The organism is Micromonospora sp. B006 (genome assembly GCF_003408515.1).
Lineage (GTDB): Bacteria > Actinomycetota > Actinomycetes > Mycobacteriales > Micromonosporaceae > Micromonospora > Micromonospora echinospora_A.
Genome location: NZ_CP030865.1, coordinates 3861625 through 3918990 on the forward strand (window position 1 = coordinate 3861625; position 57366 = coordinate 3918990).

Consider the following 57366-nt stretch of genomic DNA (forward strand, 5'->3'; position numbering starts at 1 on the left):
CCGCCTGGATCAGCGGCAGGTCGAACCCGGCCTTGGTGCCGTCGGCGTCCATCGAGTTGAGCAGGATCTCACCCGCGCCCAGCTCGGCGCCGCGCGCCGCCCACTCGACCGCGTCCAGGCCGGTGCCGCGCCGCCCGCCGTGCGTGGTCACCTCGAAGCCGCTCGGCGTCGTGCCGTCCGGGGCGCGGCGCACGTCCAGCGAGAGCACGAGCACCTGGCGACCGAACCGGTCGGCGATCTCGGCGATCAGCTCCGGACGGGCGATGGCGGCGGTGTTCACGCCCACCTTGTCCGCCCCGGCCCGCAGCAGCGTGTCGACGTCGGCGACCTGACGGACGCCGCCGCCCACCGTGAGCGGGATGAAGACCGACTCGGCGGTGCGCCGCACCACGTCGAGCATGGTGCCCCGGTCGCTCGACGAGGCGGTGACGTCGAGGAAGGTCAGCTCGTCCGCGCCGGCCCGGTCGTACGCCGCCGCCAGCTCCACCGGGTCGCCCGCGTCGCGCAGGTCGAGGAAGTTGACCCCCTTGACCACGCGCCCGGCGTCCACGTCCAGACACGGGATGACCCGTACCGCCACCGTCATGCCCCGAGCCTAACCACCGCCCGTGGTGGTGTGCGTTCGCGCCGGTCAGAGACGAACCAGCATCTTGCCGAGGTTCTCGCCGCGCAGCAGGCCGAGGAACGCCTCCGGGGCCTGCTCGATGCCGTCGATCACCGTCTCGTCGTACGACAGCCGGCCCTCGCGCAGCCAGCCCGCCACCTCCTGCACGAACTGCTCCCGCAGGTGACCGTGGTCACTGACGAGGAAGCCGCGCAGCGTCAGGCGCTTGCCGATCACCAGCGCCAGGTTGCGCGGGGCGGCCGGCGGCTCGGTGGCGTTGTACTGCGCGATCATGCCGCAGATGGCGGCTCGGCCGTGCAGGTTCATCGCCCCGATCGCGGCCTCCAGGTGGTCGCCGCCGACGTTGTCGAAGTACACGTCGACACCGTCCGGGGCGGCAGCCCTGAGCTGCTTGGACACCGGGCCGTCGTGGTAGTCGAACGCGGCGTCGAAGCCGAGCGCGGTGAGCCGTTCCACCTTGGCGCGGGAGCCGGCGCTGCCGATCACCCGGCCGGCGCCGCGCAGCTTCGCGATCTGGCCGACCATGCTGCCCACCGCGCCGGCCGCGCCGGAGACGAACACGGTCTCCCCCGGCTTCATGGCGGCCACGTCCAGCAGCCCGGCGTACGCGGTCAGCCCGGTCATGCCGAGCACGCCCAGGTACGCGGTCACCGGTGCCAGGTCGGGGTCGACCTTGCGTGCGCCCCGGGCGTCCACGAGCGCGTACTCACGCCAGCCGAGCCCGTGCAGCACGACGTCGCCGGGCTTGACGCCCCCGGCCTCGCCGGCCACCACCTCACCGATCGCGCCCCCGTCGAGCGGGGCGTCGAGCGCGAACGGCGGCACGTACGACTTGACGTCGTTCATCCGCCCGCGCATGTACGGGTCGACGGACATGAACCGGTTGCGGACCACGACCTGGCCCGGGCCCGGCGTCGGCACCTCGGTGGTGACCAGCCGGAAGTTCTCCGCGGTCGGCCAGCCCTGCGGCCGGGACGCCAGATGGATCTCCCGGTTCACCGGGCCTCGCGGACCGTGCGGGTGACCTCGACGTTGCCACGGGTCGCGTTGGAGTAGGGGCAGACCTGGTGGGCCGCGTCGACGAGCTGCTCGGCGGCCGAGCGCTCGACCGCGGGCAGGTCCACCACGAGCGTCACGGCCAGGCCGAAGCCGCCGCTGCCGTTCGGGCCGATGCCCACCTCGGCCTCGACGACCGAACCGGAGACGTCCGCCTTCGCCTTGCGGGCGACCACGCGCAGCGCGGAGTGGAAGCAGGCCGCGTAGCCGGCCGCGAAGAGCTGCTCCGGGTTGGCCGCGCCGCCGGCGCCGCCCATCTCCTTCGGTACGGCGAGGTCCAGCTCGACGGTGCCGTCGGAGGTGCGGACGTGACCGTCGCGGCCGTCGCCGGTGGCGCGGGCGGAGGCGGTGTAGAGCACCTGCATGTCACTGCTCCTTCTGTCGGTGGATCGTCTCGGTGACCCGGGTGAGGATGCCGTGGAGGAAGACCAGTTCGGTCTCGGTGAGCCCGGTGGCGGTGGCCACCTGCCGCGGCACGTCGCACATCCGCTCCCGCAGGGCCCGGCCCTGGTCGGTGAGGCCCACCTCGACCCGGCGCTCGTCGGCGGCCGAGCGGGTACGCACCACCAGCCCGGCCGCCTCCAGCCGCTTGAGCAGCGGGGAGAGCGTGCCGGAGTCGAGCCGGAGCGCGGCGCCGAGCTCGGAGACCGTGGGGGCGTCGTCGTAGCGCTCCCAGAGCACCAGCAGCACCAGGTACTGCGGGTAGGTCAGGCCGTGCTCGTCGAGGATGGGCCGGTAGACGTCGGTCAGGGCGCGCGACGCCGCGTAGAGGGCGAAGCACACCTGCCGGCGCAGCACCAGATCATCGGTCACCGCAAAACCGTAACGCACAATTAAGTTGTGCACAACCGATTGGCGCGCGGTCCGGGGCGGGCGACGCGCCCGGCACCGTCAGCCGGCGGGGAGATACGCCTCCAGCTCGACCTCGACCAGCATGTCCGGGTCGATCAGCCCGGCCACCACCACCATCGTCGCCACCGGGCGCACCGGACCGAACACCGCGTTGTGCGCCCGGCCCACCTCGTCGGCGTAGATCCGGTCGGTCACGTACATCCGGGTCCGCACCACGTCGCCCGGCCCGGCGCCGACCTCGGCCAGCGCGTCCAGGCCGATCCGGATCGCCTGCGCGGTCTGCGCCGCCGCGTCGCCCGCGTGCGCCACCCGGCCGTCGACTGTGGAGGTGCAGCCGGCCGTGATCGCCAGCGAACCGGCCCGGACCACCCGGGAGTAGCCGTACAGCGCCTCCCACGGGCCGCCCGAGCCGAGCCGGGTCACCACCCCGGCGTCCACGGGCGGCTCGGCCGTCACGCGCCGGCCCGCAACGTGGCCAGCGCCTCGGCGACGGTGAACGCGCCCGCGTAGAGCGCCTTCCCGGCGATCACGCCCTCCACGCCCACCGGCTCCAGCGCGGCCAGCGCCCGCAGGTCGTCGAGCGTGGACACGCCGCCGGAGGCGATCACCGGGGCGTCGGTCCGCCCACACACCTCGCGCAGCAGGTCCAGGTTCGGCCCGCGCATGGTGCCGTCCTTGGTGATGTCGGTGACCACGTACCGCGCCGCGCCCGCCGCGTCGAGCCGGGCCAGCACCTCGTAGAGGTCACCGCCGTCGCGGGTCCAGCCGCGCGCCGACAGGGTACGGCCGCGCACGTCCAGCCCGATCGCCACCCGGTCGCCGTACTCGCCGCAGATCCGGTCGCACCACTGCGGGTCCTCCAGCGCGGCGGTGCCGATGTTGACCCGGGCCGCCCCGGTGGCCAGCGCCGCCCGCAGCGACTCGTCGTCCCGGATACCGCCGGACAGCTCCACCTGCACGTCCAGCTTGCCGACCACCTCGGCCAGCAGCGCGGCGTTGGAGCCCCGCCCGAACGCGGCGTCCAGATCCACCAGGTGGATCCACTCCGCGCCGTCGGACTGCCAGGCCAGCGCCGCGTCCAGCGGGTCGCCGTAGGTGGTCTCGCTACCGGCGGCGCCCTGCACGAGCCGGACGGCCTGGCCGTCGGCGACGTCCACGGCGGGCAACAGGGTGAGGCTCAACGCTTCTCTCCTCGGGTCCTCAACGACGGTCCAGCGCGATCACCACGACCGCGGGCAGGACCAGCAACAACAACGCGACCAGCACCAGCCGCAGCGCCAGGTCGTCCACCAGGCTCCAGATCGCGACCACCGCCACGGCGGTGAGCACCAGGATCGTCGCCCGCTCGCGCCGGGTGTGCCGGCGCAGCCGCCCGGTACGCCCGCGCCGCAGCGACGGCGGCAGCCGGCGTACCAGAGAGTGCCGCCGCTGGCGGCGGGCCACCCGGCGGGCCCGGACGGCGCGCGCCCGCTCCTGCTCGGCCTCGCGCTCCGCCCGGCGGCGGGCCCGCTCCTTGCTCACACGGACGCCCGCGGGCCGGTCACAGCGTGCCGAGCCAGTTGCGCAGCAGCGCGGCCCCGGCGTCGGCCGACTTCTCCGGGTGGAACTGCGCGGCCGACAGCGCGCCCCGCTCCACCGCCGCCACGAAGTCCGTGCCGTGGTGCGCGGTGGTCACCGTGGCGCCCGCCTCGGCCAGCGCCGCCGGCTCGGTCACCCCGTAGGAGTGCACGAAGTAGAACCGGGTGTCGGCCGGCAGGCCGGCGAACAGCGTCGAACCGGCCGGCGGGCGCACGGTGTTCCAGCCCATGTGCGGCAGCCGCCGCGCGGGCAGCCGCCTCACCCCGCCGGGCAGCAGCCCCAGCCCCTTGGTGACCACGCCGTGCTCCTCGCCGTGCCCGAAGAGGATCTGCATGCCGACGCAGATGCCCAGCACCGGCCGCCCGGCGGCGACCCGCTCGGCGATGACCGGCCCGGCGCCCAGCGCCTCGATCCCGGCCATGCAGGCGGCGAACGCGCCGACGCCCGGCACCACCAGGCCGTCGGCCGACGCGGCGGCGGCCAGGTCGTCGGTGACTGTCACCTCGGCGCCGGCCCGCGCCACCGCGCGCTCGGCCGAGCGCAGGTTGCCCGAGCCGTAGTCGAGCACCACCACCCGCCGCGCCATCAGCTCTCCCCCGGCAGCAGCCAGAGCACCCCGGCGACGGTGGCCAGCACGGCCAGCAGGCCGGTGACCACCACAGCGGCGCGCGGCGCGCCCTGCTTGATCAACGACCACGTCCCGCCGACCAGCAGCCCGGCCAGGATCAACACCAGAGTGGGCAGCACCTTCATCAGAGCCCGCCTTCATTCGCGACTGCGGGACTCCGCTGCGCTGCGTTCCTCGCGCTCATCAGAGCGCGCCCTTCGTGGACGGCACCACGCCCGCGTTACGGGGATCGAGCGCGGTGGCCTCGCGCAGCGCGCGGGAGACGGCCTTGAACTGCGCCTCGACCACGTGGTGCGCGTCCGGGTGGCCGCCGGGACGGGCCGCGCGCAGCACGTCCACGTGCAACGTGATCCGGGCCGACTGGCCGAACGACTCCCAGATGTGCCGGGTCATGCTCGTCGGGTAGACCGGCCCGATGTACGGGGCCAGCACCGGCTCGTCGTGCACCACGTACGGGCGGCCGGACAGGTCGACGGCGGCCCGGACCAGCACCTCGTCCATCGGGACGATGGCCGAGCCGTACCGCCGGATGCCGGCCTTGTCGCCCAGCGCCCGGTCGAACGCGGCGCCCAGCGCGAGCGCGGTGTCCTCCATCGTGTGGTGCGCGTCGATCTCCAGGTCGCCGACGGTGTGCACGGTCAGGTCGAAGCCGCCGTGCCGGGCGATCTGGTTGAGCATGTGGTCGTAGAAGCCGACGCCGGTCTCGATGTCGGCCTTGCCGGTGCCGTCGAGGTCGATCTCGACGAGCACCTTGGTCTCGTTTGTGACCCGCTCGATCCGGGCGATCCGGCTCATGAAACGTTCTCCATCGCGGTGAGGAAGGCGTCGGTCTCGGTCGGGGTGCCGGCGGTGACGCGCAGCCAGCCGGGCAGGCCGACGTCACGCACCAGCACGCCGGCATCGAGCAGGGTACGCCAGGCCACCGCCTGGTCCCCGTCGACGGCGAACAGCACGAAGTTGGCGTCGCTGTCGGCCACCCGGTGGCCCCGGGCGCGCAGCTCGGCGACGATCCGGTCGCGCTGCCGCATGATCGCGGCCACGGTGCCGAGCAGGGCGTCCCGGTGCGCCAGCGCCGCGCGGGCGGCGGCCTGGGTGAGCGCGGACAGGTGGTACGGCAGCCGGACCAGTTGCACCGCGTCCACCACCGCCGGGTCGGCGGCCAGGTAGCCGAGCCGGCCACCGGCGAAGCCGAACGCCTTGCTCATGGTGCGGGTCACCACCAGCCGCGGGTGGCCGGGCAGCACTGCCAGCGCGCTCACCGTGCCGGGCCGGGCGAACTCGGCGTACGCCTCGTCCACGATCACCATGCCGGGCGCCTCGTCCAGCACGGCGGCGACCACCGCCGGGTCGAGCGCGGTGCCGGTCGGGTTGTTCGGCGAGCAGAGGAACACCACGTCCGGCCGGTGCTCCCGGACCTGGGCCACCGCCTCGTCGGCGGTGAGCCCGAAGTCCTCGCCGCGCCGGGCGGGCACCCACCGGGTGCCGGTGCCGAGCGCCAGCAGCGGGTGCATCGAGTACGCCGGGGTGAAGCCGAGCGCGGTGCGCCCGGGACCGCCGAACGCCTGCAGCAGCTGCTGCTGGATCTCGTTGGAGCCGTTCGCGGCCCACACGTGGTCGGCGGTGAGCCCGTGCCCCAGGTAGGCGGCCAGGTCGGCGCGCAGCGCCACCGCGTCCCGGTCCGGGTAGCGGTTGAGGTCGCGCAGCTCGGCGGCGACCGCCTTGCCGATCGCCTCGACCACCGGCTCGGGCACCGGGTAGGAGTTCTCGTTGGTGTTCAGCCGCACCGGCACGTCGAGCTGCGGCGCGCCGTACGGCGTGCGTCCGCGCAGGTCGTCGCGGATCGGCAGGTCGTCGAGCGTGGTCACGACGCGCCGCCGTCGGGGAACCGGACGCTGACCGCCTGGCCGTGCGCCGGCAGGTCCTCCACCGTCGCCAGCGTGACCACGTGCGGGGCCACGTCGCGCAGCGCGTCCTGCGTGTACTCGATCAGGTGGACGCCGCGCAGGAAGGACTGCACGGACAGCCCGGAGGAGTGCCGGGCGCAGCCGCCGGTGGGCAGCACGTGGTTGGAGCCCGCGCAGTAGTCGCCGAGCGACACCGGCGACCATGCGCCCACGAACACCGCCCCGGCGTTGCGGACCCGCAGCGCCCACTCGCGGGCGTTCTCGGTCTGGATCTCCAGGTGCTCGGCCGCGTACGCGTCGACCACCCGCAGCCCCGCCTCCAGGTCGTCGACCAGGACCACGCCGCTCTGCTCGCCGCGCAGCGCGGTGCCGATCCGCTCGGCGTGCTTGGCCGCGGGCGCCTGCCGGGCCAGCTCGGCGTCGACCGCGTCGGCAAGCGCCGTGGACGGGGTGACCAGCACGCTCGCCGCGAGGGGGTCGTGCTCGGCCTGGCTGATCAGGTCGGCGGCGACGTGCGCCGGGTCGGCGGTGTCGTCGGCCAGGATCGCGATCTCGGTCGGGCCGGCCTCGGCGTCGATGCCGACCACGCCACGCAGCAGCCGCTTCGCGGCGGTGACCCAGATGTTGCCCGGACCGGTGATCATGTCGACCGGCTCGCAGCGCTCGTCCCCGGCCGGGTCGACGCCCGCGCCGTACGCGAGCATGGCGACCGCCTGGGCGCCGCCGACGGCGTACACCTCGTCCACGCCGAGCAGCGCGCAGGCCGCCAGGACCCGGCGGTCCGGCAGGCCGTCGTTGTCCTTCTGCGGCGGGCTCACCACCACCAGCGAGCGCACTCCGGCCGCCTGGGCCGGCACGACGTTCATCACCACCGTCGACGGGTACATGGCCAGGCCGCCGGGGACGTAGAGACCGACCCGGTCGACCGGCACCCACCGCTCGGTCACCGTGCCGCCGGGCACCACAGTCGTGGTGTGGTCGGTGCGGCGCTGGTCGTCGTGGACCTTGCGGGCCCGGGTGATCGACTCCAGCAGCGCGGCGCGGACCTGCGGGTCCAGCTCGCCCTCGGCGGCGCGGATCGTCTCGACCGGCACCCGCAGCCGCTCCGGGGAGACGCCGTCGAACCGTTCGCTGGCCTCCCGGATCGCCGGGTACCCATGCTCCCGGACCGCCTCGACCAGGGGGCGGATCCGCTCGACCGCCACGGAGACGTCGAGCTGGGCACGGGGCAGCAGGCGGCGCGGGTCACGTGCCCCGCCGCGCAGGTCGATCCGATTCAACACGCCTGCGAGTCTAGGCCGCCGCCCCGGCGACCGGCCCGGGCCGCCCGCACGCCGGGACGGTGAGCCGGGACACGCGCGGGCGGGCACGTTGGGGATACGCTCGATCGCGTGAGCGCACGGCTGCCGGTGTTCCCGCTCGGGACCGTCCTCTTCCCGGGGCTGGTCCTTCCGCTGCACATCTTCGAGGAGCGCTACCGGGCGCTGGTGCGCCACCTGGTGGCGCTGCCCGAGGGCGCGCCGCGCGAGTTCGGCGTGGTGGCGATCCGGGCCGGCTGGGAGGTCGCGCCGGCCGGGCCGCCGGGGCGCTTCGGGCTGACCGCCGGCGAGGTCACGCTGCACGAGGTGGGCTGCACCGCCGAGCTGCGGCAGGTCACCGAGCTGGCCGACGGCGGGTTCGACATCGTCACTGTGGGCCGGCGCCGGTTCCGTCTCGCCGAGGTCGACCACGCCGCCGAGCCCTACCTCACCGCGGAGGTGCGGTGGCTGCCCGAGCCGGGCGGCCCGGACGAGGTCGCCGACCTGCTGGCAGCCCGGGTGATCTCGGTGTTCCGGCAGTATCTCGGCCTGATCCGGCCGGACCAGCAGGAGATCTCCGAGCAGTTGCCGGAGGACCCGACGGTGCTGTCGCACCTGGTCGCCGCGACCGCCGCGCTGACCGTGGACGACCGGCAGCGGCTGCTGGCGATCGACGACACGGCCGCCCGCCTGCGGGCCGAGCTGCGCCTGCTCAACCGGGAGACGGCGTTGCTGCGGCAGGTCCGGGCGGTGCCGGTGCCGCTCAGCGAGCTGGCTGGTCTCCCGGCGCCGAACTGAACCCCGGCGGGGGCGGCGGCCACCCGCCGTCGAACTCCGGCTCCGGCCGCAGCGACGGCCACCGCGACCAGCCCGCAAGCAGCGTGTACGTCACAGCCGCGCCGAACGCGGCGAGCAGCAGGTTGCCGTGCGGCAGCGGGAGCGGGCCGAACCAGTCGACGCCGCCGGCGCGCAGGTCGACGGGTTTGGTGAAGGCGGTGCCCGGCGGGGCGGTCTCCACCAGCCGCTGGAACGTGGACAGGCCGATCCGGCGGCCGACCTGCCAGGCCACCACCGCCGCGCCGAGACCGCCGAGGGTGACCGCGAGCAGGCCCGCCGGGCCGCGCCGGCGGCGCAGCACCACCCACAGGGCGATCGCGGCGAGCACGCCGAAGCCGAGCGTCAGGAGGCTGAACCAGCCGTCCGCGGCGATCGGCTGCTCCGGCTGCGTCGTGGCGTAGACCGCGCCGGCCGGTGTCTGCCGCACCGGGGTGGCCGGCGCCGCCCACACCCAGAGCAGCCCGAGCGGCGCGCCGAGCGCGGTGAGCAGCGCGGCCACGCCGAGGGTGGTCGTCACCGCCCGGCCGGCGGATCGCCGGGCCGCGGGCGACGCCCCGGGCAGTTGCGCGACGACGCCCGGATGCCCGGCCAGCGGGTCGGCGCCGGGCGCGGTGACGGGGGTGCCGGCCGGCACCGGCAGTCCACCGGGCCAGCCGGGCGGTCCGCCGGGCCAGCCGGACGGCTGCTCGCCCTCGGGCCGCGCCTCGCCGCCGTCGGTACGCTCGCGCGTCCGCTCGGGATCAGGGGTGTCCGGAGTCACCCGTTGATCCTCTCAGGCCGGGGCACGGCGCGGGGCGGTGGTCGCCGCCTCAGCGCGCGAACGGTTCCACCATCACCGCGGCGGCCTTGAGCCAGGCGTTGCGGGTCTCGGCCTGGAGTTGGTGGTACTCGATCGAGGAGCCGGTCTCCAGCGCCGGGTCGTAGGGCACCACCGCGACCGCCCGGGTCCGGGTGGCGAAGTGCCGTTCCAGGTCGTCCTGCAGAGAGGTGCGGCCCGGCGTCGGGCAGGAGATCAGCGTGACCGCGTTGTCGGCCAGCTCGCCCATGCCCTCCTCGTGCAGCAGGTCGAGCATCCAGTCCGCGCTGAACGCCGCGTCCTCGCGCGGCACGGTGGTCACCACGAGCTGGTCGGCGGCCTGCATCACGGTGCGCCAGTTCGGGCTCTCCACGTTGTTGCCGGTGTCCACGCAGACCACCTCGTGGGTGCGGCGCAACAGCTCCAGCACCCGCTTGACGGTGAACTGGTCGAGCCGCTGGGCGAAGCGCGGGCTCTCCTCGCCGGCCAGCACGTCGTACGAGCCGTCGGAGGCGTGCCGCAGATAGTCGTCGAGGTGGGACAGCAACGTGTTGCCCTCGAGGATCTCGATCTGCGCCAGGTCGTGGATCAGGTGGCGGATGGTGCGGGCGTGCCGGGCGCTGCCGGCCCGCAGGCCGAGCGTGCCGCGCAGCTCGTTGTCGTCCCAGGCGAGCACGCCGCGCCCGCGGACGCTGCCGACGGTGGCCGCGGCGAGCACGGTGGCGGTGGTCTTGTGCACCCCGCCCTTGGGGTTGGCGAACGCGAGCACCCGGGGCGTGCCCAGCTCGCGGCGCAGCACACTGGTGGCGCGTTCCAGCTCGGCGTCCGGCTCGGGGGCACGCCACTTCGCCTGGGCCGGCGCGGCCCGGCCCGTCCGGCCGGAGCGGCCCTCCAACGGGCTGCGCGGCGCGGGCACCACCGGTTCCGGCGCGGGCGGGACGTCCGGCCGGTATCGGCCCCGGTCGAGCAGGGCGTACCGGGACTCGGCCGGCGGCGGCGCGGGCCGGTAGCCACCGTCGAGGAGGGAGTACCGGGACTCGGCCGGCGCCTCGGCCCGGCCGTGCGGCTCCGGCCGTGCCGGTTCGGCGCGCCAGGACGGCTCCGGCCGGGGCTCGGCGGCGAAGGACGGGTCCGGCGCGATCGACGGCTCGGCGCGCCAGGACGGCTCGGCCGGATAGGGCTGCCCGGTGCGCCAGGACGGCTCCGGGTCGGTGCGGTACGCCGGCTCGGCCCGGTAGGCCGGTTCGCCCTCGTGGCGCGGGTCGGCGCGGAAGGCGGGGTCGACCCGGAACGTGGCCTCGGCCCGGTAGGCGGGCTCGGCGCCGTACGACCCGTCGGGGGCGCGGCCGACGGCCGCGGCGCGCCCGGTCCATCCGGTGCCGGTGCCGGCGGCGCGGCGCGGCAGCGGGTCGGGCGGCGGGGCGTGGTGCTCCTCGCCGTGCCGGTCGGCGTCGGCGTGCTCCGCGCCGCGACCGCTGAGCCGGGCCCGGTCGAGCAGCGCCCGCCACCGCGGTGCCGGCTCGCCCTGCCGACCCCAGCCGGTCTCGCTGCCGTCCAAGGATTCGCCCTCCCCCAGCCCATCGATCTCCGCCTGACAGGCTACGAACGAAACCCTATTCGGACCACTCCCCGCGCCGCACATCGCCCGGTGTCCCGCCGCACCGTGGGATCGACCGGGCAGCCGGGCCCGGCCGATGTCTCAGGAGGTGGGAGCGGGATTGGGTGACCCGGATCCGGGGACCGGCGCGGGGGCGGTCGGTGAAGGTCCGCTCACCGTCCGTGCAGCTTCCGACGAATCGCCCATTCCGCCACCCAGGTCCGCTCCGGTGTCCACCGGCGGCCGGGCCACGTCACGCTGCTCGGGCAGCGGCGGGGTGAACACCGTCCGGTCCAGCCGGGCGACCTCCGGCGCCGGGTCCACCACCCGCACACCGGGACGCCCGGCGAGCGCCCGCAGCGCGTCCGGCGCGGCACGGACCACCGCGGCGTACACGCAGGCGCATCCGGCCCGGTAGGCGGCCGCCTCCCGGGCCGCGACCACGGCCCCGCTCTCGTACACCCGGCGCAGCTCCGGATCGGCGGTGGCCGCCGGGGTGGCCGCGCGCGCCCGGTAGTCGGCGGCCTCCCGGTCCTTGCGCCCGGCGACGTCGGCCATCCCGGCGACCACGTCGCCCGGCAGCCGCAGCGCCGCGATCCGGACGATCTCGGTCTGCCGGCCGGGCAGCGGCACCCGCGCCACCACCGCCGAGACCGGCGCGCCGTCCAGCGCGGCAGCCGCCCGCGCCGGGGTGAGGTAGTCGGCGAACGAGACGAGCGCGTAGGCGTCGGGCGCGTCGAGCCGGGCCAGCTCCTCCCCGGCGGCGCGCAGGTACGCCGGGATGCTCGCGCCGCCGGCCACCCCGACCCGGGTCACCTCGCCGACCGTGCGGTCGCTCACCGGACGGTCCCGCCGCTGCGCCACCGCGACCACCAGCACCACCAGCGCGCAGACCAGCGCGAGCCAGGTCAGCGCGGCGAAGCGGGACCGGCGCGGCGGCACGGCGTCGTCGCTCATGGTCAGTCGCGCAGGATCTCCAGCGCCCGGGCCAGATCCTCCGGGTAGTCGCTGACGAACGTCACCTCGTCGCCGGTGCCCGGGTGCGCGAAGCTCAGCGAACGGGCGTGCAGCCACTGCCGGGCCAGCCCGAGCCGGGCCGACAGCGTCGGGTCCGCGCCGTAGGTCAGGTCGCCCACGCAGGGGTGCCGCATGCTGGAGAAGTGCACCCGGATCTGGTGCGTACGCCCGGTCTCCAGCCGTACGTCGAGCAGGCTGGCGGAGGGGAACGCCTCCAGCGTGTCGTAGTGGGTGATGCTCGGCTTGCCGCCGGAGACCACGGCCCAGCGGTAGTCGTGGTGTGGGTGCCTGTCGATCGGCGCATCGATGGTGCCGCGCAGCGGGTCCGGGTGGCCCTGCACCACGGCGTGGTAGCGCTTCTCCACCTCGCGCTCCTTGAACGCCCGCTTCAGCGCGGTGTACGCGCGCTCGCTCTTGGCCACCACCATGATGCCGGTGGTGCCCACGTCGAGCCGGTGCACCACGCCCTGCCGCTCGGCCGCGCCGCTGGTGGAGATGCGGTGGCCGATGCCGGCCAGCCCGCCGATCACGGTCGGGCCGGTCCAGCCGGGACTCGGGTGCGCGGCCACTCCGACCGGCTTGTCGACCACCACGATGTCGTCGTCGGCGTACACCACTGTCAGGCCGGGCACCGCCTGCGGCACCACAGTCGGCGGGGCGGGTGGCGCGGGCAGCGTGACCTCCAGCCACGAGCCCGCCTTGACCTTGTGCGAGTTGGGCCGGGCCACGCCGTCGACGAGCGCGTCCCCGCCGTCGATCAGGCCGGCGGCGGCGGTCCGGGAGAGCCCGAACAGCCGGGACACGGCCTGGTCCAGGCGCATGCCGTCGAGCCCGTCCGGCACGGGCAGGGAGCGGGTGTCGCCGCCGGCGGCGAATGCGGAGGTCACGCGGTCTCCCGCTGCTCGGCCGGGGCGGCGTCGCGCTTCTCGTCGCGCAGCCGGGAGCCGTCGCGCTGCCGGCCGGTCAGCTCCAGGAAGACCGCCAGCACCACGCCGCAGACCAGCGAGCTGTCGGCCAGGTTGAACACCGGCCAGACCTGGCCGTACGGGTCGAAGAGGCTGATCATGTCGACCACGTGGCCGACGAAGTGCCCGGGCGCGCGGAAGATCCGGTCGATCAGGTTGCCCAGCGCGCCGCCCAGCACCAGGCCGAGCGACACCGCCCACGGCAGCGAGCGCAGCCGCAGCGCCATCCAGGCGATCCACCCGATCACCACGAACGTGATGATCGGGAAGACCCAGGTGTGGTCGGAGCCGATGCTCCAGGCGGCGCCGCTGTTGCGGGTGAGGCTGAAGTAGACCGCGCCGCCCAGCACCGACACCGGCTCCCGGCCGGTCAGCTCGGCCAGCGCGAGCTGTTTGGTGCCCAGATCCGCCAGCAGCGAGAACAGGGACACGCCGAGCAGCAGGCCGACGGCCCTGCGGCGGGGCGCGCCGGCACCCGACTCGGTGGTGCCGGATCCGGCGGGCGGTGCTTCGGTCATCTGCTCCCCATCGACGCTTGCGACGGCGTGGTCACCGTCTGCCGTACGGCCGCCGGGGAGCGGTGATCAGCGCCGCTCCTCCAGCTGCTTGCAGGTCACGCAGAGGGTGGCCGACGGGAACGCGGCGAGCCGCTCCACCGGGATCGGGTTGCCGCACCGCTCGCACCAGCCGTAGCCGCCCTCGTCGAGGCGCTCCAGCGCGCGCTCGACCTGCGTGATCCGCTCCTTGATGCTGTTGGCGAGAGAGATCTCCTGCTCCCGCTCGAACGTCTTGGTGCCGGTGTCGGCCTGGTCGTCCCCGGCCGAGTCGGTCAGCCGCTCGCGCTGCAGCTCGGTGATCTCGCTCAGCGTCTGATCGTACTCGGCGTTCAGCTCGTCCCGCCGCGCCGCCAGGGCGGCCCGGATCTTCTCGGTCTCCGCGGCGCTGCGGGTGGCCTTCGGCGCGGGCTTGCGGCCGGCGGTCCTGGTGTCGGCTGGCTTCGCCATGTCAGCTCCCTCAGCCGCGTGGCGCGGCGGTCAGCGGTACGTGGGCGGGGACGCCGTCGTCGGCGTCTCCGCGTACGGAAGGGTGCACGGCGAGCGGGCCCGCCGTGCACTCCGGAGGTTGGCAAGAATACGGAACGTACAGGCGTCCGACAACGTGCCGCACCGTCGTCCCACGTATCCGCCCCGGACTGCCATCAATCGGGGCAAAAGGAACCGTAGCAGATCAGCGGGCCGTCTCCTCGCCGTACTCCCCGAACCACCGCGCCAGCCGACCCCGGCGGCTCACCGCCCGCAGCCGCCGCTCGGTCTCGTCCCGTACGCCGGCGGTGGCGACGATGAGCAGGCTGTCCCCGACCTTGAGCCGGGTGTCCGGGCCGGGCACGAAACCGACGCCGTCGCGCAGCACCAGCGTGACCGCGGCGCCCACCGGCAGCCGCAGCTCGTCCACGTGCACCCCGGCCAGCCGGGACCCCTCGGGCACCTCCAGCTGGAGCAGGTCCGCGCGCATCCGCTCCAGCGGGGCGGTCTCCAGCATGATCTCGTTCGGCTCGGCCGGGGCGATCACGCCCAGCCGGCGGGCCGCCGACGCCAGCGTGCCGGCCTGGAGCAGCGTGAAGATCACCACCAGCACGAAGACCGCGTCGAAGAGCCGGTCCGCCCCCGGCACGTGCAACGACAGCGGGATGGTGGCCAGCACCACCGGCACCGCGCCGCGCAGCCCCGCCCAGGACAGGAAGAGCTGCTCGCGCAGATTGACCCGGAACGCCAGCGCGGAGACCCCCACCGACAACGGCCGGGCGAGCAGCAGCAGGGCCAGGCCGGTGATCACGGCGGGCAGCACCGCGGCGTCCAGCCGGCTCGGCGAGACCAGCAGGCCGAGCAGCACGAACAGGCCGATCTGGGCCAGCCAGGCCAGCCCGTCGGCGAAGCCGAGGATGGCCTGCCGGTGCGGCAGGCGGGAGTTGCCGAGCAGCACGCCGGCCACGTACACAGCGAGGAAGCCGGAGGCGTGCAGCACCGAGCCGGCCGCGTACGCCAGCACGGTGAATCCGACCACCGCGATCGGGTACAGGCCGGCCGACGGGAGCGCGGCCCGGCGCAGCGCGTACCGCCCGGTCAGCCCGGCGCCGACCCCCACCGCCGCGCCGACGCCCAGCTCGTAGCCGAGCAGCAGCCCCTCGTACCACCAGGGGTGAGCCACCTGGGCTCCCGCGCGGGAGAGCAGCAGCACCACGAGCACGACGGGCGCGTCGTTCACCCCGGACTCGGCCTCCAGCGCGGCCACCAGCCGGGGCGGCAGGCGCAACCGGCGCAGCGTGGCGAACACGGCCGCGGCGTCGGTCGAGGAGAGCACCGCGCCGTAGAGCAGCGCCAGCCGCCAGTCCAGGTCGAGCAGCAGGTGCACCACCACACCGACGACCACGATGCTGACCACCACGCCGACAGTGGACAGCGTGGCCGCCAGCCCGAGCACCGGCCGCAGCGTGCTCCACCGGGCGGTCAGCCCGCCCTCCGCGATGATCACGATGAGCGCGCAGAAGCCGAGCACCCGGGTCAGCTCGACGTCGTCGAAGCGGATACCCAGCCCGGCCTCGCCGAGCAGCACCCCGAGCGCCAGGTAGACCAGCAGGCTCGGCACGCCGAGCCGGGTGGAGAACCGCACCGCGCCCACCGCGACCAGCAGCACGGCGGCGCCCACCAGCAACGCGACGTCCAGCCCGGGGGTCATCGCCGACCGGCCCGGGCGGATCTCACGGCGTGCTGCCGTCGCGCAGGCGCTGCAGCACCCCGGGCAGCCCGTCGTGCGGGCGTTCCACCTGGAAGAGCTTGTCCCGGCTGGCCGCGCCGGAACGCAGCGACACGGTCGCCGGCCGGACGCCGAGCGCGTCGGCGAGCGCCCGCCGGGCCGCCTCGGTCGCGCGGCCGTCCACCGCCGGCGCGTGCACCGCGACGACGAGCGCCGGACCGTACGGCCCGTCGTACCGGCCGCCGACCCGGGCCCGGGCCGCGCCGGGCTTCACCCGCACCGCGACGGTGAGCGTGTCGTCCGCGATCGTCATGGTCAGCGGGGCCGGGCCTCGGCCAGCAGGGTGGTGGCGGCGGCGCACTGCGCGCACGGGGTGAAGCCCAGCCCGACCGCCTCGGCGACCGGAATCGGCTCGTCCTCGCGGCCCACCAGATGCGGGCAGTCGGGCAGGTGGAAGCGGGGGTGGCCGTCGACCACCAGGACCTCGTCGGGCAGCCGCACCAGCCGGGCCACCTGCCCGGGGGAAAGGAACTCGGCCGGCGGGTCGCCGTCGAACGGCTCGCCCGGAGCGGGCGAGGTGGGCCGCGTGGTCTCCGTGGCGCGCGGGCCGGGCGGCGAGTAGGGCGTCGGTTCCGCGTCGGCCACCGGCTCGGCGACGGCGCGCTCGTACGACTCGGCGGCCGGTTCGTAGGGCGCGGTGTACGGATCGGCGTCGAACGGATCGGCCGGTGGTGAGTACGCGGCCGGCGGCGGGGCGTCCGGCTCGGTCACCGGCGACCCGGGCGGTTGCCGCCACCCGGATCCGCCGGCACCGACCGTGGACGTGTGGTGCGGGACCGGGCTCACCGGGTCGTCCGGGGACGGGACGGTGTGCGCGGTCCGGCTACGCGGCCCGGTCGCCCGGCCGGCCGTGGCCCGAGTCGCTGCCGCCTGGCGGGCGAACGCGACGAAGACGACGGCGGACAGGACGCTGGCCGCGATCGAGACGATGAGCAGGAGGCTGGATCCGCCGGCGAGCCCGGCGACCAGCAGCACGACCGCGACGAGGATGAGCAGGATGCTGGCGGCTACCACGGCTCACCCCCGGCCGCGTCGTGTCGGTCTGGGCGGTCGGTGGCCGTCACGGGGACGGCCACCGACGCGGGATCAGCGGCCGGACTCGAGCGAGCCCGCGCGGCCACCGCCGTAGGAGCCGGCGAGGCCGGCCGCGGCGAGACCGTTGCTACCGGCGGCACGGGTGCCCTCGCGGTTCATCTCGACCTCGAGGCCCTGGCCGCGACCGTCGAGGTCACGCAGCTGGCTCTCCAGGTACGCCTTGAGCCGGGTGCGGTACTCGCGCTCGAACTGCTTGAGCTCCTCGATGTGCTTCTGCAGCGCGGTGCGCTTGGCGTCCAGGCCGCCCATGGCCTCCTGGTGCCGCTGGCGGGCGTCCCGCTCCAGGGCGTCGGCCTTGGCGCGCGCCTCCCGGGTGACCTCCTCGGCCTTGGAACGGGCCTCGGAGAGCAGCTGGTCGGCCTCGCGACGGGCGTCGGAGACGTGGTCGTCGGCGGTGCGCTGGGCCATCATGAGCACCCGCAGCGCCTGCTGCTCGCCGTCCCCGGTCACCCCGGCCGGGCCACCCTGCGCGCGTACCTGCTCCAGCTCGGCCTGCATCGCGCGGGCCGCCTGCTCGGCGGCCGCCTTGTCGCGCTGCACCCGGTCGAGCTGGGCCTTGACGTCGTTGAGCTCCGCCGCGAGGCGGGCGTCACCGCCGGGGCCGGCGGGAGCGCCACCCCGACCGCCGCGCTCCACCTGGGCGCGCAGCTCGTTGTTCTCCTCGATCAGACGGGCCAGCTCGCGCTCGACCTCGTCAAGGAAGGCGTCGACCTCCTCCTCGTCATACCCCCGCTTGCCGATCGGCGGCTTTTTGAAGGCGACGTTGTGAACGTCGGCCGGGGTCAGCGGCATCGAAACTCCTCGGGTCAGTTGCGGCCGCGAAAGCGCTCTGGTCAGGCAAACGCGAAGATCAGGCGCCTAAACACGAACTCCATCAGCACGAACAGGATAACCAGGAGCACAAGGGAGGCCAGGTCGATGCTCACGGTACCAATTCGCAGTGGCGGGATCACACGCCTCAACGCTCGCAGGGGCGGATCAGTGACGCTCCACACGACTTCCAGTCCCGCCGACGCTCCCCGGCCCGGTTGCCAGCGGCGACCATAGGCCAGTACCGCCCCCATAACAAATCGCGCCAAAAGGACAATTAGGAAGATGTACAGCAGCAGGTAGAGCACCTGGAACAGGATCGACAACACGGCAGGCGACGTCCCTCGGTCATGTGGGTCAGCTCAGGCTGAAGAAGCCGCCCTCAGCGATCTTGGCCTTGTCCTCCGCGGTGACCTGGACGTTGGCCGGTGAGAGCAGGAACACCCGGTTGGTCACGCGCTCGATCGTACCGCGCAGGCCGAACGCGAGCCCGGCGGCGAAGTCGACAAGGCGACGGGCGTCCGCCTCGTCCATCTCGGTGAGATTGATGATGACCGGTACGCCGTCGCGGAAGTGCTCGCCGATGGTCCGCGCCTCGCGGTAGGTGGTCGGGTGCAGCGTCGTGATCTGGTAGCGCTGCTCGTCCTCCGGCGCCACCACCCGCTCGCGCGGCTGGGCCTGCGGCGCGAGCGCGAGATTGTCCCGCGTGTGGTAGGTCAGGGCGCCCGACGTGTCGCCGCCGGAGGACCGGGTGATCGACCGGACGCTGGAGCGCTCGCCCCGCTCCGGGCGCTCCACCTCGGCCCGGTCGGTGTCGACCGCCCGGCTGGAGGCGCGCTCGCTCAGCCGGCCCCGGTCACCGAGGCGGGACCGCGTCGCCGGCGGCTCCTCGGCCTCGTCGTCGTCCTCGTCGGCGAACTCCTCGGCGTACCGGCTCGACCGGTAGCGCGACGAGTCCCGGTAGCCACCCTTGTCGTAGCCACCGTCCTCGTACGCCCGCTCGTCGTCCTCCTCGACCAGACCGAGCCAGACCCCCGCCTTGCGCAGTGCACCCATCCCCGCGCCCTTCCGTCCGCCGTGCGGCACGCGCCCCCGTGCCGTGTCGCTTGATCACGAGTGGACGATCATGCCCACCGGACCGGATCGGCAATCCCCTGACGTGCGGTTCGCGGTCCGCCCGTCACGGCCCCCGGCTACGGGAACGCCGTCCTGAACAACACTGATGTAATTTGCTTCCGTCGTGCTGAGGCTACCGCAGCGCAGGGCGCATTCCGAGCAACGCGCTGCCGACACGGACATGTGTCGCGCCGTGCCCGATCGCGCTTTCCAGGTCTCCGCTCATCCCCGCCGACAGCACCGTGGCGCCCGGATGGTCGGCCCGCAGACGCGCCGCCACCTCGGCCAGCCGGGCGAACGCCCGGTCCGGCTCCCAGCCCAGCGGCGCCACCGCCATCAGGCCGGCCAGCCGCAGCGCGTCCGCGCCGGCCACCGCGGCGGCCACCGGGTCGAGCCCCCGCTGTGGATCGGCATCGCCCGGCAGCGCCCCGCCCCGGGCCGGATCGCCGTCGATGCTCACCTGCACCAGCACGTCCAGCGGCCGGTCCCGGACCGCGCCCGCGGCGGCGTCCAGCGCGGCGGCCAGCCGCACGCTGTCCACCGACTGGACCACGTCGGCGTACCGGACCACCGACCGGGCCTTGTTGCGCTGCAACTGGCCGATGAAGTGCCAGCGCGGCGCCTCCCCGGCCTCGGCCACCGCCGCCGCCTTGCCGGCCGCCTCCTGGTCCCGGTTCTCCCCCACGTCAGTCACGCCCAGCCCGGCCAGCGCGACCACGTCCGACGCCGGGTACGTCTTGGTCACCGCGACCAGGGTGACCTCGTCCCGCTGCCGCCCGGCCGCCGCGCACGCGTCGTCGATGCGGGCCCGGACCCGGGCCAGCCCGGCCGCGATTTCGGCGCGGCGCTCGGGCCGCACCGTCGTTGCTGACTCCGTCATCGGCGCGGCTCAGGAGCCGTTCTTGAGGAAGTCGGGCACGTCGACGTCGTCGAAGAGCACCCGCCGTGACGGCTGCTGCGGGGCCGGCATGGTGGCCGGCGGGCTCACCGGCGCGTTCTGCTGCGCCGGCGGGTTCTGGTTGCTCTTCCGCGGCGGCTCGACCGCCTTGTACGCGGGCGTGCCGCCGTCGAAGCCCGCCGCGATCACGGTGACCCGCACCTCGTCGCCGAGCGCGTCGTCGATGACCGCGCCGAAGATGATGTTCGCGTCCGGGTGGGCCGCGTCGGTGACCAGCTGAGCCGCGTCGTTGATCTCGAACAGGCCGAGGTCCGACCCGCCGGCGATGGACAGCAGCACGCCGCGCGCGCCGTCCATGCTCTGCTCCAGCAGCGGGCTGGAGATGGCCGCCTCGGCCGCCTCGACGGCGCGGTTCTCGCCCCGGGCGCTGCCGATGCCCATGAGCGCGCTGCCGGCGCCGCTCATCACGCTCTTCACGTCGGCGAAGTCCAGGTTGATCAGACCCGGCGTGGTGATCAGGTCGGTGATGCCCTGGACACCGGAGAGGAGCACCTGGTCCGCGGTGCGGAACGCGTCCATCATGGAGATGTTGCGGTCACCGAGCGCGAGCAGCCGGTCGTTCGGGATCACGATGAGCGTGTCGCACTGGTTGCGCAGCTCCTCGATGCCCGCCTCGGCCTGGACCTGCCGGCGCTTGCCCTCGAACGAGAACGGCCGGGTGACCACGCCGATGGTGAGCGCGCCGAGCTTACGGGCGATGTTCGCCACGACCGGGGCGCCGCCGGTGCCGGTGCCGCCACCCTCGCCGCAGGTCACGAACACCATGTCGGCGCCCTTGAGGACCTCCTCGATCTCGTCGCGGTGGTCCTCGGCGGCGTTCTTGCCGACGTCCGGGTTGGCGCCCGCGCCCAGGCCCCGGGTCAGCTCCCGGCCCACGTCGAGCTTGACGTCGGCGTCGCTCATCAGCAACGCCTGCGCGTCGGTGTTGATCGCGATGAACTCGACGCCCTTGAGCCCAACCTCGATCATCCGGTTGACGGCGTTGACGCCGCCGCCCCCGATGCCGACGACCTTGATGACCGCCAGGTAGTTGTGCGGAGGTGTCATCTCCGGTCCTTTCCCTTCGAGATTGGCATGGGCCGACCCCACACGGCTTGGCCGGATCAGCGGTCGAACACGTCCCTCGCGGCCTCCGACAGGCTGAACCCTCACCCTCTACTAGAGGCTTAAGGTTATGTCAACCACTGATCTCTTCGGGGCAACGTATGCGCCGCCGCGCCAGGAGCCAAGGACCTGTTCCGGCGTGTCGCCGACCGAGCGATCGGGGACACACCGCCCGATCGCTGAGCCGCGGGTCACTCGAACGTGACCACGTCCGGCGCGCTGACGTCGATCCGGTCCGCCTTACGGCTCAGCAACGCGGTGGCCACGGTGGACTTGTCCGCGCCCCGGGAGGCGTCGCCCCAGAAGACCTGACGCTCACCGCGCAGCAGCAGCGTGATCCGGGCCAGCCCGGCCACGTCCACCGCGACCAGCTCCGCGCGCAGCTTCTCGCCCAGCGCGGCGAGCACCGCCAGGCCGGCCCGCGTACCCGGGTCGTCGGGGCCCGGCCGGGCCACCTGGACCAGCGGCAACCGGTCCGGCGCCCGGTCCAGGCGCTGGAAGACCACACCCGAGCCGTCGACCACCACGAAGCCGTCACCCTGCGGCACCGCCGCCACCGGCGTGCGCTCCTGCACCCGGATCACCAGCGTGCCCGGCCACTCCCGCTCCACCGTGGCGCGGGCCACCGGCGGCAGCGTGCCGACCCGGCGCGCGGTAGCGGCCAGGTCCACCCGGGCCAGCGGCTCGTTGTCCCGTACCGCCGCCGCGTCGCGGATCTGCACCGGGGTGACCAGACGCGCGCCGACCACCCGTACCTCGCGCACGCCGAACAGGCCGGTGCCCAGCACCGTCCACGCCACCAGGCCCGCGACGGTCAGCACCGCGGCCGCCACCGCCCAGGGCAGCGCGGCGCGCATCCGCCGCTGCCGGGCCCGGGCCATGAACCGGCGGGTGGACGGCGGCACCGCGTCCGAGTTGGCCCGCACGAGCTGCCAGCGCCGCGCCGGGCTGCGCCGGCCCGCCCCGCCGTCCGGGCCGGGGGTACGGCCGCGGGCCGGGCCGGGACTCATCCGGCGGTGGCCGCCGCGCCGTCCGGGCCGACGCCGGCGCCGAGCTCCGTGCCGCCGCCGGAGCGGGCCAGCAGGGCGTCGAGCAACTGGTCACCCATCAGCGAGATCGGCGGCGCGCCCATGGTCACCACCACGTCGCCGGCCAGGGCCCGGCGGGCCACCTCGGCCGGCACGTCGTCCCACGCCTCGACGAACACCTTGCGTTCCGCCGGCAGCGGCACGTCCTGGATCAGCGCGGCCGAGCCCTCACCGGGGCGGCGCGCCTCGCCGGGGCCGAACACCTCCAGCAGCACCACCTCGTCGGCGATGCCGAGCGCGGCGGCGATCTCCGCATGGTTGTCGCGGGTGCGGTAGAGCCGGTACGGCTGGAACACCACGATCAGCCGGCCGTCGCCGGCCACCTCACGCAGCGTCTGCAGCGCCAGCGTCATCGAGGTCGGGTGGTAGGCGTACTCGTCGTAGACCAGCACGCCGTCGGCCACACCCTTGCGCTCGAAGCGCCGCCGCACGCCGGGGAACGCGCCGAGCGCGGCCTCCGCCGCCGAGACCGGCAGCTCCAGCAGGTACGCGGCGAGCACCGCGGCGGCGCTGTTGAGCGCCATGTGCCGCCCCGGTACGGGCAGCCGGAACTCGCCGAACGCCCGGCCCTCGATCTCGGCCTGGTAGCGCACGCCGTGCGCGGACGAGACCACCTCGCTCATCCGCAGGTCCGCGTCGGCGGACTCGCCGTACGTCCAGACCCGGCGGCCCTCGGCGCGCAGCGTCTCGGCCAGCCGCCGCCCGCCCGGGTCGTCGGCGCAGGTGACCACGAAGCCGGCCGGGTCGGTGAGCCGAGCGAACTCGGCGAAGGCCGCCTCCAGCGTAGCCAGGTCGCCGTAGGTGTTGAGGTGGTCCGCCTCGATGTTCGTGATGATCGACACGAACGGGCGGTAGATGAGGAAGGAGCGGTCGCTCTCGTCCGCCTCGACCACGAAGTGCTCGCCGGTGCCGTGGTGCGCGCCGGAGCCGACCTCGGAGATCTCACCGCCGATGACGAAGGACGGATCGGTGCCGGCCTGCTGGAGCACCATGGTGACCATCGAGGTGGTGGAGGTCTTGCCGTGGGTGCCCGCCACCGCCACCGTGCGGCGGCCGGTCATCGCCGCGGCGAGCGCCTCGGACCGGTGCAGCACCCGCAGGCCCCGCCGGCGCGCCTCGACCATCTCCAGGTGGTCCTGCGGGATCGCCGAGGAGTAGACGACAGTGTCCACCCCGTCGAGGTTGGACGCCTCGTGGGTGGAGTGGATGGTGCCGCCGAGCGCCCGCAGGCCGGCCAGCGACGGCCACTCCCGCAGCTCGCTGCCGGAGACCGGCAGGCCACGGGTGAGGAACAGCCGGGCCAGCCCGGCCATCCCGACCCCGCCCACGCCGATCAGGTGGATCCGGCCCAGGTCCTCCGCCGTCATGGTGCCGGCGGGCGTGAACTGCGCGGTGTTCATCAGACGTACCTTCCCGTCGCGGCGCCCCGCATCAGCGGGCCACCGCCTCGTAGACGAAGTTCAGCAACGCCACGTCGCCGTCGCGGCGGCCGTAGCCGGCTGCGGCGTGGCTCATCGCCCAGAGCCGCTGCGGGTCCCGGATCAGCGGGATCACCGTCCGCTCCACCCAGGCCGGGGTCATCTCGGCGTCGTCGACCAGCAGGCCGCCGCCCGCCTCCACCACCGGCAGCGCGTTGCGCTTCTGCTCCTGGTTGCTGTGCGGGTAGGGCACGTAGACGGTGGGCAGGCCGATCGCGGCCACCTCGGCGCAGGTCATCGCGCCGCCCCGGGCCAGCATCAGGTCGGCGGCGGCGTAGCCCAGCTCCATCTCGGACAGGTAGGGCAGCGTGACGTACGGCACCGGCAGGTCGGTGGGCACCGAGACCGGCTCGTTGCGGGCGCCGATGACGTGCAGCACCTGCACGCCGTTGCGGGCCAGCTCCTTCGCCGCGCCGGAGACGGCCAGGTTGATCGAGCGGGCGCCCTGCGAGCCACCGGCGACGAAGAGCACCGGCAGGTCGGGGCGGAGTCCGAAGTGGGCGCGGGCGGCGTCACGCAGGGCGGCCCGGTCCAGCCCGGCGATGCCCCGGCGCAGCGGCACCCCGACCACCCGGGCGTCGCGCAGCGCCTCGGCCTGGGCCGGCTGGTGCGGGAAACCCACCGCGACGTTCTTGGTGAACTTCATCCCGAGCCGGTTCGCCACGCCCGGCGGCACGTTCACCTCGTGGATGACGATCGGCAGCTCCCGCCGCCACGCGGCCAGGTAACCGGGCACCGAGACGTACCCGCCGAAGCCGACCACGGCGTCGGCCTGGACCTCGTCGATCACCTTGCCCGCGGCGCGGGCCGCCTTCCACATCCGGTCCGGGGTACGCACCAGGCTCATGTTCACCGACCGGGGCAGCTGGTACGCCGGGATCTGCCGCAGGTCGTAGCCGGCCGGCGGGATCAGCTCGTTCTCCAGCCCCTTCGGGGTGCCCAGACAGGTGATCCGGACGCTCGGGTCGTGTCGGCGCAGGCAGTCGGCGAAGGCGAGCAGCGGGTAGATGTGCCCGCCCGTACCCCCTCCGCAGAGCACCACCGAACGCAGCGGACCCATCAGCGTCTCCTCTCGCTCGCCGCGCCGGAGCGCGCCCGGTCGGACCGGGCGCCGCGGGGCGCGGCCTGGTCGTCCTGCCGCCGCTGCCGGGACCGGGGCACGGACCCTCGGTCGGCCGGAGGCGGCGCCGGTCGGCGACGCCGGCCGGGAAGCGGCGGCAACGGGGCCCACACTAGTCGGACCCATCGGGCGGGCGGACGGGCATGCAGCGCTCGCGCCGCGTCCGGCTCGGCGCGGGCGAAGGAGGCGAGCATGCCGATCGCGGCGAGCGTCACCACGAGGGCGCTGCCGCCGTCGGAGATGAACGGCAGCGGTACGCCGGTCAGCGGCAGCAGCCCGGTCACGCCACCGATGTTGATGACGGCCTGGCCGACCAGCCAGGCGGTCACGCCGGCGGCGGCGAGCCGGCGGAACGGGTCCTCGACCCGGCGGGCGATGCGCATCCCGGTGTACGCGAGCACGGCGAACAGCACCAGGATCACGGTGCAGCCGACCACCCCCAACTCCTCGGCGATGATGGCGAAGATGAAGTCGTTGTGCGCCTCGGGCAGCCAGCCGTACTTGAAGCTGCTCTGGCCCAGGCCGACGCCGAACCAGCCGCCGTTGCCGATCGCGTAGCGGGCCTGCACGAGCTGGTAGCAGTAGTCCAGCTCCTGCTCGAAGCAGGTACGCGGGGACGGCGGGTCGAGCCACATGGTGAGGCGGCCGAGGCGGTAGTTGTCGGCGCCCCGGGAGCCGGAGCCGGCGCCGAGCGAGGCCGCGGCCACCAGCAGGCCGACGCCGGCCAGGCCGATCCCGGTGAGCGCGGCGAAGACCCGGGTCCGTACGCCCGCCGCCCAGAGCATGCCGACCACGAGCGCGAGCAGGCAGAGCATGCTGCCCAGGTCGTTGTAGCCGACCAGCACGAACAGCAGGCCGACCACCGGGAACAGCGGTGTGGCCAGCTCCTTCCACCAGCCGAGCGCCGCGCCCTTGCGGGCGAGCACGTGCGCGCCCCACAACGCCAGCGCGAACTTCGCCACCTCGACCGGCTGCACGGAGATCGGGCCGAGGTAGAGCCAGAGCAGGTGCGCCTTCAACGGCCCGATCGACGCCACCCCGAACAGCGAGTTCAGCGCCACCAGCAGGTTGAGCAGCAGCAGCAGCGCCACCGCCACACCCAGCGCCGGGCGGCTGACCGCCCGGAACGTGCGCGCGGGCAGCCGCTGGCAGGCCCAGAACGCGCCGATGCCGATCACCGCGAAGACGGTCTGCTTGGTCAGCGACGCCGTCGCGGCGCCGTCCATGACGTAGTCCCGCACGCTGGTCGCGGAGAAGACCATCGTGAGGCCGATCAGCAGCAGCAGGCCGGCGCTGGACAGCAGCAGGTAGTAGGAGGCCAGCGGCCGGGCCAGCAGGCCGCGCAGCGCGGCCAGGCCACCGGCCGCGTCCCAGCGCGCCGCCGGCGGGTCGGCCGGGGGCGTGGCCGCCGGCGCACGGCGGGCCGGCGGGTCGGTGGTCACCTGGTTGTCTCGTCCCTCCCCCACAGGCCCATCATGGCCGCTCGGCCCGCCCGCCCGTGGCGCAACCGCCCGGTCGGCGTGTCGGATCTGAAGGAAGGGCCCCTTATTAACAGACGTCTGTTAATAAGGGGCCCTTCCTTACACCCGGGGGCGTCAGCTCACCGCGGCGAGGAACTCGCTGTAGAACAGGCCCAGCGCGATGGCCACGCCGATGCCGGCGATGATCCAGAACCGGACGACGATGTTGACCTCGCTCCAGCCGGCCAGCTCGAAGTGGTGCTGCAGCGGCGACATCCGGAACACGCGCTTGCCGGTGGTACGGAACGAGATGATCTGGATGACCACCGACATCGTGATGATCACGAACAGGCCGCCCAGGATCGGCAGCAGCAGGATCGTGCGGGTGGACATCGCCATGCCGGCGATCAGTCCGCCCAGCCCGAGCGCGCCTGTGTCACCCATGAAGATCCGCGCCGGGGACGTGTTCCACCAGAGGAAGCCCACGCAGGCGCCCGCGGCCGCGCCGGCGATCAGCGCGATCTCCAGCGGATCGCGCACGGTGTAGCAGTACGCCTCGGTGTAGTTCGGGTCGGCGCACCAGTGCCGGTACTGCCAGAACGCGATGAGCGCGTACGCCGCGAGCACCATCACCGAGGCGCCGGTGGCCAGGCCGTCCAGGCCGTCGGTGAGGTTGACGCCGTTGGTGGCCGCCATGACCACCATGATGATGACGATCACCGAGCCGATCTTGCCGATCTCCAGCGCCGGGATGTCCCGGATGAAGCTCAGCGTGGTGCTGGCCACCGTCTCGGTGTTCGTCGCGTTCCCGCCGGCGTCGGTCATGCTCGACGGGAAGTAGACCGCCACCGCGCCGAAGACCGCGCCGACCAGGATCTGCCCGGCCAGCTTGCCCCGCTTGTTGAGGCCGCCGCTGTGCCGCTTGCGCACCTTCAGGAAGTCGTCGATGAAGCCGACCGCGCCGGAGAACACCATCAGCCCCAGCAGCACCAGCGCCGTGATGGTCGGCTCGACCTGGGCGATCTGCGCGTCCGGCAGCGTGGTCAGGGCCAGGTGCCCGGCGACGTACGCGATGACCGTGGCCAGGATGAAGACCACGCCGCCCATCGTCGGCGTGCCCTTCTTGCCCTCGTTGCTGGCGAGCCCGAGGTTCGACCGGATCGGCTGGCCGGCCTTCAGCCGGGCGAACACCTTGATCGCGATCGGGGTGCCGAACAGCGAGATCAGGAACGCGACCCCGATGGCGACGATGACCGCCCTCATGCGGCGCCGCCCTCCGTCGCACCCTCGCGGGCGTCCGCGCGCAGCGCGTCGGCCACCTCCCAGGTCCGGTACCGGGAGCCCTTCACCAGCACCACGTCTCCCGGACGCAGCTCGCTCCGCAGCACCTCGACGGCCGCCGCCTGATCGCTGAGCAGCACCGACTCTCCTCCCCAATTGCCTACCGCTGTCGCGCCCTCGTGGATCGGCGCCGCCGGCTCGCCCACCACGAGCAGCCGGTCCACTCCCAGCTCGGCCGCGAGCCGGCCGACCTGCTGATGCCCCTCCCGTTCGAAGTCGCCCAGCTCGGCCATGTAGCCGAGCACCGCGACCGTACGCCCCTGCCCGCGCATGCTGGCCAACGCCCGCAGCGCCACGCCGGTGGAGGCCGGGTTCGCGTTGTACGAGTCGTCGATCACGGTCACCCCGTCGGGACGCTCGAAGACGTCCATCCGCCGGGTGGAGACCAGGCCCAGCTCGTTCAGCGCCGCCGCCAGGTCGGGCAGCGCGAGGCCCAGCTCGCGGCCGACCGCCGCGGCGGCGAGCGAGTTGGAGACCTGGTGCCGGCCGGTCAGCCCGAGCCGCACCGGCGCGCTGCCTTCGGGGGTGACAAGCGTGTACGACGGCCGCCCCCGGCCGTCGAGCGTCACGTCCACGGCGCGCACGTCGGCGCGCTCCGACTCGCCGTAGCGCACCACCCGCGCCTGCGTACGCGCCGACATCGCGTCCACCCGCGGGTCGTCGGCGTTGAGCACCGCCAGCCCGTCGGAGGGCAGCGCCTCGACCAGTTCGCCCTTGGCGAGCGCGATGGTCTCCACCGAGCCGAACTCGCCCAGGTGCGCCACGCCGACGTTGAGCACCACCGAGATGCGCGGCGGCACCACCTCGCACAGGTACCGGACGTGCCCCACCCCGCGGGCGCCCTTCTCCATCACCAGGTAGCGGGTCTCCGGGGTGGCCTGCAACGCCGTGTACGGGTGCCCCAGCTCGTTGTTGAACGAGCCGGGCGGGGCCACTGTCGGGCCGAGCCGGACCGCAAGCTGGGCGATCAGGTCCTTGGTGGTGGTCTTGCCCGACGAGCCGGTTAGCCCGATCACTGTGAGCCCGGGCAACCGGTCGACCACGGCGCGGGCCAGCCGGCCCATCGCGTCGAGCGCGTCGCCGACGAGCACCATCGGCACGCCCGGCACCTCCCGGGTGCCGAGCACCGCCACCGCGCCCGAGGAGATCGCGCCGGCCGCGTAGTCGTGGCCGTCGACCCGCTCGCCGGGAAAGGCCACGAACAGACCGCCCTGGCTCACCTTGCGGGAGTCGAACTCCACCGTCCCGGTGACCCGGGCGTCCGGGTCGGCGCCGGCCAGCCGGCCGTCGACAGCGGCGGCCACCTCGGCCAGCGTCAGCGGGATCACCGCTGACCCACCGGGTCGCCGAAGCGGGCGCGCAGCGCCGCCGCCAACTCCACCCGGTCGTCGAACGGCAGCACCTCGCCGCCGATCTCCTGGCCGCGTTCCTGGCCCTTGCCCAGCACCGCCACCACGTCACCCGGTTCGGCCACCCGGACCGCCTCCTCGATCGCCGCCCGCCGCCCGGGCACCTCGATGACGCGGGCCGGGGTCGCGGCGGCGTACGCGCCGGCCAGCACCTCGGCCCGGATCGCGGCCGGGTCCTCGGTCCGCGGGTTGTCGTCGGTCACCAGCACCACGTCGGCGCCGCGCGCGGCCACGCCGCCCATCACCGGCCGCTTACCCCGGTCCCGGTCGCCGCCGGCACCCAGCACGCAGATCAGCCGGCCGCCGGTCAGGTCGCGCAGCGCGGTCAGCACCGCCTCGATCGCGTTGGCCTTGTGCGCGTAGTCGACCACCCCGCGTACCGGGGCGTCGCCGCTGACCAGTTCCAGCCGGCCGGGCACGCCGCCGCAGGCGGCCACGCCGCGCGCCGCGGTCTGCGCGTCCACCCCGACGGCGACCAGGAGGGCGACCGCCAGCAGCGCGTTCGCCACGTTGTGCCGGCCGGGCAGCGCCACGCCGGTGGGCAGCGTGAGCCCGTCCGGCCCGTGCAGCGTGAAGCGCTGCGCGTACCCCTCGCCGTCGACCCGGTCGGCCCACCAGGTCGCGGCCGGGTCACCGGCCGCCGAGTAGGTGACGGTGCCCGGCTTGTACAGCGGGCGCAGCGCCGGGTCGTCGTGGTTGAGCACCTCGACGCGGCAGCGGCCGTCGAAGAGCCGGGCCTTGGCCGCGAAGTAGTCGGCCTCGTCGGCGTGGAAGTCCAGGTGGTCCGAGCCGAAGTTGGTGTAGCCGCCGACGTCGAAGCGGACCCCGCCGACCCGGCCCATCGCCAGGGCGTGGCTGGACACCTCCATGACCACGGTGTCCACCCCGTGCTCGCGGGCCACCGCGAGCATGGCGTGCAGATCGGTGGCCTCCGGGGTGGTCCGGACGCTGTCGATCACCAGGTCGCCGAGGCGGGTCTCCACGGTGCCGATCAGGCCGGTGACACGCCCGGCGGCGCGCAGCCCGGACTCGACCAGGTAGCTGGTGGACGTCTTGCCGGCGGTGCCGGTCACGCCGATCACGGTCAGGCCGGCGGTCGGGTCGCCGTAGACCGTCGCGGCCACCTCGCCGAGCGCCTCGCGCGGGTCGTCGACGACGAGCACGGGCAGGTCCGTGCCGGCGGCCAGCGCCACGCCGGCCGGGTCGGTGAGCAGCGCCACCGCGCCCGCCTCGGCGGCGGCGGCGGCGAACTCCGCGCCGTGGCGCCGGGCGCCGGGCAGGGCCGCGTACAGGTCGCCGGGGCGGACCTCCTGGCTGGCGTGGGTCACGCCGGTGACAGCCACCTCGGCGGCCCCCTCCGGCGGGGTCACCGCCACGCGGGCGGCGAGATCGTCGAGCCGTACGGGAAGCACGGTGGCGGGACGTGGATTGCCGGGCACGGCGTCAGACCCTACCCGGTCGTCCGGTTCCGACCGCACAGCCGCCCCGGTGGTTCGTCGCCACTCACCGATGATGTCCCGCCGTCCCCGCTCAGCGCGGAAAGACCTCGAACTTCGGGGACTTGTTGGTCAGCGACGGCGGCACCCGGTAGTGGCGGAGAGTGAAGCCCATCATCTCCCGGAACGCGGGCGCGGCGACCGCGCCGCCACCGCCGCCGGGGCTCCACACGAAGACCGCCACCACGTACCGGGGGTTCTCCGCCGGGGCCATGCCGATGAACGAGCCGACCTCGCCGGGCTGCTGCTTGCCGTTGTCGTAGCGCAGCCCGGTGCCGGTCTTTCCGGCCACCCGGTAGCCGGGCACGGCGGCGGCCAGTCCGGTGGCCTGCCCCTCCGGACCGTCGACGGTGGTGACCGCCTCCATCATCCGGCGCAGCGCGGCCGCGTTGGCCGGGCTGAGCACGGACCGGGTGGTCGGCTTCGCGGCGGGGCTGCGATCGCCGTCCGCGCCGACGGTCTCCTTGACCAGGTGCGGCTGCACGTACGTGCCGTTGTTGGCGATGGCGGCGTACGCGGCGGCCATCTGCAGCGGCGTGGCGTCCACGCTGTGCCCGATCGGCACCGACCCGTACGCCGAGCCGCTCCACTGGTCGGGCGGGAGCAGCCGGCCGGGTGCCTCACCCGGCATGCCCTCACCTGTCGCCTGGCCCAGCCCGAACCGCTTCTGATAGTCGAACAGCCGTTCCTTGCCCAGCCTCTCGCCGATCTCGATGGTGCCGACGTTCGACGAGAAGGCGAGCATGCCGGGGATGCTCAGGGTGCGGCCGTCGACCGGGTGGGTGTCGCGGAAGGTGACCCCGCCCCGTTCGACGGTGTTGGCGACCGGGAACGCGGTGTCCGGGGTGATCACGCCTTCCTGGAGCGCCGCGCCGAAGGTGATGGCCTTGTGGATCGAGCCCGGGTCGACGACGAACGTGGTGGCCGCGTCGTCCCGGTCCGACGGCGAGCTGACCTTCGTGGGGTTGGCCGCGTCGTACGTCGGCTGGCTGGCCTGGGCCAGCACCTCGCCGCTGGGGATCTCGATGATCACCGCCGCGCCGACGCTGCCCTTCACCGCCGCCGTCTGCTTGGCCAGGATCCGCTGCGTCATGAACTGCAGGTCCCGGTCGACTGTGAGCTGCAGCGAGCTGCCCGGCTTCGGCTGGGTGGTCCGGCTGTAGCCGCCCGGGATCGGCGCGGCCAGGTCGCCCTGGCCCACCTCGTAGGTCCGTTTGCCGGCCTGCCCGCGCAGCACGTCGTCGTACTTGGCCTCCAGCCCTTCCAGGCCGTTCATGTCCTGGCTGACGAAGCCGATCAGGTTGGCGGCCAGGTCGCCGCCGGGCACCTCGCGCCGCTCGTCCCGGTGCGTGTTGATGCCGGCCAGGTCGAGCGCCATGATCTGCTTGGCGGTGCCGATCTCGACGCCCCGGGCCAGGTAGACGAACTGCAACGGGGTGTCGGTGCCGGGCAGGGTGCGCTCGCGCATCTTCTCGGCCAGGTCCGAGGCGGGCACGCCGAGCAGCGGGGACAGCGCCCGCGCGGTGGCGAACCGGTCCTTGACCCGGGTCGGGTCGGCGAAGACGTACCGGGCCTCCACGCTGTGCGCCAGCGGCTCACCGTTGCGGTCGAGGATCGCCCCGCGCGGGGCCGGCAGCTCGACCACGGCGAGCCGGTTGGGCAGGCCGCCGTCGGCGTACGCCGGGGTGTCGACGGTCTGGAGGTAGACCAGCCGCACGCCGATGCTGGCGAACAACGTCAGCGCCAGCAGCGTGCCGAGGCGCAGCCGCCGGCGCGGGTCGCCGAGCCGCGGCGGCCGGCGCGGCTTGCGGACCGGGCGGCGCGGCTGGGCGGCGGGACGGCGCGGCTGGGACCGGCGGCGCGGCGGCGGCGTGTCCTCCTCGTCGTCGAACGGCTCCCGCACCGGGCGGGGCGAGACGGTCCGCACCACGCCCGCACGGCCGCCCGCCGCGGTGGCCCGGCGACCGGTCCGGCCGCCGTCACCCGCGGTATCGCGCTGGCCGCCGCGCCCGGTCCGGCCGCCGTCGAGCACCTGCAGCGCGGGCCGGAACGGGTCGCCGGACCGGGTGCTGCGGGGGGTACGCCGTTGCTCGGCGCCGCCGCCCTCGCGCACGGTCCGCCCGCGTGGCGTGTACGCCCGGGCGTCGGAGATCCCGCCGAGACCCGGCTCGCGCGGCTCCGACCCCCGCGACGATCCGCGCCGGGAGCCCGTGGCGTCCCGGCGCGGATCCTCCGATCTCGGCGGCACCGCTCAGCCTCCGTTGCCCTGCTGACTGGTGACCGACGGGGCGCCCTGGGCGGGGTGCGGCACCCCGATGGTCTGCCCGTCCGGCAGCCGGATGTAGGCCGGGTCCTCGGACTCGACCAGGCCCAGCTTGCGGGCGTTGGCGGTCAGGTTGCCCGGCGCCTTCTGCTCGGCGATCTCCTTCTTGAGCTCCTGCTCGTCCACGTCGAGCTTGGCCTGCTGCTGCTGGAGCTTCTCCAGCTTGAAGGCGTTCTCGTTGATCTTGGTGTTGACGGTCAGGATGCCCAGCACCCCACCGACCACGAGCACCAGGATCAGTGCGACGAAGGGCGCCCGGGGCACCCGGATCGGCGCCGGCGGGGCGACCCGCAGACGCGGCGCCGGCGTACCGGTGACCCGGGTACGCTCGGCCGGCCGCAGAGCGGCGCTGCCCTGCGTCGGGAACTCGCGCGCCCCCCGGGCGCGAGTGGCCTCCCGGCGGTCGGTCGAAGTCGTGTCCCCCGTGGTGCGCTGCGCCGCGGTCCGGCCCCCCGACCGCGGTGCGCGCTGCCCGACGGCTCCCCGGCCGTCGCGCTTCTCGACGTTCATGTCCCCTCCCCCTCCTCGTCCGTCCCGATCCCGTCCCCCGGAGCCGACGCGGGGTCCGTCACGGACCCCGGTGACCCCGTCCCCGGTTGGTGCATCGCCTTCGCCCGGCGGCGGTACCGTTCGCGGTCGGTACGCCCCTGCTGGGCCGCCTCCGGGTCGAGCCGTTCCGCTGCCCGCAGCCGCACCGAGGCGGCGCGCGGGTTCGCGGCGACCTCCGCCTCCCCGGGCAGCTCGGCGCCCCGGCTCAACAGCCGGAACGTCGGGCCCGACCCGGGCAGTTCGACCGGGAGGTCGACCGGGCCCTTACTGCGGACCCGGCCGGCGAGCGCGTGCTTGGTGAGCCGGTCCTCCAGCGAGTGGTAGGACAGGACCACCATGCGGCCGCCCACTGTGAGCTTGTCCAGAGCGGCCGGCAGCGCTGTCTCCAGCGCTGCCAGCTCTCTGTTTACCTCGATCCTCAAAGCCTGAAACGTTCTCTTTGCCGGGTGTCCACCGGTTCGTCGGGCCGGCGCCGGAATGCTGTCCCGGACCAGCTCGGCCAGCCGGGCCGACGACGTGATCCGGGCCCGCTCCCGTTCCCGGATGATCGCCGAGGCGATCTTCCCGGCGAACTTCTCCTCGCCGTACACCCGCAGCAGGCGGGCCAGGTCCGGGTGGGAGTAGGTGTTGACCACCTCCTCGGCGGTCACCCCCCGGGTCTGGTCCATCCGCATGTCCAGCGGCGCGTCCTGCGCGTACGCGAACCCGCGGTCGGGCGCGTCGAGTTGCAGGGACGAGACGCCGAGGTCGAACAGCACCCCGTCGACGGCCGGGTAACCGAGCCGGTCGAGCACCTCGGGCAGCTCGTCGTAGACGGCGTGCTCCAGGTGGATCCGGTCGGCGAACCGGGCCAGGCGGACCCGCGCGTGGGCGAGCGCCTCGGTGTCCCGGTCCAGGCCGATCAGCACCGTGTCCGGATGTGCCGTGAGCACCGCCTCGGCGTGCCCGGCCAAGCCGAGCGTGGCGTCGACGTGGACGGTGCGACCGGGCCGGCCCAGTGCGGGGGCCAGCAGCTCGAGACACCGCTCGAGCAGCACCGGCACGTGCGTGCCGCGTAGCTCCCCCATCTCGACCCCCACCCCGTTCGTCAACCGTTCCGTCACGTGTCCGTCGTCGCCACGACGCCTCGCCATACCGCCAGATCCCCATCCGCTCCCGCCCGCCGGAGGCCGCGGCCCTCCGTGTCGGATCGTGCGCCTGGCACCGGGGAAGGGGTGCCAGGAACTCGAAAGCGGCTGGAGATCTCGCAGTACGTCGGGCGCCGTCACGCCCTACAGACCGCCGGGCAGCACCCCCTCCTCGATGTCGGCGAAGTCGTCTTCGCTCTCCGCGAGGTAGGCCTCCCAGGCCGCCCTGTCCCAGATCTCCACCCGGGTGCTCGCCCCGATCACGACCAGATCCCGGTCCAGTGCCGCGTACGACCGCAGGTGGCCGGGAATGGTGACCCGCCCCTGCTTGTCCGGCACCTCGTCGTGCGCGCTGGCGAAGAAGACCCGGCTGTAGGCCCGGGCCGCCTTGCTCGTCATCGGCTGCGCGCGCAACTGGTCGGCGATCCGCTGGAACTCGGGCATCGGGAAGACGTAGAGGCAGCGCTCCTGCCCTTTGGTGATCACGACACCCCCCGCCAGTTCGTCCCGGAACTTCGCCGGCAGGATCAACCGGCCTTTGTCGTCCAGGCGCGGAGTGTGGGTGCCGAGGAACATCGGCCCAACCCCCTCGCCCTGAGCGGCGTTCGCGGCGCCGCTGACCCCCCGGGCCGGTGTGGCCCTCCCGGCCTCACCATCGCGCCCCACTCTACTCCACTTCCCTCCACCTGCAACCAGAATCGCCCGCGTGGCGTGGCGTTTCCGCGCGCAAAACCGCACGTCAACGCGGGTGGGGCGGAGTGGAGGGGGTGGGGAGCGCCCGGCACCGTCCGCTACCCGACATCGACCGACGCCGTCCGGCCCAGCGCGCTCCGGCCGTCCGCCGGGCAGTCCCCGGCCGAACGGTTCGCCGTCGGCGGCGATCTGGTGGGGGTGGCGGTCCGGTAACCTCGCTCGCGTGACGGACGCGAAGATGCCCTTGCGGGCAAAGGTGGCCAGCTCCGTGTCGCGCACCGCCGCGGCGCTGTCGCGGGCTGCGGGCCGTGGCGACGGTTCGGTGATCGGCGGCTGGATCGGCCTCAAGATCGACCCGGACCTGCTCGCCCACCTCTCGACCGGGCGCGCCATCGCCCTGGTGTCCGGCACCAACGGCAAGACCACCACCACCCGGCTCACCACAGCCGCGGTCGGCGTGCTGGGCCGGGTCGCCACGAACTCCTTCGGCGCGAACATGCCCACCGGCCACACCTCGGCGCTCGCAAAGGCCGGCAGCACCCCGTACGCGGTGCTGGAGGTGGACGAGCACTACCTCGCCGAGGTGCTGGAGGCGACCGAGCCGCACGTGGTGGCGCTGCTCAACCTCTCCCGCGACCAGCTCGACCGGGCCAAGGAGGTCGCCATGATGGCGCAGCTCTGGCGCGCCGCCCTGGTCCGGCACCCGCGGGTACGGGTGGTCGCCAACGCCGACGACCCGATGGTGGTGTGGGCCGCCTGCCCGCCGGCCGACCCGGCCCAGGGTCACGTGCCGCCGCACGTCACCTGGTTCAGCGCCGGGCAGCGCTGGCACGACGACTCCTGGGTCTGCCCCGAGTGCGGCTCCACCATCCAGCGCTCCGGTGAGCAGTGGTGGTGCACCGGCTGCCCGCTGCGCCGCCCCGAGCCGAACTGGACGGTCGAGGACGACGGGGTGCTCGACCCCACCGGCGCCTGGCACAAGATCCAGCTCCAGCTTCCCGGCAAGGTCAACCTCGGCAACGCGGCCACCGCCCTGGCCGTCGCCGCCGAGTTCGGCGTACGCCCGGTGGACGCGGTCTCCCGGCTCGGCAGCGTCACCTCGGTGGCCGGCCGCTACGCCCAGGTGGACCGCGACGGGCGCAACATCCGGCTGCTGCTGGCGAAGAACCCGGCGAGCTGGCTGGAGGCGTTCGACATGGCCGACGTCGCGCCGACACTGCTGTCCATCAACGCCCGCGACCCCGACGGGCTGGACACGTCCTGGCTGTTCGACGTGGACTTCTCCCCGCTGACCGGCCGGCAGGTGCTGATCACCGGCGACCGGGCGTACGACCTGGCGGTGCGGCTGGAGGTCAACGGCGTGCCGTTCCAGCACGTCCGCAGCTTCGACGAGGCGGTCCGCGCGGTGCCGCCGGGCCGGCTGGAGGTCATCGCCAACTACACCGCCTTCCAGGACATCCGAGCGGAGCTTGACCGTGTCAACTGAGAGCCTGCGCATCGTCTGGATCTATCCCGACCTGCTGTCCACCTACGGCGACCGGGGCAACGCGCTGATCCTGGCCCGCCGGGCCCAGCTGCGCGGCATGCCGGTCGAGGTGCTGGAGGTCCGCTCCGACCAGCGGCTGCCCGCCACCGCCGACATCTACCTGATCGGCGGCGGCGAGGACGGCCCGCAGGCGCTGGGCGCCCAGCGCCTGCTCGCCGACGGCGGCCTGCACCGGGCGGTGGCCCAGGGCTCGGTGGTCTTCGGCGTCTGCGCCGGCTACCAGCTGCTCGGCACCTCCTTCTTCGCCAAGGGCACCCGCTGCGCCGGCTTGGAGCTGCTCGACCTCTCCTCCGACCGCGGCCCCACCCGGGCCGTCGGCGAGCTGGCCGGCGAGGTCGACCCACGGCTGGGCATTCCGCACCTGTCCGGGTTCGAGAACCACGGCGGCCGTACCCACCTCGGCCCGGGCGTGTCCCCGCTGGCCCGGGTCACCGCGGGCGTCGGCAACGACGGCGCCACCGAGGGCGCGTGGCGGGGCAAGCTGCTCGGCACCTATTCGCACGGCCCGGCGCTGGCGCGTAACCCCGACCTGGCGGATCTGCTGCTGCGCTGGGCGACCGGCATCCACCAGCTTCCGCCGCTCGACGACACCTGGGCCGACCGGCTCCGCTCCGAGCGCCGCACCGCGGTGGCCGCCGCCCCGAGGCCGTGACCGACGCCGCCCGGCCGGGGCGGCGACCGGTGGCCCGCCGGCTCGCCGGGTTGCTGCGGCAGCCCTCGGCGCGCCGGTTCGGGCTGCTCCTGCTGCTGCTCGCCGGGTTCGGCGTGACGCTGCTGCTGGTGCCCCGGCCGGATCCGGCCGACCTGCCCCGGCTCGCCGACTCGCTCGGCGGCTACGGCCCGCCCGCGGCGGTTCTCGGCGGCGCGCTGCTGCTGGTGGCGCTGGTGCCGCGCACGTTCGTCACACTGGCCGCGGGCGCGATCTTCGGCCCGGTGCAGGGCGCCGCGTACGCGCTCGGCGCGGCGCTGCTCGCGGCGGCCATCGGCTTCACGGTGGGCCGGGTGCTCGGGCGCGACTTCGTCGCCGAGCGGGTACGCGGCCGGCTGGCCCGCCTCGACGGCTGGTTCGCCCGGCAGAGCGTCGTCGGCGTGATCACCGTACGGCTGCTGCCGATCGCCGGGTTCGGGCTGGTCAGCTACGGCTACGGCACCACCGCCGCCCGGGTGATGCCGTTCCTGGCCGGCAGTGTGATCGCCTCCGCTCCCACCGCCATCGGCTACGCGGCGATCGGTGCCGCCGCGACCAGTCCCGGGTCGATCAACTGGTACGCCGCCGCGCCGGCCAGCCTCGGCCTGATCGCCAGCGTGCTGCTGGTCCACCGGTGGTGGCGGGCGGAGCGGCGACGCGCTGCCGGCCCGGCTGGTTGACCCGCGGGCGGAGGCCGGCCGGGCGCCGCGCGTTGTCGGCGCTGCCTACCATTCGCGGGCATGAGGCTCTCGTCCCACGCCGGGACCCGCTCCCGGACCGCGACCGTCCTCGCTCCGGTTCTCGCGGCGGCGCTGCTCGCCGCGTGCGTCCCGGACAACGTGGCGCTCCCCTCGGGGACCGAGCACCTGCCCTCGACGCAGGTGACTGCCGCGCCGCGTAGCGACTTCTGCCCGGTCGCCGTGCCACAGAGCTGGCAGGACGCGGTCCGGGACGGTCGTCTGCCGCGGGAGCCCGGGGAACGGTGGGTCGGGCTCACCCCGGCGCCGGACGGCCGCTCCGTGTTCGCCACTGTGGAACGCGACGGTCTCCCGAAGGTGCTGGTCAAGCAGGAGCGCAACGGCGACCGGCGGATCGTGGCCACCATGCCGGACCTGTTCACCTTCCCGCTGCTCGCGGACTTCGACGGGCGTTGGCTGGTCTACGCGCGCACCGACATTCGCCGGGCCGCGCCGCACGGGAGTGGTGGCGCCGAGGTCTTCGCCTGGGACGCGCAGACGGGGGGTGAGCCGCGGCAGGTCACCGGCACCGTGCAGGGTGCCCGTCCGTTCCATCTGTACGACGGGAAGCTCGCCGTGACCCGGGTCGTCGACGAGTACCAGACCGAGCTGGCGGTGCACGATCTGGCAACCGGAACGGCCCGCAGGGTGGCCGTCGGCCGGGTGAGCGCCATCGGGTTCCGCGGCCCCGACCTGCTCTGGTACGACTGGTCGAGACGCCGCCTGAACACCCTCCGTTCGAGCGGGAGCACGACTGCCCTGCAAGCGCCCTTCCTGGGCCGCGTCGAAGCGCCGGACATGACGACCGACGGCCGCACCATGGCCTGGATCTCCCCGGGCGACGGTGAGCTGAACGTCTGGCGGTCGGACTGGAAGGGATCCGTCCGGATCCTGTCGACGGCGTTGCCCACCTCGGCACCGGCGTCCGGCGGGCCCTCCGTCCCGCCGGACCCCGCGCCCCCGGCCGGCGGCCCCGTGAGCCGGGTCGCCCGGCCCGCAGTCGTCAACGACCTGGTCGTCTTCGAGTACAACCTGGGCTGGTACGTGGCCGACCTGCGGACCGGCTCGTACGCCCGGCTCACAGCGGACGACGCCGGGGCGGCGGTCTCGGGCCCGGCGCTGCTGATGGATTTGGACGACAGCTCCGTCCCGGCGGAACGGCACGCGTACTCACTGCTGCTCCTGGACCGGCTGCCGCCGCTGCCGGCATGCCCGTGACGTACCACGGGCATGCCGGCAGCGGTCAGGCGACGACCGAGACCATGCGGCCCTTCACCACGATCACCTTGCGCGGCTCCTTACCGGCCAGCGCGCCGGCCACCGCCTCCAGCGCCGCCGCGCGGACGGTCTCCTCGGTCGCGTCGGCCGGCACCTCGACCCGGCCGCGGACCTTGCCGTTGACCTGCACCGGGTACGTGACCGACTCGGCCACCAGCAGAGCCGGGTCGGCGACCGGGAAGTCCGCGTACGTCAGCGATTCCTCGTGGCCCAGCTTGCGCCACAGCTCCTCGGCCATGTGCGGGGCGAACGGGGCGACCATCAGCACCAGCGGCTCGGCCACCTCACGCGGGGTCTCCGCCAGCCGGGTCAGGCCGTTGGTCAGCTCGATCAGCTTGGCGATGGCGGTGTTGAACCGGATGCCGTCCATGTCGGCGCGGACCCCGTCGATCGCCTTGTGCAGCAGCCGCCGGGTCGCCTCGTCGGCCGGCGCGTCGGTGACCCGCAGCTGGCCGGTCTGCTCGTCGACGACTGTGCGCCAGACCCGCTGCAGGAACCGGTACGAGCCGACGACCGCCCGGGTCTCCCACGGGCGGGACACCTCCAGCGGGCCCATCGACATCTCGTACACCCGGAACGTGTCCGCGCCGTACGCCGCGCACATGTCGTCCGGGGTGACGACGTTCTTCAGCGACTTGCCCATCTTGCCGTACTCGCGCCGGACCTCGGTCTCGCCGTGGAACCAGCGGCCGTCGACCTCCACGACCTCCTCGGCGGGCACGTAGGCGCCGCGCGGGTCGACGAACGCGTACGCCTGGATCATGCCCTGGTTGAACAGGCGGCGGAACGGCTCGAACGACGAGACGTGACCCAGGTCGTACAGCACCTTGTGCCAGAAGCGCGCGTACAGCAGGTGCAGCACGGCGTGCTCGGCGCCACCGACGTACAGGTCGGTGCCACCGCAGTCGCCGTCGCGGCGCGGGCCCATCCAGTACGCCTCGTTCTCCGGGTCGGCGAAGCGCTGCGAGTCGGTCGGGTCCAGGTAGCGCAGCTCGTACCAGCAGGAGCCGGCCCACTGCGGCATCACGTTGGTCTCGCGGGTGTAGCGCCTGGGCCCGTCACCCAGGTCCAGCTCCACCTCGACCCAGTCGCGCCGCCGCGACAGCGGGGTCTCCGGGTTGCTGTCGGCGTCCTCCGGGTCGAACGTCTTCGGCGAGAAGTCCTCCACCTCGGGCAGCTCGACCGGCAGCATCGACTCGGGCAGCGCGATCGGCGCGCCGGACTCGTCGTAGACGATCGGGAACGGCTCGCCCCAGTAGCGCTGCCGGGAGAACAGCCAGTCGCGCAGCCGCCAGGTGACCGCGCCGGCGCCGTGGCCGTTCGCCTCCAGCCACTCGATGATGCGGGCCTTGGCGTCGGCCACGCCCAGGCCGTCCAGGTCGATGCCGCGCTCCGGCGCGGCGCTGTTGATCGCCGGGCCGTCCCCGGTGTACGCCTTGCCGGCGAAGCCCTCCGGCGGCTGCACGGTCCGCACGATCGGCAGCTCGAAGACCTCGGCGAAGTCCCAGTCCCGCTCGTCCTGCGCGGGTACCGCCATGATCGCGCCGGTGCCGTACCCGGCCAGCACGTAGTCGGCGATGAAGATCGGGATCTGCCCGCCGGTCGCCGGGTTCGTCGCGTAGGCGCCGACGAAGACGCCGGTCTTCTCCTTGCTGTCCGCCTGCCGCTCCACGTCCGTCTTGGCCGCGGCGGCCTTCCGGTACGCCTCGACGGCCGCACGCGGACCGGCGTGCCCACCGGTCCAGGCGTCCCGGGTGCCCTCCGGCCAGGCGGCCGGCGTCAGCACGTCGACCAGTTCGTGCTCGGGCGCCAGCACCATGTAGGTGGCGCCGAAGACGGTGTCCGGCCGGGTCGTGAACACGCGCACCGGGGCCGCGTCGGTCGGGAAGTCGATGTGCGCGCCGGTCGACCGGCCGATCCAGTTGCGCTGCTGCAGCTTGATCGGCTCCGGCCAGTCCAGCGTGTCCAGGTCCTCCAGCAGCCGGTCCCCGTACGCGGTGATCCGCATCATCCACTGCTTCAGGTTGCGCTTGAAGACCGGGAAGTTGCCGCGCTCGGAGCGGCCGTCGGCGGTGACCTCCTCGTTGGCCAGCACCGTGCCCAGCCCCGGGCACCAGTTCACCGGCGCCTCCGAGACGTACGCCAGGCGGTGGTCGTCGACGATCTTCCGCCGCTCCCCCACGGACAGCTCGGCCCACGGCCGCCCGTCCGGGGTGGCGCGGGTGCCGCCCTCGAACTCGGCGATCAGCTCGGCGATCGGGCGGGCCTTCTTCTCGTCCGTGTCGTACCAGGAGTTGAAGACCTGCAGGAAGATCCACTGGGTCCAGCGGTAGAACTCGGTGTCGATGGTCGCCACCGAGCGCCGCTCGTCGTGGCCCAGCCCCAGCCGGCGCAGCTGCGCCCGGTAGCGCTCGATGTTCGCCACTGTGGTGGTCCGGGGGTGGGTGCCGGTCTGCACCGCGTACTGCTCGGCGGGCAGGCCGAACGCGTCGAAGCCCATCGCGTGCAGCACGTTGCGCCCAGCCATCCGCTGGTAGCGGGCGTAGCAGTCGGTGCCGATGTAGCCCAGCGGGTGGCCGACGTGCAGGCCGGCGCCGGAGGGGTACGGGAACATGTCCAGCACGTACAGCTTCTCGGCGCCCGCGCGCGGATGACCCGGGTCGGCCAGCGGGCCGACCGGGTTCGGCGCGTGGAAGGTGCCGTCCCGCTCCCAGGTGTCCTGCCAGCGGTGCTCGATCTCGTCGGCCAGGGCGGCGGTGTACCGGAACGGGGGAATGTCGGTCGCCGGTGCGGCTGCCTCACTCATGGCGTCTCCTCGGCGCGGATCAATTCGAAAAATATGGGAGGTCTGCTGCGGGCACAAAAAAGCCCCTCGCGCAGGAGGGGCGGCCGTGCTGTCGCGCTTCAGCGCATCAACACGGCTCGGTAAGAAGCAGGAAGAACCTGGCCATGCACGGCAGTGTACCTCGCCCGCCGGCCGCTCGGCGCGCCCGTTCCGGGTCGGCGGCCGATCCCCCGGTCCGGCGAATATTCCGGGCGTAACCGACCGACCACCTGCGGGAGTCGGCGATAACGACAAACATGGTTAGCCTGAGAGGCCAGTGAGATTAATGCGGCAGACGAGGCTCGGCGTCGCGAACCCAACGGCGGGTCCAGGTGCTCTATACAGAGCTGCCGTCCAGGCGACGAGGAGGAGGCCCGTGACACAACAGACCTGGGACGAGGTGGGCGGTCTGCTGCCGCACGACGAGTTCCGTGCCGCCAGCGAGGCCATCGTGGCCAACATCGAGCAGGTCATCGAGGGCAAGACCGCCACCGTCCGGCTCGCCCTGGCGGTGCTGCTGGCCGAGGGCCATCTGCTCATCGAGGACGTGCCCGGCGTCGGCAAGACCAAGCTCGCCAAGGCGATGGCGCGTTCCATCGACTGCTCGGTCCGGCGGATCCAGTTCACCCCCGATCTGCTTCCCAGCGACGTCACCGGCGTCAGCGTCTACAACCAGGAGACGCACGACTTCGAGTTCCGCCCCGGCGCGGTCTTCGCCAACCTGGTGGTCGGCGACGAGATCAACCGGGCCTCGCCGAAGACCCAGTCGGCGCTGCTGGAGTGCATGGAGGAGCGGCAGGTCACCGTCGACGGCGTCACCTACCAGCTGCAGACGCCGTTCATGGTGATCGCGACGCAGAACCCCATCGAGATGGAGGGGACGTACCCGCTGCCCGAGGCGCAGCGGGACCGCTTCACCGCCCGCATCGCGATGGGCTACCCCGACCCGCGGGCGGAGCTGGCCATGCTCGACGGGCACGGGGCCACCGACCCGCTGTCGGCGCTGCGCCCGGTCTCCGACGCGGCCACCGTCCGCCGGCTGATCGGCCACGTCCGGCAGGTGCACGTCGCCGACGCGGTCAAGCAGTACGCGATCGACCTGGTCACCGCCACCCGGGAGGCGCCGGACCTGCGTCTGGGGGCGTCCCCGCGGGCCACGCTCCAGCTGCTGCGCACCGCCCGCGCGGTGGCCGCCCTGGAGGGTCGCGACTACGTGCTGCCGGACGACCTCCAGGTTCTCGCGGTGCCGGTGCTGGCGCACCGGATCATCCCGACCGCCGACGCCCAGCTGGCCCGGCGCACCACCGACGCGATCGTCGCCGAGCTGGTGCACCGCCTGCCGCTGCCGCACGACCGGCAGCGCTCGCCGTACGACACCCGGCCCGGCAGCGGCAACGGCCGCGGGCCGTACGAGCCGCGGAGGCCGTGACGTGCGCGACGGCCTGCGTGGGCTGACCACCCGCGGCCGCTCCTTCCTGGCGGCCGCGGTGGCCGCCGCGATCTCCGCCGGCATCCTGGGCGAGAAGGACCTGCTCCGGGTGGCCGTCCTGCTCGCCGTGCTGCCGCTGCTGGCCGCCGCGTACGTCGGGCGCAGCCGGTACAAGCTGGCCTGCAACCGGTCGCTGGAGCCGCACCGGGTGCCGGTCGGGGCCAGCTCCCGGGTGGTGCTGCGGCTGCAGAACCTGTCCCGGCTGCCCACCGGCACGCTGCTGCTGGAGGACCGCCTGCCGTACGCGCTGGGCAGCCGCCCCCGGGTGGTGCTGGAGCGGCTCGGCGCGCACCAGGCCAGCTCCGTGGCGTACACCGTCCGGGCGGACGTGCGCGGCCGGTACGAGGTGGGCCCGCTGGTGATCCGGCTGACCGACCCGTTCGGGCTGTGCGAGCTGACCCGCTCGTTCCCCAGCACCGACCACCTCACGGTGATCCCGCAGGTCACTCCGTTGCCGTCGGTGCGGCTACCAGGTGAGTACGCCGGCAGCGGCGACAGCCGGGCCCGCTCCGTGGCGGTGCACGGCGAGGACGACGCCGCCACCCGGGAGTACCGGATGGGCGACGACCTGCGCCGCGTGCACTGGAAGTCCACCGCCCGCACCGGCGAGCTGATGGTGCGCCGCGAGGAGCAGCCGTGGGAGAGCCGCGCCACGGTGGTGCTGGACACCCGGGCCGGCGGGCACCGGGGCGAGGGGCCGACGGCGAGCTTCGAGTGGGCGGTCTCGGCGGCCGCCAGCATCGCCGTACACCTGCGCCAGGCCGGCTACAAGCTGCGCCTGGTCACCGGCAACGGCGCCGACGTCGCGGCGACCGAGGCCGGCGGTGAGGGCCTGCTCCTGGACCAGCTCGCCGACGTGCACCTGGACCGGCGCGGCGAGATCACCACGCTGGTGCAGCAGGTCCGGCAGCGGGCCGACGGCGGCCTGATCATCGCGTTGCTCGGCACGCTCGGCGCCGCCGAGGCGGAGCTGCTGGCCGGGTTGCGCGGCAACGGCGCGACCTGCGTGGCGTTCCTGCTCGACAGCAACACCTGGCTGAACCTGCCGCCGAAGGCCCGCACCGAGGCGGAACGGGCGCACGGCGCCGCCGCGCTCGCGCTGCTGCAGAGCGGCTGGCGGGTCATCGGGGTGGAGCACGGCAACCGTCTGCCGGCGCTGTGGCCGCAGGCCGGGCGCGGATCGCAGGGATTCGCGCTGCGGGCGGCCCTGGCCGAGACGGTCGCCGGAGGCATGCGATGACCGGAAGGAATCTCCCGTGACCCCCCATCGCAACATCGGGTTCGTCGCCGCGGCGGCGACCCTGCTGGCGGCGGCCCCGCTGTCGGCGATCTTCGAACGCTGGACGTGGCTGATCCAGGCCACCATCGTGGTCGCCGTGGTGGCCGGCTCGGCCGCGTTGAGCCGGCTGGCCCGGGCGCCGCTGTGGGGCCAGGTGCTGGCGATGCTGGCCGGCCTGACCCTGGGCCTGACGTGGATCTTCCCGAGCGGCGCCGAGCTGCTCGCGTTCATCCCCACCCCCGGCACGTTCGCCCACTTCGGCGAGCTGACGCAGACGTCGCTGGAGGACATGCGCTCGTACGGCGTCAAGGTGCCCGACGTCGACTCGCTGCTGTTCCTCGCGGTGCTCGGCATCGGCGCGGTCGCCGTGGTGGTGGACGTCCTCTCGGTCGGGCTGCGCCGGCCGGCGCTGGCCGGCCTGCCGATGCTCGCCATCTACTCGGTGCCGGTGGCGGTCTACCTGGACAGCGTCCCCGCCACCCCGTTCGTGGTCGGCGCCGCCGGCTACCTGTGGCTGCTGGTCACCGACAACGTCGACCGGGTACGCCGGTTCGGCCGCCGGTTCACCGGCGAGGGGCGCGACGTCGACGTCTGGGAGGCGTCGCCGCTGGCCGCGGCGGGCCGCCGGCTGGCAGTGGTCGGCGTGGCGGTGGCGGTGGCGCTGCCACTGGCCGTGCCCGGGATGACCGGCGGGCTGATGAACAACGTCGGCGCCGGGCCCGGTGAGGGCAACGGCCGGCCCGGCCAGGGTGGCAGCCCGGGCCGGATCGACCTGTTCGCGGCGCTCAGCGGCCAGCTCAACCAGAGCGAGGAAACCGAGCTGGTCAAGGTCAGCACCAGCGAGCCGAGCCCGTTCTACCTGCGTCTCGCCGTGGTCGACGACCTGCGGCCGGGCGGCTTCCAGGCGCGCGTGCCCACCGGGCGGCCGGTCACCCGCGGCCTGCCCGACCCCGGCGAGCGCACCCCGCGCGGCGTCGAACGGCAGCGCTACCGGGCCACCGTCGAGGTGTCGAAGAACCTGAACATGCCGCTGCTGCCGGTCTACGCCGATCCGGTGAAGGCGGACGACCTCAACGGCAACTGGCTGTACGACTCGAGCCAGCAGATCGTCTTCTCCAACCGGGAGAGCGCCCGCGGCAAGAACTACTCGTTCGAGTACGTGCGCTCGACGTTCAGTCCGGCGGCGCTGCGCGCCGCCCCGTCGCTGCCCGCGGACAGCCAGGTGATGCGGCAGCTGACCGACCGGCCGTCGGTCCCGGCCGTCGAGGAACTCGTCGACGAGCTGGTGGAGGGCAAGTCGAACGACTACGACAAGGTCCGCGCGATCTACGAGTACTTCTCGGTGGAGAACGGCTTCACCTACTCGCTGTCCACCCGCGACGGCAGCAGCGGGGAGGACATCACCGACTTCCTCGCCACCAAGGTCGGCTACTGCCAGCAGTACGCGGCGGCGATGGCCTGGCTGGTCCGGGCCGCCGGTATTCCGGCCCGGGTCGCCGTCGGCTTCACCAACGGCAGCAAGTCCGACGGCGGCACGTACGTGCTGACCAACCGCAACCTGCACGCATGGACCGAGGTCAACTTCGGCAACGGGATCGGCTGGGTGCCGTTCGACGCCACCCCGGCGGCGAGCGTGCAGGGTTCGGTCCGCTCCGCCTGGGCACCGGACACCGACGCCCCCGAGGAGGTCGCCCCGTCACCCGGCAGCACCGTCGCTCCCGGCGCGGCCGACCCGTCGGCCGGCCCGAACGAGGCGGACCGGCTCGACAAGGACACTGACCAGGGTCTGACCCTGGGTGGGAGTGACCCGGCCGAGCAGAACCCGGTGTGGCCGTGGTGGCTGGCCGCGGCGCTGGCGCTGCTGGCGCTGTTCGCCGTACCGGCCCTGCGCCGCTCCACCCTGCGCCGCCGCCGGCGCGTCCGGGTCCGGGCGCCCTCGGCGACCGCGCTCGCGGTGCCGGGCCAGCGGGGCGAGACACGGGAGGTCGTCGTCGGCGTGGACGCCGAGTCCGCCCGCGCCGACGCGCACGCCGCCTGGGACGAGCTGCTCGACACGCTGGTCGACTTCCACGTCCGGGTGGACCGCACGGAGACCCCCCGCGCGACCGCCGAGCGGCTGGCCCGGGAGGCGCTCGCCGAGAACGGCGACGCCGCGACCGGGGTACGGCTGCTGGGCCGGGCCGAGGAGCGGGCCCGGTACGCGCGGGATCCGCTTGCCGGCGCGGAGTTGCAGCCGGCGCTGCGGATGGTCCGGGGCGCGCTCGCGGCCGGGGCGGACCGCCGCACCCGGCTGCTGGCCGCGCTGCTGCCCCCGTCGGTGCTGCAGCGCTGGCGCACCGCCCTGGCCGAGCAGTCGGAGCGGATCGTCACCACGAGCGGGCAGGCCCGGACGCAGATGCTGCGCTGGAGCCCACGCCGCCTGTTGGCGGGCCGCACGGCCCGCTGACCCGTTCCGCCCGCCGGCGCTCCCCCGCCGGCGGGCGGCCCCTCTCCCCTCCCCCTCCCCCGCCCCCGCCCCGGCCTCCCGCCCCTCCCTCCGGCCCCGTTGATCAAGGAGTTCGTGTCTCCGCGAGGCCGAATTCCGCCCGCAAACTCCTTGATCACCGACTGCTCAGTGGGCTGGCGGGGGGCGCTTTGAGATCTTGGTAGGAAACGGCCCCTATAAGGGCCTTTTCGTACCAAGATCTTTGCGTTTCCCGCGCTTTGGAAGATCCATCTCTGTCCGTGGACCATTGGGAGCCGGCACGGGTCGACTGGGCGAAGCCTGAACCAGTGGCCAGCGGGCGGCGGGCGGCGGCGCGGAAACGGCTGGCCGCCGACGAACCGGGTCGGCGGCGACTGCCGCCGCTCACCCTGCACATCGGAACAGGCAATGGCCCGAACGCGATCAAGGGAAGGTGTCGAGCGGATCGAAGACAGGCGTCGTCGCGGGAGGTGACAGGTGACTTCGAAACGCGACGGGGCGAGTGCCGGAGCCGGCGCGGAAGCAGCCACCGAGCGACTGCGGGAAACCAAGTCGGCCGCAGGTCGGGAGCGAGATGATGATCGACTGCGAAGCGCCGGCCGGCGGACCGCGGAGAGACGTCAGCGCTTCGAACTGTCACTGGTGCGCGGAGAGGGCGGGACTCACGCCGCGGCCGGGAAGCCCAGGGGGCCACCGCCACACTGGCCGGTACCGACGACGTCAGCGTGCACGGCGCGATCGACCGCTGCGCGCACCGGCTGCCGTGGAGCGGGCACGACGAAGCGAGCGCCGACGGGCGTCGCCGCGACATCCGCCCCGGTCAGGGGCGGAGCGCGGTCAGCGGTGTCCCTCCGGGCGCTGCCGCCAGCGGTCCTCCATCCGGTCGAGGAAGGAGCCCCGGCGGCCACTGCTGCGGCCACGGGGACGACGCCGGCTCGTTGTGCCGCCGACCACGTGCAGGTCGGGCGACTGGGATCGGCGGTGCGACTGCACCGCGTAGCCCAACGAGGCCAGCATGACGACGAAACCCGCCACGGCCACCGCGGGAATCTTGATCACGGCACCATAGATCAACAGGGCCAGACCAGCGACGACCACGCCGGCAGCGACGAGCACGCGACGCCGCGCGTGGAAACGCGGGTCGCTGGCGCGCACGGCCGAGGCGAACTTGGGGTCCTCGGCAAGCGACCGCTCGATCTGCTCGAACAGCCGCTGCTCGTGCTCCGAGAGCGGCACGGCACTCCTCCCCGGTCACGTTGGTCGGCCCGGGCGGGCCGACAGACCGTGGCAGCCAACCGGCTGCTTACCCGCAAGTCTACGAGGGCCCCCGCGCGTCGGAAAGCGGGACGACCTACGGCCGGGTCGGTTTTTCGACTGGCCGGGTATCGCGACGGCTGAGAAGACTGGCCGGACCTATGACGGACCGCCCGAATCGGGCAGCCGCCGCGTCGGCCGCCGCCTCCGCCTCACGCCAGCCACGCTCGGGCGCACCGAGGGTGAGCTGCTGCGGGGTCTCCCCCGCGGGGGCGAGACCTTCCATCCGGACACCGACCAGCCGAACCGGCTCGCCGGGGGCGAGGGCCTCCCACAGCGCCCAGGCGGTGTCGAACATCTCCCGGGCGGTGTCGGTGGGCACGGGGAGCGTGCGGGAGCGGCTGATCGTCCGGAAGTCGGCGAAACGGACTTTGAGCGACACGGTACGGCCCACCTGCCCGGCCGCCCGCAGCCGGGCGCCGGCCTTGTCGGCGAGCGCGAGCAGGGACCGCCGGATCTCGTCCGGGTCGCTCACGTCGGTGTCGAACGTGACCTCCGCGCCGATCGACTTCTCCACGTGTTCCGGCGAGACCCCGCGCGGATCGCGGCCCCACGCCAGCTCGTGCAGGTGGGCGGCGGACGCCTCCCCCACGGCCCGGCGCAGCAGGCCGGCCGGCGCCTCGGCCAGGTCGCGTACGGTGCGCAGGCCGAGCCGGCGCAGCGCGTCAGCGGAGCGCTCCCCCACGCCCCACAGGGCGGAGACCGGCAGCGGGTGCAGGAACTCCAGCACCCGGTCGGCCGGGACCACGAGCAGGCCGTCGGGCTTGGCCCGGGTGGAACCCAGCTTGGCCACGAACTTGCTCGGCCCCACCCCCACCGAACAGGTCAGCCTCTGCTCCTCGGCGACCCGCCGGCGGATCAGCCGGGCGATGGCGGCGGGCGGCCCGAACAGCCGGCGGGCGCCGGCCACGTCGAGGAACGCCTCGTCCAGCGACAGCGGCTCGACCAGCGGCGTGACGTCCCGGAAGATCCGCATGACCGCCCGCGACGCCTCGGTGTAGGCGGTGAAGTCGGGCGGAAGGTAGACCGCGCCGGGACAGAGCGCCCGGGCGCGGGAGGTGGGCATGGCGCTGCGGACGCCGTACCGCCGGGCCTCGTAGCTGGCGGAGCTGACCACCCCGCGCGGGCCGACGCCGCCCACCACCACCGGCCGCCCGCGCAGCTCGGGGCGGCGGCGCACCTCGACCGAGGCGTAGAACGCGTCCATGTCGACGTGCAGGATGGTGCAGCCGGTGTCGTCGGCGTCCGCCCCGAAGCGCGGGTCACCGCCTCGGGGCAACGACTGGCTGCGGCCCATGTCAGCAGGCTAGCCCGGCGGTCCGACAACCCACCGCGCCACCCGGTCAGCCCCGGATCACCAGCAGCGGGATGGTCATCTCGGCGGCGGTGTCCGCGCCGTGGTACGCCACCAGCCGCGACGCCATCGGCGGCTCGGAGCGGGTGGCGACCACCGCGTACGTGTCCCGGCACACCACCACCACGTCGCCGATCCGGGTCAGGTGCGCCTCCGGCACCGGCCCGAACCAGCCGGTCGCCACCGCCTCGGCCCGGGTCAGCACGTGCGCGGCCGGGCCCAGCAGCTCGGTCCAGGCGGCCATCACGTCGGCCTCGGCGCCCGGCTCGGCGTGCAGGTAGCGGACCCGGGGCTCACCGGCGACCACCCGTACCCCGGCGCGCAGCCGAGGGTCGGCGTCCAGGTCGATCCGGTGCCCGGCGGGCACGTCGAGCTGGCCGTGGTCGGCGGTGACCAGCAGCGCGGCGTCCGGCGGCAGCCCGTCCACGAGCCGGGCCAGCAGCGTGTCCACATCGGCGGCGGCCAGCCGCCAGGGCTCGGAGTCGACGCCGCTGAGGTGCCCGTGCCGGTCCAGGTCGGGGTGGTACCCGGAGACGAGCGCGGGCCCGTCCCCGGCGGCCAGCGCCGCCAGCATCCGCGCGGCCAGCGCGTCGGCGCCGGCCGCGCCCCGGTAGTCGCCGCCCCGGTTGGCGGCGAGCGTCAGACCGCTGCCGGCGAACTCGGGACGGCTGACCACTGTCACCGCGATCCCGGCGGCGCGGGCCCGCTGGTACCAGGTGGGTACCGGCTGCCAGCTCACCGGGTCGGGGTCGCCGGCCCAGTCGACGTGGTTGAGCACCCGGTCGGTGCCGGGCACCCGGACGGTGAAACCGAGCACGCCGTGCGCGCCCGGCGCGGTGCCGGTGCCGAGGCTGACCAGGCTGGTCGGAGTGGTGGACGGGAAGCCGGTGGTGAGTGGCCGGCCGGTGGTGGCGGCCAGTCCGGCGAGCGTCGGGGCGTACCGGGCGGCGGTGGGGATCTGGTACCAGCCGAGGCCGTCGACGAGCAGCACCGCGATCCGGCGTACCCCGTCCAGCCTCGGTGTCAGGCCGAGCCGGTCGGCCGCACCTGGTACGCCGAGCACCGACAGCGCGCTGGGCAGCACGTCGGCCAGGCTGCCGCCGTCGTAGCGGGGCGGAACCCGGTCCAGCGGGCCAGGAGCCGGGCCGGTCATGCCGGGCGGCGGGCGAACAGGTGCAGTTGAGCGGCGAGATCACGGTACGGGGGCCGGGCCGCGAGCGCCCGTTCCAGCTCCACCAGGGCGGCCGGCTGCCCGTCGGCCACGGCGGCCGGAAGCAGGTCGGCGAGCACCCGTACCCCGTGGATCTCCTCCACGGCGAGGCCGGCGGCGGTGAGCAGCGCGCCCGCGTCGGCGGCGTCGTAGCGGCGGCGCAGCGTGTCCCGGCGGCCGGTGGTGCCCTGCGGGTCGGCGGCCAGCGCGGCGGCGGCGTCCAGTTGCCCGTTCATCGCTCGGCCGAACACGGCGGCGGCCCGGCCGGCGACGAGCACGCTCGCCGCGCCGCCCGGTCGCAACGCGGTGACCAGCGCGGAGACCACCGGTTCCGGCTCGTCGACGACTTCGAGGACGGAGTGGCAGAGCACCAGGTCCACGGTGGCCGGTTCGACCAGACCGGCGAGCGCGTCGGCGTCGCCCTGCGTCGCGCGTACCCGGTCGGCGACCCCGGCCTCGGCGGCCCGGCGGGTCAGCGCGGCGAGCGCGTCGGGGCTGGCGTCGACAACTGTGACCCGGTGACCGGCCTCGGCGAGCGGGACGGCGAAGCCGCCGGTCCCGCCGCCGACGTCGAGCACGGAGAGTCGTTCGCCGGCCCGCCGGTCCAGCTCGGCCCGGAGCACCGACCAGATGACGGCGGTGCGGGGGGTGAGGGTTCGGATCTGCTCCACGCGCCGAGCCTAGTCACCCCCCGGCCCGGGTTCAGGACTCGCCGCCGCCGGCGGGGTCGTCCTCGGCGCGGGAGCGCTCGGTGTTGGCCACCGGGCCCTCGGTCACCTGGTATTCCCGCGGCTCGGCCTCGTGGGTGGGCGCCCAGTCGGCGCCGAGGCGGGTCCGTCGGGCGTTGGCTACGCCACCGGCGTACGTGCGGTGAAAGGTCATCGGTTCATCCCCCATACCCCGGGTGAGCCACTCTGCCCACCCGCGTCGGGAGTCTCCCGCCTCCGGCTCCCGGAAACCGTAATGTGGATCACTCCATCAACGGAAATCCCTGGATGCCGGTGTGACGGGGGGCTCGATCGCGTCCAGCCGGTCCGCGGTGAGGTTCGTGACGCCCTCGTGCCGCTGCAGCCGGCCCCGCACCACCAGTGCTCCACTGGTGCGGGCGATTCGACGGTAGCGCTGCCACAGCCCCGGGGAGCAAGTGACATTCAGCATTCCGGTCTCGTCCTCCAGGTTGAGGAACGTGACGCCGCCGGCGGTCGCCGGGCGCTGCCGGTGGGTGACGATCCCGCCGACCCGGATCCGCCGCCCGGGCGGCACCTGGCCGAGCCGGGCGATCGGCACCGCGCCCAGCGCGTCGAGCCGGTCCCGGATGAACCGGGCCGGGTGGCTCTCCGGGGACAGGCCGGTGGCCCAGACGTCGGCGACCAGGCGGTCCACCGCGGCCATGCCGGGCAGGGTGGGCGGGTCCGCGCCGGTCACCGTGCCCGGCAGCCGGCCGGGCCGGTCCTGGGCCGCCGCGCCGGCGGCCCAGAGGGCCTGGCGCCGGGTCAGCCCGAAACAGGCGAAGGCGTCGGCGGTGGCCAGCGCCTCCAGCTGCGCGGCGGTGAGACCGACGCGGCGGGCCAGGTCCGGCATGTCCCGGTACGGCCCGTGCGCGGTCCGCTCCGCCTCGATCCGCTCGGCCGCGTCCTCGCCGACGGTACGGACGCTGCCCAGCCCGAGCCGTACCGCCGGGCCGCCCAGCCCCCAGGCGTGCGGCGGCTCGCCCGGCACGCTGCCCCACCGGGTTTCCGGCGTGGACTCCAGCACCGCCTTGGCGCCGCTGGCGTTGATGTCCGGCCGGCGCACCTCCACGCCGTGCCGGCGGGCGTCGTCGGCGAGCGTCTGCGGCGAGTAGAAGCCCATCGGCTGGGCGTTGAGCAGCGCGGCCAGGAACGGGCCCGGGTGGTAGCGCTTGAGCCACGAGCTGGCGTACACCAGGTAGGCGAAGCTCATCGCGTGGCTCTCCGGGAAGCCGTAGCTGGCGAACGCGGTGAGCTTGCGGTAGACGTCGTCGGCCAGCTCGCCGGTGATGCCCCGCTCGGCCATCCCGGCGTAGAGCCGGTCGGCGATCTGCGCCATCCGTTCCACCGACCGTTTCGCCCCCATCGCGCGGCGCAGCTGGTCGGCGCCGGCCGCGTCGAACCCGGCCAGGTCGATGGCGAGCTGCATGAGCTGCTCCTGGAACAGCGGCACGCCGAGCGTCTTCTCCAGCGCGTTGCGCATCAGCGGGTGCGCGTACGTCACCGGCTCCTGGCCGTTCTTGCGCCGGATGTACGGGTGCACCGAGCCGCCCTGGATCGGGCCGGGCCGGATCAGCGCCACCTCCACCACCAGGTCGTAGAACTCGCGCGGCTTGAGCCGGGGCAGCGTGGCCATCTGGGCACGGCTCTCCACCTGGAACACGCCCACCGAGTCGGCCCGGCAGAGCATGTCGTAGACCTCGGGGTCGTCCAGGTCCATGTCACCGAGGTCGAGGCTGGACCCGATCAGGTCGTAGCCGTAGTGCAGCGCCGACAGCATGCCGAGGCCGAGCAGGTCGAACTTGACCAGGCCGACGGCGGCGCAGTCGTCCTTGTCCCACTGGAGCACGCTGCGGCCGGGCATCCGGCCCCACTCCACCGGGCACACCTCGATCACCGGCCGGTCGCAGATCACCATGCCGCCGGAGTGGATGCCCAGGTGCCGGGGGAACGTCTGCAGCTCGTTCGCGTACGCGACCACCTGCTCGGGGATGTCCGCCACGTCGACCGCGGCGACCGAGCCCCACCTGTCGATCTGCTTGCTCCAGGCGTCCTGCTGGCCGGGCGAGAAGCCGAACGCCTTCGCGACGTCGCGCACCGCCGACCGGGGCCGGTACGAGATGACGTTGGCGACCTGGGCGGTGTGCTCCCGGCCGTAGCGGGCGTAGACGTGCTGGATCACCTCCTCCCGGCGGTCGGACTCGATGTCCACGTCGATGTCGGGCGGGCCGTCGCGTTCCGGGGCGAGGAAGCGTTCGAACAGCAGCCGGTGCCGGACCGCATCCACGTTGGTGATGCGCAGCGCGTAGCAGACCGCCGAGTTGGCCGCCGACCCCCGGCCCTGGCAGTAGATGTCCTGCGCGCGGCAGAACGCGACGATGTCGTAGACCACCAGGAAGTAGCCGGGGAAACCGAGGTCCTCGATCATCCGCAGTTCGTGCTCCAGTTGCGCGTACGCCTCCGGATGCGCCTCGGGCGGGCCGTAGCGCTCGCGGGCGCCGTCCATGGTCAGCCGGCGCAGCCAGCTCATCTCGGTGTGCCCGGGCGGCACCGGGTACGCCGGCAGCTTCGGTGCCACGAGCTGCAGGTCGAAGGCGAGTTCCGCGCCGTACTCGGCGGACCGCGCCACCGCGCCCGGGTACGCGGCGAACCGCGCCGTCATCTCCGCGCCGCTGCGCAGGTGGGCGGTGGCCGCAGCGGGCAGCCAGCCGTCGATCTCGTCGAGGCTGCGCCGGGCCCGGACCGCCGCGACGGTGGTGGCCAGCCGCCGCCGGCCCGGGGTGGCGTAGTGCACGTTGTTCGTGGCCACCGTGGGCAGCCCGGCTGCGGCGGCCAGCTCGGCGAGCGCGTCGTTGCGGTCGGCGTCGACCGGGTGGCCGTGGTCGGTCAGCTCCACCGCCACCGTCTCCGCGCCGAACAGCGCGGTGAGCCGGTTCAGCTCGCGGGCCGCCGCGTCGACGCCCTCGGTGAGCAGCGCCGCAGGCACGTGCCCCTTGCGGCAGCCGGTGAGCACCAGCACGTGGTCGCGCAGCTCGGCGGCGATCTCCTCCAGCTCGCCGTAGACCGGGCGGCCCTTCTCCCCGCCGCGCAGCTGGGCCCGGGAGATGGTGGCGGCCAGGCGCGCGTACCCCTCGTGGCCGTGCGCGAGCACCAGCAGGTGCCGGCCGAGCGGGTCGGGTTCGCCGTTCTGCGGGCCGGGCAGCCCGAGGGAGAGTTCCGCGCCGAAGATCGTCGGCAGCCGCAGCGCGCGGGCCGCCTCGGCGAAGCGCACCACGCCGTAGAAGCCGTCGTGGTCGGTGACGGCGAGCGCGGTGAGCCCCAGCCGGGCCGCCTCCTCGGCCAGTTCCTCCGGGTGGCTGGCCCCGTCGAGGAAGCTGAAGTTGGAGTGCGCGTGCAGCTCCGCGTAGGGCACCACGCCGTCCGGCCGGTCCAGCTCCGGCGGCTGGTATTCCTGGCGCTTGCGGCTCCACGCCGGTGAGTCGCCGCCGTCGGCGTCGACCGCGAGCGGGTCGACCACGTGCAGGTGCCGCTCGCCCGTGGCCCGCCCGGAGAGCACCTGCTCCAGCTTGGACCAGGGCATCTTCGGGTTGTGGAAGCTCACCGGCACCTCCCCCGGCGCTCAGTCATAGATCGCCTCCACCAGCCACTGCCCGCCCTCGACCGCGAGCAGCAGGGCGGCACCGTCGGCCAGGCACACCTGGAACCGGGCCCGGCGGCGCGCCTCGGCCGGCGCCCACCAGCGCTCGTCCACCGGCCACGGACCGGCCCACCCGGTGATCTCGGCCGGGCGGCCGTCGCCGACGGTGAGCCAGGCCGGCGCCGCGCTGACCGCCAGCCGGGCGCTCACCACGACCGGCTCCCCGGCGGCGTCACGCACGTCGGCCGACAACGGGGTGGGCAGCACCACGGCCGGCGACGGCGGCGGAATCCTTCCCGGCCACGGCGGCTCGGCCACCGCCCGGCCCCGCCCGCCCCGTCGCACCGCACGGCCCCCAGGGGGTACGACGACAGAGGTTCCCGCCGCCGCCGAGCCCGCAGGAACGTCTTCTGAACGGTGTCCGGACACCGGTGCCGGGGCGGGTGGCGGGCCGGGACGGGCGGGCGCCCGCTCGTCGCCCCACGGCACGAGGCGCACCTGGTCGGCCGGGGAACGCCCGCCGCCGAGCACCGCGGTGACCACCGCCTCGGGGCCGAGGATGCCCTGCACCCGGCTCAGCGCGCGGTGCGCCCGCTCCCGCTCCGCACCGGTCTCCCCCCACAGCCCGGGTTGCAGGCCCGCCTGGGCGAGCACCCCGTCGGGTACCAGTCGCAACCGGACGATCCCGGCGGTCGGGCGGGCCGGGCGGGCCCCGCCCCGGCCGTTGCTGCCGGAGAGCCAGCCGTCGAGCTGCCAGCGGACCCGGTCGGCGATGGCCGCGGCGGTGAGCAGGCCGTCGTGCCGCCAGACCCGGTGCAGCTCCTGGCCGTGCGCGGTGACCGCCTCGATGCCGAGCCGGGTGCAGGCCAGCCCGTACGCGGCCAGCCGCTCGTGCAGCAGTTCGGCGAGCGTCCGGGCGGCGAACGCGGCGGCGTCGACCCGGTCGACCGGCTCGTCGTAGTCGGCGGTGACGACCAGGTCGGCGGGCGGCTGCCGGACCGCGAGCGGGCGGTCGTCCCGGCCACCGGCGAGCCGGTGCGCCAGCGCGCCGTCGAAGCCGAACCGGGCCAGCACGTCCCCGGCTGGCAGCGCCGCGAAGTCGCCGAGGGTGCGGACGCCGAGCCGGCGCAGCAGGTCCGCCAGAGCGGGCCGGCCGAGTGCCTCGACCGGACGGCCGGCCAGGAACTCGCGGGTGCCGCCGGGGACCACGATCCGTCCCTCCCGGGCGGCCAGCCCGGCCGCGAACACCCCGTCGGCGATGCCGGCCTGGCTCTCCACCGCGCAGCTCTGCGCGACGTGCTCGACGATCCGCTCGGCCGCCGCCTCCTCGCCGCCGAGGTAGCGGCTCGGCCCCCGGGCCGCGGTGGCGCAGGCGCCGGGCCGGATCACCTCGACGCCGGCGACCACCTCCTCCACGGCGGCCACCACCGGCTCGAACGCCCGCGCGTCCCGGCCGGGGTCGTGGTCGACCACCGTCAGGTGCGGGCAGCGCCCCTGCGCCTCCCGGCGGCGCAGCCCGCGCCGGATCCCCTCGGCGCGGGCCCGCTCGGAGCAGGCGACCACCCGGTTGGCGTGCAGCACCACGACCGGGTCGGTGGCGGGCACCCCGTCGACGATCTCGGCGGCGAGGACCGGCCAGTCCGGGCACCAGAGCAGCAGCGTCCGCTGCGGTGCGCCGCTCATGCCG

The 57366-nt window shown here is 74.3% G+C and carries 54 protein-coding genes (2 of these 54 cut by a window edge); 8 read left to right on the forward strand and 46 right to left on the reverse strand.

What is annotated here, in order from left to right; translation table 11 throughout:
• The 12 genes from hisF to hisD all read right to left on the reverse strand — a co-directional run.
• Nucleotides 1–586, reverse strand: partial view of an imidazole glycerol phosphate synthase subunit HisF gene (hisF, locus tag MicB006_RS17095; protein ID WP_116507425.1) — the 5' portion only. Its footprint begins 182 nt before the window's first position; the window shows 586 of its 768 coding nt (coding positions 1–586); the start codon lies at nucleotides 584–586; the stop codon falls past the left edge of the window.
• Between the two features lie 45 nt (nucleotides 587–631).
• Nucleotides 632–1624: an NADP-dependent oxidoreductase gene (locus tag MicB006_RS17100; protein WP_116507427.1), complete on the reverse strand. Its 993-nt coding sequence runs from the start codon at nucleotides 1622–1624 to the stop codon at nucleotides 632–634.
• On the reverse strand, nucleotides 1621–2046 hold the full coding sequence (locus MicB006_RS17105; protein ID WP_073830984.1) for an organic hydroperoxide resistance protein: 426 nt from the start codon (nucleotides 2044–2046) through the stop codon (nucleotides 1621–1623). The genes MicB006_RS17100 and MicB006_RS17105 overlap by 4 nt, the downstream gene beginning before the upstream one ends.
• Before the next feature lies 1 nt (nucleotide 2047).
• Complete coding sequence (locus tag MicB006_RS17110) at nucleotides 2048–2494, reverse strand: MarR family winged helix-turn-helix transcriptional regulator (RefSeq protein ID WP_116507429.1); 447 nt, start codon at nucleotides 2492–2494, stop codon at nucleotides 2048–2050.
• 78 nt (nucleotides 2495–2572) lie between these two features.
• Nucleotides 2573–2989 carry a RidA family protein gene (locus tag MicB006_RS17115; protein WP_116507431.1) on the reverse strand — a complete coding sequence of 139 codons (417 nt, stop codon included), beginning with the start codon at nucleotides 2987–2989 and terminating at the stop codon, nucleotides 2573–2575.
• Nucleotides 2986–3714 carry a bifunctional 1-(5-phosphoribosyl)-5-((5-phosphoribosylamino)methylideneamino)imidazole-4-carboxamide isomerase/phosphoribosylanthranilate isomerase PriA gene (gene priA, locus MicB006_RS17120; protein ID WP_073830986.1) on the reverse strand — a complete coding sequence of 243 codons (729 nt, stop codon included), beginning with the start codon at nucleotides 3712–3714 and terminating at the stop codon, nucleotides 2986–2988. Before priA ends, MicB006_RS17115 begins: the two co-directional genes overlap by 4 nt.
• Nucleotides 3715–3733: 19 nt before the next feature.
• Nucleotides 3734–4054 carry a hypothetical protein gene (locus tag MicB006_RS17125; protein WP_116507432.1) on the reverse strand — a complete coding sequence of 107 codons (321 nt, stop codon included), beginning with the start codon at nucleotides 4052–4054 and terminating at the stop codon, nucleotides 3734–3736.
• Between the two features lie 19 nt (nucleotides 4055–4073).
• Entirely contained in the window at nucleotides 4074–4697 is a 624-nt protein-coding gene (hisH, locus tag MicB006_RS17130) for an imidazole glycerol phosphate synthase subunit HisH (protein ID WP_116507434.1), read from the reverse strand.
• A complete protein-coding gene (locus tag MicB006_RS32030) occupies nucleotides 4697–4864 on the reverse strand; it encodes a hypothetical protein (RefSeq protein ID WP_192900088.1) in 168 nt (55 codons plus the stop codon). Before MicB006_RS32030 ends, hisH begins: the two co-directional genes overlap by 1 nt.
• Nucleotides 4865–4922: 58 nt before the next feature.
• Nucleotides 4923–5534 carry an imidazoleglycerol-phosphate dehydratase HisB gene (gene hisB, locus MicB006_RS17135; protein ID WP_116507436.1) on the reverse strand — a complete coding sequence of 204 codons (612 nt, stop codon included), beginning with the start codon at nucleotides 5532–5534 and terminating at the stop codon, nucleotides 4923–4925.
• Nucleotides 5531–6604: a histidinol-phosphate transaminase gene (locus MicB006_RS17140; protein WP_073830989.1), complete on the reverse strand. Its 1074-nt coding sequence runs from the start codon at nucleotides 6602–6604 to the stop codon at nucleotides 5531–5533. The genes hisB and MicB006_RS17140 overlap by 4 nt, the downstream gene beginning before the upstream one ends.
• Nucleotides 6601–7926 (reverse strand): histidinol dehydrogenase, encoded by a 1326-nt coding sequence (hisD, locus tag MicB006_RS17145; RefSeq protein WP_116507438.1) that lies wholly within the window; start codon nucleotides 7924–7926, stop codon nucleotides 6601–6603. Before hisD ends, MicB006_RS17140 begins: the two co-directional genes overlap by 4 nt.
• A gap of 108 nt (nucleotides 7927–8034) precedes the next feature.
• Here hisD and MicB006_RS17150 point away from each other — a divergent pair, with 108 nt between their 5' ends.
• Nucleotides 8035–8739, forward strand: coding sequence for an LON peptidase substrate-binding domain-containing protein (locus MicB006_RS17150; protein ID WP_073830991.1), 705 nt, complete (start codon nucleotides 8035–8037; stop codon nucleotides 8737–8739).
• On the opposite strand, the gene MicB006_RS17155 is transcribed toward MicB006_RS17150, so the two are convergent.
• The 25 genes from MicB006_RS17155 to mraZ all read right to left on the reverse strand — a co-directional run bounded on the left by MicB006_RS17155 (nucleotide 8705) and on the right by mraZ (nucleotide 35014).
• The gene (locus tag MicB006_RS17155) at nucleotides 8705–9538 is read right to left on the reverse strand and encodes a DUF2567 domain-containing protein (protein WP_116507440.1); all 834 of its coding nucleotides are present in this window, start codon (nucleotides 9536–9538) and stop codon (nucleotides 8705–8707) included. The genes MicB006_RS17150 and MicB006_RS17155 overlap by 35 nt on opposite strands.
• A gap of 49 nt (nucleotides 9539–9587) precedes the next feature.
• A complete protein-coding gene (locus tag MicB006_RS17160) occupies nucleotides 9588–11132 on the reverse strand; it encodes an ATPase (protein WP_116507442.1) in 1545 nt (514 codons plus the stop codon).
• Between the two features lie 141 nt (nucleotides 11133–11273).
• The gene (locus MicB006_RS17165) at nucleotides 11274–12128 is read right to left on the reverse strand and encodes a hypothetical protein (protein WP_116507444.1); all 855 of its coding nucleotides are present in this window, start codon (nucleotides 12126–12128) and stop codon (nucleotides 11274–11276) included.
• A gap of 2 nt (nucleotides 12129–12130) precedes the next feature.
• Nucleotides 12131–13075 (reverse strand): RluA family pseudouridine synthase, encoded by a 945-nt coding sequence (locus MicB006_RS17170; RefSeq protein ID WP_073830995.1) that lies wholly within the window; start codon nucleotides 13073–13075, stop codon nucleotides 12131–12133.
• Nucleotides 13072–13671, reverse strand: coding sequence for a signal peptidase II (gene lspA, locus MicB006_RS17175; protein WP_116507446.1), 600 nt, complete (start codon nucleotides 13669–13671; stop codon nucleotides 13072–13074). Before lspA ends, MicB006_RS17170 begins: the two co-directional genes overlap by 4 nt.
• A gap of 66 nt (nucleotides 13672–13737) precedes the next feature.
• The gene (locus tag MicB006_RS17180; RefSeq protein WP_116507447.1) at nucleotides 13738–14157 is read right to left on the reverse strand and encodes a TraR/DksA C4-type zinc finger protein; all 420 of its coding nucleotides are present in this window, start codon (nucleotides 14155–14157) and stop codon (nucleotides 13738–13740) included.
• A 223-nt stretch (nucleotides 14158–14380) separates the two neighbouring features.
• On the reverse strand, nucleotides 14381–15886 hold the full coding sequence (locus MicB006_RS17185; RefSeq protein ID WP_116507449.1) for a potassium/proton antiporter: 1506 nt from the start codon (nucleotides 15884–15886) through the stop codon (nucleotides 14381–14383).
• A gap of 22 nt (nucleotides 15887–15908) precedes the next feature.
• Complete coding sequence (locus MicB006_RS17190; RefSeq protein ID WP_116507451.1) at nucleotides 15909–16217, reverse strand: DUF167 domain-containing protein; 309 nt, start codon at nucleotides 16215–16217, stop codon at nucleotides 15909–15911.
• 2 nt (nucleotides 16218–16219) lie between these two features.
• Nucleotides 16220–16978: a hypothetical protein gene (locus tag MicB006_RS17195; RefSeq protein WP_116507453.1), complete on the reverse strand. Its 759-nt coding sequence runs from the start codon at nucleotides 16976–16978 to the stop codon at nucleotides 16220–16222.
• Nucleotides 16979–17050: 72 nt separating this feature from the next.
• Nucleotides 17051–17851, reverse strand: coding sequence for a DivIVA domain-containing protein (locus MicB006_RS17200; RefSeq protein ID WP_073831001.1), 801 nt, complete (start codon nucleotides 17849–17851; stop codon nucleotides 17051–17053).
• Between the two features lie 41 nt (nucleotides 17852–17892).
• Complete coding sequence (locus MicB006_RS17205) at nucleotides 17893–18198, reverse strand: YggT family protein (protein ID WP_030500249.1); 306 nt, start codon at nucleotides 18196–18198, stop codon at nucleotides 17893–17895.
• 28 nt (nucleotides 18199–18226) lie between these two features.
• A complete protein-coding gene (locus tag MicB006_RS17210) occupies nucleotides 18227–18925 on the reverse strand; it encodes a cell division protein SepF (RefSeq protein ID WP_073831002.1) in 699 nt (232 codons plus the stop codon).
• A gap of 193 nt (nucleotides 18926–19118) precedes the next feature.
• Nucleotides 19119–19865, reverse strand: a complete 747-nt coding sequence (locus MicB006_RS17215; protein ID WP_116507455.1) for a YggS family pyridoxal phosphate-dependent enzyme — start codon at nucleotides 19863–19865, stop codon at nucleotides 19119–19121.
• Nucleotides 19866–19874: 9 nt separating this feature from the next.
• Complete coding sequence (gene ftsZ, locus MicB006_RS17220; protein ID WP_073831004.1) at nucleotides 19875–20990, reverse strand: cell division protein FtsZ; 1116 nt, start codon at nucleotides 20988–20990, stop codon at nucleotides 19875–19877.
• A gap of 248 nt (nucleotides 20991–21238) precedes the next feature.
• Nucleotides 21239–22057 (reverse strand): cell division protein FtsQ/DivIB, encoded by an 819-nt coding sequence (locus tag MicB006_RS17225; protein ID WP_116507457.1) that lies wholly within the window; start codon nucleotides 22055–22057, stop codon nucleotides 21239–21241.
• Nucleotides 22054–23535, reverse strand: coding sequence for a UDP-N-acetylmuramate--L-alanine ligase (gene murC, locus MicB006_RS17230; RefSeq protein ID WP_116507458.1), 1482 nt, complete (start codon nucleotides 23533–23535; stop codon nucleotides 22054–22056). Before murC ends, MicB006_RS17225 begins: the two co-directional genes overlap by 4 nt.
• Nucleotides 23536–23566: 31 nt before the next feature.
• Nucleotides 23567–24673: an undecaprenyldiphospho-muramoylpentapeptide beta-N-acetylglucosaminyltransferase gene (gene murG / locus MicB006_RS17235; protein ID WP_073831006.1), complete on the reverse strand. Its 1107-nt coding sequence runs from the start codon at nucleotides 24671–24673 to the stop codon at nucleotides 23567–23569.
• Entirely contained in the window at nucleotides 24673–26088 is a 1416-nt protein-coding gene (locus tag MicB006_RS17240; protein ID WP_192900303.1) for an FtsW/RodA/SpoVE family cell cycle protein, read from the reverse strand. The genes murG and MicB006_RS17240 overlap by 1 nt, the downstream gene beginning before the upstream one ends.
• Nucleotides 26089–26328: 240 nt before the next feature.
• Nucleotides 26329–27456, reverse strand: coding sequence for a phospho-N-acetylmuramoyl-pentapeptide-transferase (mraY, locus tag MicB006_RS17245; protein ID WP_073831008.1), 1128 nt, complete (start codon nucleotides 27454–27456; stop codon nucleotides 26329–26331).
• A complete protein-coding gene (murF, locus tag MicB006_RS17250; protein WP_116507462.1) occupies nucleotides 27453–28862 on the reverse strand; it encodes a UDP-N-acetylmuramoyl-tripeptide--D-alanyl-D-alanine ligase in 1410 nt (469 codons plus the stop codon). The genes mraY and murF overlap by 4 nt, the downstream gene beginning before the upstream one ends.
• Nucleotides 28859–30421 (reverse strand): UDP-N-acetylmuramoyl-L-alanyl-D-glutamate--2,6-diaminopimelate ligase, encoded by a 1563-nt coding sequence (locus MicB006_RS17255; RefSeq protein WP_192900089.1) that lies wholly within the window; start codon nucleotides 30419–30421, stop codon nucleotides 28859–28861. Before MicB006_RS17255 ends, murF begins: the two co-directional genes overlap by 4 nt.
• Nucleotides 30422–30473: 52 nt before the next feature.
• A complete protein-coding gene (locus MicB006_RS17260) occupies nucleotides 30474–32687 on the reverse strand; it encodes a penicillin-binding protein 2 (RefSeq protein WP_116507464.1) in 2214 nt (737 codons plus the stop codon).
• A gap of 3 nt (nucleotides 32688–32690) precedes the next feature.
• Nucleotides 32691–33272 (reverse strand): hypothetical protein, encoded by a 582-nt coding sequence (locus MicB006_RS17265; protein WP_073831012.1) that lies wholly within the window; start codon nucleotides 33270–33272, stop codon nucleotides 32691–32693.
• On the reverse strand, nucleotides 33269–34378 hold the full coding sequence (gene rsmH, locus MicB006_RS17270) for a 16S rRNA (cytosine(1402)-N(4))-methyltransferase RsmH (RefSeq protein ID WP_116511501.1): 1110 nt from the start codon (nucleotides 34376–34378) through the stop codon (nucleotides 33269–33271). Before rsmH ends, MicB006_RS17265 begins: the two co-directional genes overlap by 4 nt.
• Nucleotides 34379–34582: 204 nt before the next feature.
• Entirely contained in the window at nucleotides 34583–35014 is a 432-nt protein-coding gene (mraZ, locus tag MicB006_RS17275; RefSeq protein WP_073831045.1) for a division/cell wall cluster transcriptional repressor MraZ, read from the reverse strand.
• Nucleotides 35015–35369: 355 nt separating this feature from the next.
• On the opposite strand from mraZ, the gene MicB006_RS17280 reads away from it, so the two are divergent.
• The 4 genes from MicB006_RS17280 to MicB006_RS17295 are packed head-to-tail and all read left to right on the forward strand — an operon-like array spanning nucleotide 35370 to nucleotide 39320.
• Nucleotides 35370–36617, forward strand: coding sequence for a MurT ligase domain-containing protein (locus MicB006_RS17280; protein WP_116511504.1), 1248 nt, complete (start codon nucleotides 35370–35372; stop codon nucleotides 36615–36617).
• Nucleotides 36607–37329, forward strand: a complete 723-nt coding sequence (locus MicB006_RS17285; RefSeq protein WP_073831013.1) for a type 1 glutamine amidotransferase — start codon at nucleotides 36607–36609, stop codon at nucleotides 37327–37329. Before MicB006_RS17280 ends, MicB006_RS17285 begins: the two co-directional genes overlap by 11 nt.
• 29 nt (nucleotides 37330–37358) lie before the next feature.
• Nucleotides 37359–38045: a TVP38/TMEM64 family protein gene (locus MicB006_RS17290; RefSeq protein ID WP_370013493.1), complete on the forward strand. Its 687-nt coding sequence runs from the start codon at nucleotides 37359–37361 to the stop codon at nucleotides 38043–38045.
• 60 nt (nucleotides 38046–38105) lie between these two features.
• Nucleotides 38106–39320: a hypothetical protein gene (locus MicB006_RS17295; RefSeq protein WP_116507468.1), complete on the forward strand. Its 1215-nt coding sequence runs from the start codon at nucleotides 38106–38108 to the stop codon at nucleotides 39318–39320.
• 25 nt (nucleotides 39321–39345) lie between these two features.
• Here MicB006_RS17295 and leuS read toward each other — a convergent pair whose 3' ends face one another.
• On the reverse strand, nucleotides 39346–42186 hold the full coding sequence (leuS, locus tag MicB006_RS17300; RefSeq protein WP_116507470.1) for a leucine--tRNA ligase: 2841 nt from the start codon (nucleotides 42184–42186) through the stop codon (nucleotides 39346–39348).
• 394 nt (nucleotides 42187–42580) lie between these two features.
• Between leuS and MicB006_RS17305 the strand changes: the two genes are divergently transcribed.
• Genes MicB006_RS17305 through MicB006_RS17315 form a run of 3 tightly spaced genes read left to right on the forward strand, consistent with a single transcriptional unit; the run spans nucleotide 42581 to nucleotide 47418 of the window.
• Nucleotides 42581–43633 (forward strand): MoxR family ATPase, encoded by a 1053-nt coding sequence (locus tag MicB006_RS17305; RefSeq protein ID WP_116507472.1) that lies wholly within the window; start codon nucleotides 42581–42583, stop codon nucleotides 43631–43633.
• A gap of 1 nt (nucleotide 43634) precedes the next feature.
• The gene (locus MicB006_RS17310) at nucleotides 43635–44933 is read left to right on the forward strand and encodes a DUF58 domain-containing protein (RefSeq protein ID WP_116507474.1); all 1299 of its coding nucleotides are present in this window, start codon (nucleotides 43635–43637) and stop codon (nucleotides 44931–44933) included.
• 16 nt (nucleotides 44934–44949) lie between these two features.
• Nucleotides 44950–47418 (forward strand): DUF3488 and transglutaminase-like domain-containing protein, encoded by a 2469-nt coding sequence (locus MicB006_RS17315; protein WP_116507476.1) that lies wholly within the window; start codon nucleotides 44950–44952, stop codon nucleotides 47416–47418.
• A gap of 855 nt (nucleotides 47419–48273) precedes the next feature.
• Here MicB006_RS17315 and MicB006_RS17325 read toward each other — a convergent pair.
• The 8 genes from MicB006_RS17325 to MicB006_RS17360 form a co-directional block, all read right to left on the reverse strand.
• On the reverse strand, nucleotides 48274–48672 hold the full coding sequence (locus MicB006_RS17325; RefSeq protein WP_030500228.1) for a DUF3040 domain-containing protein: 399 nt from the start codon (nucleotides 48670–48672) through the stop codon (nucleotides 48274–48276).
• A gap of 115 nt (nucleotides 48673–48787) precedes the next feature.
• Nucleotides 48788–50047 carry a DNA polymerase IV gene (locus MicB006_RS17330; RefSeq protein WP_116507478.1) on the reverse strand — a complete coding sequence of 420 codons (1260 nt, stop codon included), beginning with the start codon at nucleotides 50045–50047 and terminating at the stop codon, nucleotides 48788–48790.
• 46 nt (nucleotides 50048–50093) lie between these two features.
• Nucleotides 50094–51257: an alkaline phosphatase family protein gene (locus tag MicB006_RS17335; RefSeq protein ID WP_116507480.1), complete on the reverse strand. Its 1164-nt coding sequence runs from the start codon at nucleotides 51255–51257 to the stop codon at nucleotides 50094–50096.
• Entirely contained in the window at nucleotides 51254–51985 is a 732-nt protein-coding gene (locus MicB006_RS17340) for a methyltransferase domain-containing protein (RefSeq protein ID WP_116507482.1), read from the reverse strand. The genes MicB006_RS17335 and MicB006_RS17340 overlap by 4 nt, the downstream gene beginning before the upstream one ends.
• A gap of 31 nt (nucleotides 51986–52016) precedes the next feature.
• Nucleotides 52017–52196, reverse strand: a complete 180-nt coding sequence (locus MicB006_RS17345; RefSeq protein WP_073831023.1) for a hypothetical protein — start codon at nucleotides 52194–52196, stop codon at nucleotides 52017–52019.
• A gap of 96 nt (nucleotides 52197–52292) precedes the next feature.
• Nucleotides 52293–55643 carry an error-prone DNA polymerase gene (locus MicB006_RS17350; RefSeq protein ID WP_116511505.1) on the reverse strand — a complete coding sequence of 1117 codons (3351 nt, stop codon included), beginning with the start codon at nucleotides 55641–55643 and terminating at the stop codon, nucleotides 52293–52295.
• 18 nt (nucleotides 55644–55661) lie between these two features.
• A complete protein-coding gene (locus MicB006_RS17355; protein WP_116507483.1) occupies nucleotides 55662–57362 on the reverse strand; it encodes a DNA polymerase Y family protein in 1701 nt (566 codons plus the stop codon).
• Nucleotides 57359–57366, reverse strand: partial view of a hypothetical protein gene (locus tag MicB006_RS17360; protein ID WP_116507485.1) — the end only. It continues 754 nt past the right edge of the window; the window shows 8 of its 762 coding nt (coding positions 755–762); the start codon falls outside the window, past its right edge; its stop codon occupies nucleotides 57359–57361. The genes MicB006_RS17355 and MicB006_RS17360 overlap by 4 nt, the downstream gene beginning before the upstream one ends.

Bases quoted from the DNA above. Each gene is read 5' to 3' on its own strand.
- MicB006_RS17105 (WP_073830984.1), bottom strand. From the start codon at position 2,046: ATGCAGGTGCTCTACACCGCCTCCGCCCGCGCCACCGGCGACGGCCGC.
- hisH (WP_116507434.1), bottom strand. From the start codon at position 4,697: ATGGCGCGGCGGGTGGTGGTGCTCGACTACGGCTCGGGCAACCTGCGC.
- MicB006_RS32030 (WP_192900088.1), bottom strand. From the start codon at position 4,864: ATGAAGGTGCTGCCCACTCTGGTGTTGATCCTGGCCGGGCTGCTGGTC.
- hisB (WP_116507436.1), bottom strand. From the start codon at position 5,534: ATGAGCCGGATCGCCCGGATCGAGCGGGTCACAAACGAGACCAAGGTG.
- MicB006_RS17165 (WP_116507444.1), bottom strand. From the start codon at position 12,128: ATGAGCGACGACGCCGTGCCGCCGCGCCGGTCCCGCTTCGCCGCGCTG.
- lspA (WP_116507446.1), bottom strand. From the start codon at position 13,671: ATGACCGAAGCACCGCCCGCCGGATCCGGCACCACCGAGTCGGGTGCC.
- MicB006_RS17180 (WP_116507447.1), bottom strand. From the start codon at position 14,157: ATGGCGAAGCCAGCCGACACCAGGACCGCCGGCCGCAAGCCCGCGCCG.
- MicB006_RS17185 (WP_116507449.1), bottom strand. From the start codon at position 15,886: ATGACCCCCGGGCTGGACGTCGCGTTGCTGGTGGGCGCCGCCGTGCTG.
- MicB006_RS17190 (WP_116507451.1), bottom strand. From the start codon at position 16,217: ATGACGATCGCGGACGACACGCTCACCGTCGCGGTGCGGGTGAAGCCC.
- MicB006_RS17200 (WP_073831001.1), bottom strand. From the start codon at position 17,851: ATGCCGCTGACCCCGGCCGACGTTCACAACGTCGCCTTCAAAAAGCCG.
- MicB006_RS17210 (WP_073831002.1), bottom strand. From the start codon at position 18,925: ATGGGTGCACTGCGCAAGGCGGGGGTCTGGCTCGGTCTGGTCGAGGAG.
- MicB006_RS17215 (WP_116507455.1), bottom strand. From the start codon at position 19,865: ATGACGGAGTCAGCAACGACGGTGCGGCCCGAGCGCCGCGCCGAAATC.
- ftsZ (WP_073831004.1), bottom strand. From the start codon at position 20,990: ATGACACCTCCGCACAACTACCTGGCGGTCATCAAGGTCGTCGGCATC.
- MicB006_RS17225 (WP_116507457.1), bottom strand. From the start codon at position 22,057: ATGAGTCCCGGCCCGGCCCGCGGCCGTACCCCCGGCCCGGACGGCGGG.
- murC (WP_116507458.1), bottom strand. From the start codon at position 23,535: ATGAACACCGCGCAGTTCACGCCCGCCGGCACCATGACGGCGGAGGAC.
- murG (WP_073831006.1), bottom strand. From the start codon at position 24,673: ATGGGTCCGCTGCGTTCGGTGGTGCTCTGCGGAGGGGGTACGGGCGGG.
- mraY (WP_073831008.1), bottom strand. From the start codon at position 27,456: ATGAGGGCGGTCATCGTCGCCATCGGGGTCGCGTTCCTGATCTCGCTG.
- MicB006_RS17265 (WP_073831012.1), bottom strand. From the start codon at position 33,272: ATGAACGTCGAGAAGCGCGACGGCCGGGGAGCCGTCGGGCAGCGCGCA.
- rsmH (WP_116511501.1), bottom strand. From the start codon at position 34,378: ATGGGGGAGCTACGCGGCACGCACGTGCCGGTGCTGCTCGAGCGGTGT.
- mraZ (WP_073831045.1), bottom strand. From the start codon at position 35,014: ATGTTCCTCGGCACCCACACTCCGCGCCTGGACGACAAAGGCCGGTTG.
- MicB006_RS17280 (WP_116511504.1), top strand. From the start codon at position 35,370: ATGCCCTTGCGGGCAAAGGTGGCCAGCTCCGTGTCGCGCACCGCCGCG.
- MicB006_RS17295 (WP_116507468.1), top strand. From the start codon at position 38,106: ATGAGGCTCTCGTCCCACGCCGGGACCCGCTCCCGGACCGCGACCGTC.
- leuS (WP_116507470.1), bottom strand. From the start codon at position 42,186: ATGAGTGAGGCAGCCGCACCGGCGACCGACATTCCCCCGTTCCGGTAC.
- MicB006_RS17330 (WP_116507478.1), bottom strand. From the start codon at position 50,047: ATGGGCCGCAGCCAGTCGTTGCCCCGAGGCGGTGACCCGCGCTTCGGG.
- MicB006_RS17335 (WP_116507480.1), bottom strand. From the start codon at position 51,257: ATGACCGGCCCGGCTCCTGGCCCGCTGGACCGGGTTCCGCCCCGCTAC.
- MicB006_RS17345 (WP_073831023.1), bottom strand. From the start codon at position 52,196: ATGACCTTTCACCGCACGTACGCCGGTGGCGTAGCCAACGCCCGACGG.
- MicB006_RS17355 (WP_116507483.1), bottom strand. From the start codon at position 57,362: ATGAGCGGCGCACCGCAGCGGACGCTGCTGCTCTGGTGCCCGGACTGG.